The following is a 56,050-nucleotide window of genomic DNA, read 5'->3' as shown; positions in this document are numbered from 1 at the left end:
TGGCGGGTGTGGAGCTGCCATTCTGCCGGCGGGGCGGTATACTGCGGCGGAAGTTTCCTACCGGATCTGAGTCATCATGCAAGAATACATTGATTTTATTGTTAGAAATCCCCTGCTGGCGGCCGCTTGGCTGGGTCTGCTGGTCGCCCTCTTCTACACCACCATCAAGGCCAAGTTCTCCCCCGTCAAGGCGGTGAACAGCCAGGGCGCTACCCTGCTCATCAATCGTCAGCAGGCGGTGGTGGTGGACGTGCGGAACCAGGATGAGTATGCCAAGGGGCACATTGCCGGCTCCCATCACGTTCCTGTGAGCCAGATCGACGGAAATAATCTGACCCTCATTGAAAAGTTCAAAGAGAACCCCATCATAGTCGTGTGTGAATCCGGCATGCGGGCGGGCCCGGCAGCGGCCAAGCTGAGCAAGGCAGGATTCAAGCAGGTATTTTTGTTGCGCGGTGGTCTGGCGGATTGGCGCTCAGAGAACATGCCACTGACTAAAAAGCGCTAATCTGGCGCGCATCTCGGATCCTCAGGATCTCTTTTTCACAAGGAATTTAAGCAATGACTGAAGCAGCCAACAACGCCAAGCAACCCGAGTTCCAAATCCAGCGCGTCTACATCAAGGACGTCTCCTTCGAAGCGCCGTCCACCCCCAAGATCTTCCAAAAAGAGTGGCAGCCGGAGATCAAGCTGGACATGGATACCAAGACCAGCGTGCTGGCCGAAGACATCTATGAGGTGGTGCTGACCCTGACCGTGACCTGCAAGCTGGGTGAGGAAACCGCCTTCCTGTGTGAAGTGAAGCAAGCCGGTATCTTCACCGCGGCCAACCTGGATCCGCAGCACCTGGCCCATTGCCTGGGCTCCTACTGCCCGAACATCCTGTTCCCCTATGCCCGTGAAACCGTGGCCGGACTGGTGAGCAAGGGCTCCTTCCCGCAACTGAACCTGGCACCGGTGAACTTCGACGCCCTGTTCGCCGCGCACATGTCCAAGCTGGAAGCAGAACAAGGTGCGGAAGCCTGATATGTCGCAAGACATCCAGTTAAGCGTACTAGGGGCGGGGTCGTATGGCACCGCCCTTGCCATTTCATTGGCCCGCAAAGGCTATCGCATCCTGCTGTGGGGCCATGAGGCCGAGCACATGGCGGCCTTGCAGCAGGCTCGTTGCAACGAGCAATTTTTGCCGGGCGTGCCGTTTCCGGACACCCTGGAGCTGACCTCGGATCTGGCGGTGGCCGCCGCGGCTTGCCGCACCCTGCTGGTGGTGGTACCCAGTCATGTGTTTGGTCTGGTGCTGTCCCAGGCACGCCCGCATCTCCTGGCTGGCGCCCGGGTGGCCTGGGCCACCAAGGGACTGGAGCCGGACAGCGGTCGCCTATTGCAGGAGGTGGCGCGGGAGGCTCTGGGGCCCGAGGTGCCGTTGGCGGTGGTGTCAGGGCCGACCTTTGCGGCGGAACTGGCCGCCGGTCTGCCCACCGCCATCTCGGTGGCGGCCACCGACGATGCCTTTGCCGAAGAGCTCTCCGAGCTGATGCACTGTGGCAAGTCGTTCCGTGTCTACACCAACAGTGACTTCGTTGGCTTGCAGCTGGGTGGCGCGGTGAAGAACGTCATCGCCATCGGTGCCGGCTTGTCGGATGGTCTGGGCTTTGGGGCCAACGCCCGTACGGCGCTGATCACCCGCGGTCTGGTGGAGATGCAACGACTTGGCGTGTCGCTGGGGGCCGATCCCAAGACCTTCATGGGCATGGCCGGGCTGGGGGATCTGGTGCTCACCTGCACCGATAACCAGTCCCGCAACCGGCGCTTTGGCTTGGCCCTGGGGGCCGGCAAGAGCACGGAGCAGGCCATGGCCGAGATAGGTCAGATAGTCGAAGGCTATCGCAATACCCGGGAGGTCCACCTGCTGGCGGCGCGGCAAGGGGTGGAGATGCCCATCTGTGAGCAGATCTACCAGATCCTCTATCAGGGAAAACCGCCTAAAGAGGCGGCGCTGGCGCTGCTGGGCCGGGACAAGAAGGACGAATAGTCTCGTCTGTGCCATAAAAAACGCCCCGCAGTTGCGGGGCGTTTTTTGTTGTCCGGCTCAGTAGAAGGAGTGGTCGCCGCGCTGGTGTTCGGTGGCGTCTTTGACCCCCGCCAGCTCGCCGGGGAACAGCTCCAGCAGCTGCTTCTCTATGCCTTCCTTCAGGGTGACATCCACCATGGAGCAGCCGTTGCAGCCGCCGCCAAATTGCAGGATGGCATAGTTGTCTTCGGTGATCTCCAGCAGGGTCACCTTGCCGCCATGGCCCGCCAGAGACGGGTTGACCTGGGACTGGATGACATATTCCACCCGTTCGATCAGCGACGCATCGTCGGCCACCTTGCGCATCTTGGCGTTAGGGGCCTTGAGGGTCAGCTGGGAGCCCAGGTTGTCCACCACGAAGTCGATCTGGGCATCTTCCAGATAGGGCGCGCTCAGCGGATCCACCAGGGCATCGAAGCCGGTGAAGGGCAGGTGAATATCCTCCGGCTCCACCGCGTCTGCCGGGCAGTAGGAGACGCCACATTCGGCGCTGGGGGTGCCGGGATTCATCACGAACACCCGTATGTTGGTGCCTTCGGGCTGCTTCTCCAGCAGCTTGTTGAAATGGGCCTGGGCGCTCTCGGAGATACTGATCATCTGGTGCCTCGCTGTTGAATCCTGAGTAAACCGCTCGGGTTTATCATACCCCGTCACCGGCGGGCTGAATAGTCTGGTTTGGGGTGGATCAGGGCCCGGCTCACCGCCCACACCTCAATGCGCTCGACGCCGCTCTGCCGCAACAGGCGGCACAGGGTGGCTGCCGTGGTGCCCGTGGTGACCACATCATCCACCAGGGCCACATGGCGGTACTGATGTGGCCCCACCACGAAGGCGCCCTTGAGATTGCGCCGGCGCTGGGCCTGGTTCAGCCGGGCCTGGGGTTGGGTGGTGCGCACGCGCCTGAGCAGCTGCCTGTCCAGCGGCAGGCCGCTGTGGCGGTGGATGGCGCGGCACAGAGCCTCGGCCTGGTTAAAGCCGCGCCGCCAGCGGCGCCACCAGTGCAGCGGCACCGGCAACAGGACTTCTGGCCTGGGCTCGGCTGGCAGATGCCGCGCCATCAGCTCCCCCAGCAGGCTGGCCATCAGGTAGTCGCCCTGGTATTTGAGCCGTTGGATCAGGGCCGGGTAGGGGAACTCATAGTCCCCCAGCACCGCCAGACGATCCCATAGGGGGGGATGACGCAGGCAGCGGCCGCAGACCCCCTCGGCCTGCTCGGGTAGTGGATGGCCACAGGTAGGGCAGGGATGGGGCAGACTGGGCAGCGACAGCTCGCAATGTCGGCAGAGCAGGGGACGACTATCGGTGGGCTGATGGCAGAGCAGACAGAGGCCTTGGGGTTGCCAACGGGCGAGGGTTTGCCGCAGAACTTTCAGCATGGGAGACCTCATACTCAGGGTATTCCCAGTCTAGACAGGCAAAAAAAGGGGCGCCAATAGGCGCCCAAGTGTGAGGTCTGATTTCGATTAGTAGTTGTATGCACGTTCGCCGTGAGAGGTCAGATCCAGACCTTCGCGCTCGGCTTCCACCGGCACGCGCAGGCCGAGGATCTTGTCTACCAGGAAGAAACCCACCACGGAGACCACACCGGACCAGACGATGGTGGTCAGCACGCCGATGGCTTGGATCTTCACTTGATCGGCGATGGAGTAGTCGGCTACGGCGCTGTTGGCGACATAGTCCCACAGGCCAGAACCGCCCAGATCGGGAGAGGCAAACACGCCGGTCAGCAGGGCACCCAGGATACCGCCCACACCGTGTACGCCGAAGACGTCCAGGGAGTCATCCACGTTCAGCAGGCGCTTGAGGCCATGGACACCCCATAGGCAGATGACACCGGCCAGGGCACCAATCACCAGGGCACCCACCAGACCGACGAAACCACAGGCCGGGGTGATGGCCACCAGGCCGGCTACCGCACCAGAGATGCCACCCAGCAGGGAGGGCTTACCCTTGAGGCCCCATTCGGCCATCATCCAGGCAATGGCGGCCATGGCGGTGGCGGCCCAGGTGTTCACCAGAGCCAGCGCGGCAACACCGTTGGCTTCCAAAGAGGAGCCAGCGTTGAAACCGAACCAGCCGAACCACAGCAGGCAGGCGCCGATCATGGACATGGTCAGGCTGTGCGGGGCCATGATTTCACGGCCAAAGCCCACGCGCTTGCCGACGAAGTAAGCACCCACCAGACCGGCTACGGCGGCGTTGATATGCACAACGGTACCACCGGCGAAGTCCAGGGCGCCGTGTTGGAACAGCCAGCCTGCGGTGGCGTTGGCAGCATCGGCGGCAGCGGCGTCGGTATAGGCATCAGGACCGGCCCAGTACCACACCATGTGTGCCATGGGGGTGTAGGAGAAGGTGAACCAGATGACGATAAACAGCAACACGGCGGAGAAGCGGATGCGTTCGGCAAAGGCGCCCAGGATCAGTGCGCAGGTGATGGCGGCGAAGGCGCCTTGGAACACCACATAGATGTATTCGGAGATGCCGACACCCTTGCTGAAGGTGGCCGCCAGAGAGTCAGTAGTGATGCCTGCAAGGAAGGCCTTGTCGAAGCTGCCGAAGAAGGCATTGCCCTCGGTGAAGGCCAGGCTGTAGCCGTAGACTACCCACAGAACGGTGGCCACACAGAACACCATGAAGACCTGCATCAGTACGGAGAGCATGTTCTTGGTCCGCACCAGACCGCCGTAGAACAGGGCCAGGCCGGGCACCGTCATCAGGATGACCAGCGCGGATGCCACGATCAGCCAGGCGTTGTCGCCTTTATCCAGGCTCATGACGGGGGCCGCAGCCTCGTCTGCCCAGGCCAAGCCGCTCATACCGAACAGCCCCAACAGGGTAAGCAGAGAAAACAAGCGTTTCATCGAAAGGATCTCCAAAGGTATTTAGGGCTCCTGACAGTCCAGTCGTCAGGAGGGGGTAACGCATCTTGCTGTGGATAAGCGCAGGATCTATGCCAAGTTTTTTCCGGTAAAATTAGCCGTAAAACCGGCTGCCGGCCGCGAGCCAGGTTCAATTTAGTGCGTTTAGTGCACCAAATTGCGACGTAACGCCCCGTGCTGCACCAGCTTGGTAATGCGCCTCATCCAGGGGCATCTGGAATCCTTTCGGCTTGAAAACACATTGAAAATGGAGACACGGCAATGACGATAGGGGTGACCCGGCTGGGCGCAGGACCCGATCTGGTGTTGTTACATGGTTGGGGGATGAATCGCCACGTCTGGGAACCTATCCTCCCAGGTCTGGCGGCCCATTTTCGGCTGCATCTGCTGGACTTGCCCGGCCATGGTGACTCCAGCTGGGCGGGCACCCAGCCTTACAGCCTGGATGCCCTGGTGGCGGCCCTGCTGGCCGAAGCCCCGCCGCAGGCCTGTTGGCTGGGGTGGTCGCTGGGGGGATTGGTGGCGACCCAGCTGGCCTGGCGTCACCCTGAGCGGGTCAGCCGGCTGATCCAGGTGGCCAGTTCCCCCTGCTTTGTCGCGCGGGAGGGGTGGCCCGGGATCCAGCCCGAGGTGCTGGCGGGTTTTCATCGGCAGTTGGGGCTGGACAGCGCCCGTACCCTGGAGCGCTTCCTGGCCATCCAGGCCATGGGCAGTGAGACGGTGAAGGAGGATGCCCGGCGCCTCAAATCCTTGCTGGCGGCGGCGCCCTTGCCCCAAGCGGCCGCGCTGGCCGGGGGGCTGGCGTTGTTGCAGCAGACCGATCAGCGCGGGATCTGGTCCGAGTTGACCCTGCCTTGTGTGCGGCTGTATGGGCGACTGGACTCGCTGGTGCCCCGTGCCGCCATTCCCTACATCACGGCCCTGCGGCCGGAGAGTGCCTGCCATCTGTTCGACAAGGCGTCGCATGCTCCCTTCTTATCCCATCCCGAGGCCTTCGTAGCACAAATAATTCAGAACCTCGGTTAAAAAATCAGCGTGCGCCTTTTCTCGCGGCCAGGCATGGTTGATAATTAAACAGTCCAATTACACAGGAGGCGCTATGCAAATTGATTCCGCCATGAGTTATGGTCTGCAGGGGCTGAGTCGCGCCCAGCAGCAGGTCGAGCAAGGCAGTCGCGAGATCGCCTCCTTGCCGGTGCAAGCCGAGTCTCCTCAGTCCAAGGATCTCACCCAATCGGTGATGACCCTGCAGCAGGGGCAGAACGAGGCCCAGGCGGCGGCCAAGGTGGTGAAGAGTGCCGATGACATGATGGGTACCCTGATCGACATCCGCGTCTAGCCATGAACATCAGCCCGACCTACCCCAACCTGGTGCCCATCGCGCTGCAGCCGAGTACCGAATCGGCGCGGCGGGATAACCAGGTGCGTGAGCGGATCCCGGCCTTGCCCCAGGGTGAGGCCTCCCCGCGTGAATCACAGGTCGGTTCCGACAAGGAGCGCTTCCGCAGCCAGGAAGGGCGCAATACCAGTTACGACAGCCGGCAGAATGGTCAGGCGGGCAGCAGTGCCGATGGCGCCTTTGCCGTGGAGGGGAAACCCGACCGGCAGCAGGGCCAGGGCTCCCAACAGGGTGAGTCCCGTTCCGGTGACGAGGGGCGCCAGCAACGGCAGGAGGCCAGTCAGGAGCAGCAGGTGCTGGCGGAGTTCAAGGATCGTGACCAGGAGGTGCGCGATCACGAACAGGCTCACCAGCGTGCCGGCGGTCAATATGCTGGCAGCCCCAGCTACAGCGTGACGCGCGGGCCGGATGGCAACAGCTATGCCATCGGCGGTGAGGTGCAGATCGATGTTTCCCCGGTGTCCGGCGATCCCCAGGCCACCATCCGCAAGATGCAGCAAGTGCGCGCCGCGGCCTTGGCACCGGCGGAACCCTCCAGCCAGGACAGGGCGGTAGCGGCCCGTACCCAGCAGCTGGAGGCCCAGGCCCGCGCCGAGCTGATGGAACAAACCCGGCAACTGAGCCTGGATCTGGGCAGTCAGCAAACAGACACAGCCGCTGCTGCGGGCACAGAGGCACAGGTCACCTCGGCATCGGATGCCAGCCCAGTCAGTCAACCCGCTACGCCGCGTGCCAATCCGTTTGGCGATGGGGTGAGCCAGGCCGCCCTCTCCCTGATGAGTCAGCGCAACCAGGTGATTGCCCAGCGCTATGACAGCGCCTGGCAGGGGCCGGCCGGGGCCACCGTCAGCCGCTATGCCTGAGGCGTGAGCCGGTCGGACAGCACACAACAGCACAGGCACATAGACACATAAACAAGAAGCCGGGCATAAGCCCGGCTTCTTGTTTGGTGCTGGATGGAGAGATTAGCGGCGCTTGGCCTTGGCGAAGGCGTCGGCAAAGGCATTGTTGGGCGCAGGCGCCGCCTCCTTGCCGTGGCGCGATTGGTCGGTGCGGGTGGTATTTTTCGCCGCTGGCTTGCTGTCGGGGCGCGTCTCGCCACGGGGGGCGGCATCATTCAGACGCATGGTCAGGGCGATGCGCTTGCGGGGCAGATCCACCTCCAGCACCTTGACCTTGACGATGTCGCCGGCCTTCACCACCTCCCGGGGATCCTTGATGAAGCGGTCGGTCAGCGCGGAGATGTGGACCAGACCATCCTGGTGCACGCCGATATCCACGAAGGCGCCGAAGTTGGTGACGTTGGTGACCACCCCTTCGAGCACCATGTCCGGCTGCAGATCCTTGAGGGTCTCCACTCCGTCGCGGAAAGTGGCGGTCTTGAACTCGGGGCGCGGATCCCGGCCTGGCTTTTCCAGTTCCTTGAGGATGTCGGTGACGGTGGGCAGGCCGAAGCGCTCGTCGGTGAACTCCTTGGCCTGGATCTGCCTGAGCCGTTCCGTGTTGCCGATGAGCTCCCCGGCGGCGCAGTCGTTGGCGGCCAGCATCTTCTGCACCAGGGGGTAGGCTTCCGGGTGCACGGCGGAGGCGTCCAGCGGGTTGTCCCCCTCACGGATGCGCAAAAAGCCGGCGCACTGCTCGAAGGCCTTGGGCCCCAGACGGCTGACTTTCAGCAGCTGCTGGCGGTTGGCGAAGGCGCCCTGGGCGTCGCGAAACGCCACTATGTTCTGTGCCAGGCTCTTGTTGAGGCCGGAGACCCGGGTCAGCAGCGGCACCGAGGCGGTGTTGAGATCCACCCCTACGGCGTTCACGCAGTCCTCCACCACGGCCTCGAGCCGCTGGGCCAGCTGACTCTGGCTGACGTCGTGCTGGTATTGGCCGACGCCGATGCTCTTGGGCTCGATCTTCACCAGCTCCGCCAGGGGATCCTGCAGGCGGCGGGCGATGGAGACGGCGCCGCGCAAGGAGACATCCAGCTCGGGGAACTCCAGGGCCGCCAGCTCGGAGGCAGAGTAGACGGAGGCGCCGGCCTCGCTCACCACCACCTTCTGGCAGCGCACCGCCGGGTATGCGCCAAACAGATCGCTCACCAGCCGGTCGGTCTCCCGGGAGGCGGTGCCGTTGCCGATGCTGATGAGTTCCACCTGGTGGCGCTCACACAGCTTGGCCAGGGTCGCCAGACTGGCGGCCACCTGGCGCTTGGGCTCGAAGGGGTAGATGGTGGCGGTGTCCACCAGCTTGCCGGTGGCATCCACCACCGCCACCTTGACCCCGGTGCGAATGCCGGGATCCAGCCCCATGGTGCAGCGCATGCCGGCGGGGGCGGCCATCAGCAGATCCTGGAGGTTGCTGGCAAACACCCGGATGGCTTCAGTCTCGGCGGCCTCCCGCAACTGGCCGATAAGCTCGGTCTCCATCTGCAGCGCCAGCTTGATCTTCCAGGTCCAGCTCACCACCGACTGCAGCCAGGCGTCGGCGGGCCGGCCGCTAAAGGTCAGCCCCAGCTCACGGGCGATCAGCCCCTCGCAGGGGTGACGTTCCCACTCGCCGGGCAGGGTGAGGGAGAGGCTCAGCACCCCTTCGTTGCGTCCCCGCAGCATGGCCAGGGCGCGGTGGCTGGGCACCTTGTTCAGGGGTTCATCGTGCTCGAAGTAGTCGCTGAACTTGGCACCCTCCTGCTCCTTGCCCGCCACCAGCCGGGCCTGGATCACCCCCTCGGCCCACAGGCGTTGGCGCAGGGCGGCCAGCACGGGCGCCTGTTCGGCGAAGCGCTCCATCAGTATGTAGCGGGCGCCATCCAGCGCCGCCTTGGTATCCAAGATCTGCTGCTCGGGGTTGAGATAGGCCTGGGCGGTCAGCTCGGGATCCAGATTGGGATCGGCCAGCAGGGCCTCCGCCAAGGGTTCCAGCCCTGCCTCTATGGCCATCTGTCCCTTGGTGCGGCGCTTGGGCCGGTAGGGCAGGTAGAGATCCTCCAGCGCCGTCTTGGTATCGGCGGCCAGCAGGGCGGCCCTGAGCTCGGCGGTCAGCTTGCCCTGCTCCGCCACGGAATTGAGGATCACGTCGCGGCGATCTTCGAGTTCGCGCAGGTAGCCCAGCCGCTGCTCCAGCTGGCGCAGCTGGGTGTCATCCAGGCCGCCGGTGATCTCCTTACGGTAACGGGCGATGAAGGGGACGGTCGCCCCCTCATCCAACAGACGGGTGGCGGCCTCCACCTGGGCGGCGGAGGCGTTGAGTTCGCTGGCAATCAGCTGACTGATAGAAGGCATGGTTCTCGCTCTATTATGGATGCGAAGCCGGACACCGCAGGCGCCGACCTCGGCCCGACCGGCGGGCTCAATTCGGTGAGGCGGAACATACCAGAAAACGGGCGAGCAATTGAGTCGTTTACACCTGTCGATTTCACCGCTTGTTAGTCGGCCTGCCTTGCGGCAGGCCGGCGGGGCCTAGCGGCCGTAGTGCAGGGTCAGGCTGGTCTGGGCCAGCTCGTTGGCGTGCAGCATGAAGCCCACCAGAGCCGGCATGCTGGTGGCCGGCAGGTCCAACTTGTCCACCTTGAGGGCATGCAGGGTGAAGCGGTAGCGGTGCGGCGGATCACCCTCGGGCGGACAGGCGCCACCAAAGCCGGGCTGGCCGAAATCGGTCAGGCTCTGCACCGCCCCGGCGGGCAGCCCCTGTCCATCGGCGGCGATGCTTGCCGGCAGGCCAGCGCTGTCGGCCGGCAGGTTGAAGACCACCCAGTGCCACCAGCCGCTGCCGGTGGGGGCATCCGGGTCATAGACGGTCAGCGCCAGGCTGCGGGTGCCGGCCGGCACCTCCTGCCACTGCAGGGCCGGGGACTGGTTGCCGCCCTGGCAGCCGAAGCCGTTGTAGACCTGGGCCAGGGGCAGGCTGGCGCCTTCGGGCAGGCCTGGGCTGGTGAGGGTGAAGGCGGCGTTGGCCTGGCCGCACAGCAGGGCCCCCAGGGTGAGGGCAAGCAGGGAAGGGGATCGCATGGGCACTCCTTGTTGTCGGGCGTGATTGCCGGTGACAGCAGTGTGGGTTTTTTGCGGTTTGCTTGCTGTCGTCAAACGGTCAACGCCTGTCGTGGCTCGGTCAGTTGACGGTGGGCACCGGCTCCCGATCCCGGCTGTGGCGCAGCTGGCTGGGGCTGACACCGAAGCGCTGGCGAAACTTCTGGCTGAAGTGGGAGGCGGAGACGAAGCCGCACTCCAGGGCGATCTGGGTCAGGGAGCTTTGATCCGTCATCACCCGGGCGAAGGCGGCGCCGAGCCGCTGTTCCGCCAGTAGGCTGGCGAAGCCGCCGGCGCCCTCCTGGCGCAAGGTGCGGCGCATGCTGGACTCGCTGAGTCCCAGCCGCTGGGCCAGTTCGCCGGCCTGCCAGGGGCGGGCCAGATCGGCCTGCAACAGCATCTGGATCCGCTGGCTCAGGGTCAATGGCTTCAGATTGAACAGGGGGCCGGCCAGCCCGGCCTGGGCCAACACCAGCAGCACACCATGCCAGGCATGCTCCAGGCGCGGCCCTCGCAGGGGGCCATCAAATGCTTGTGGATCCAGCAGCGGGGTGAGTTGCGCCGCCAGGGGCGGCGGACAGGCAAACACGGGGGCCGCTTGCCACTGGCCGGGCAGGCTGTCGCCGTAGCGTTGCAAGAAGCGCTCGGTCCAGTCCCGCGGCGGGCTGAAGACCTCCGCCTGGTAGAGACCGCCGGGCCTCGGCAGGTTTTCCATCTCCAGGGCCTCCCCGGGTGGCAGACAGAGGCAGTGATCCGTCGGGCAGACCAGGGGCTGGCCATGGGTATGGATCAGCTTGGTGCCCTGGCGCACCCACACCAGCAGGGGCGCCAGAATGGGCACCCGGTGGATCTGCTGGCGGGCGCGGGCCAGGTATTGGCTGTAGAGGGGATTGGTGTTCATGGCATCTCCGCAACGAGCCGACAGCATAGCGCGGCCAGCGGGTTGCCAGCCACAGGGGTGGCACTCCGGCTAGCCGCGCAGGGGGGCGAGCTGTTGGTGCAGGTGCTGGCTCATGATGGCCAGAAACGCCAGCAGCCCCAGGTAGTAGCAACCGTACTGCAGCTTCTGCTCCAGGCTGGCGCGGTAGTAACTGGCCGGCTGGGCCAGCCGACCGCGCAGCAGGCCCCAGACCTGGGGCGCCGCCAGCACCGCCACCAACAGCAGCAGGGGGCTGGGACGGTAGAAGAACAGCGCCACCAGCACAGGGATGCCCACCAGCCAGAGCTTGGGGGAGAGGATGGCGACGATGCGCCCGCCGTCGAAGGGCGTGAGGGGGATCAGGTTGAACAGGTTGAGCAGGCAGCCCATGTAGGCCAGGGCCAGCCAGAGGTTGCCGCCGCCATGCCGACCCAGGTAGTAGCAACCCATGGCTCCCAGGGTACCCAGCAGCGGGCCGGCCAGGGCCACCCAGGCTTCGGTTTCCACCGACATGGGTTGTTCCTTGAGCTCGATCCAGGCGCCGACGAAGGGGATAAAGGTGGGGGCGCCCACCGCCAGGCCCCGCTGACGGGCGGCCAGGTAGTGGCCCATCTCATGGATCAGCAGCAGACCGACGAAGCCGGCAGCATAGGCCCAGCCAAACAGCTGGGCATAGATCACCACCGACAGCAGCATGCTGCCCAGCGTCATCAGCAGGGGGCCCAGCTTGCCGGCACTGGCCAGCAACATCAGCGCCTTGAGCATGGCGTCTCCTTAACCTTGGCGTTTGAAGACACGGCGCAGCAGCGCGCCCACGCCGGCCAGGCCGATGAGCAGCAGCTTGGCGTATTTGGCCAGCATGGCGGCGGCCAGGGCGAAGAAGCCGAGCTTCTTGGCGGCCACCCCGGCCACCAGGGCTGCCAGACCATATTCCGCCACCTTGTCGCTGCCTTCCTGGAAGTCGTCGTAGCCTTTGCCCGGCTGAAAGTGCAGCTGGCTCATCAAGGCGCCGGCCACCGGCTTCAAGCGGTTCACGTTGTCCGTGTCGGTGATCAGGTTGACTCCCAGATAGCCCTCCCGGCCAAGGGCCAGGGTCTTGTAGTTGATGGTATAGTTACTCTCCTGGCTGCCCTTGTCCCGGGCGGTGGCGGACCAGCGCAGCTGGTGGTTGCTGGCGGTGTAGGCCGGCACCTCGGCCCAGCCCAGCACCTCCAGCTCGGGGATGCCCCGCTGGCGGCGCTCCTGGTTGGCGGCTTCGGTGCCTTCTTTGAGGCTGTTGAGCATGTCGTCCGGATCCCACTCCTTGGCATCGTCATCCCGGATGTAGCCCGCCGGGTCGAAACTCAGCAGCATGGTCCACTCCTCCTCGTCACTCACCGGCAGCACCATGCCCTGCAGGCTGTCGTCGTAGTCCCCGTTGATGGCCTGCATCAGGCGGCGGGTCTCCTCCGCCGGCACATAGACCATGGCCTCCGGCAGCTCGAGGCTGGCCTGATCCGCCAGGGTCAGGGTGCGGGGTCCGCTGAGGCTGGCGGCCATGGCGGCGTGCTGGGCGGCGGCGAACTCTTGCTGCGCCTGCTCCTGGGTCAGGGCCCAGAGGGGGGCGCTCAGCAAGAGGGCAAAGAGCGCCAGCAGGGGGCGCAGAGCGGACAGACGGGGCACGAACAGTCTCCTTGTGCTTGAGATAGGGGGGCTTGATGACCGAATTTGGTGTCGGGCGAGTCTAAGGCGGCGGCGGTGACTTGTCCGTGACCCAGACGGGATTTCTGCTGTGGTTGGTAAGCTGAACGACAGGAAAACGGCGATAAAAATCAGCACTTTTCCTTGATTAACCCGCCGACTATTTGTGCCATACTGCTAGGGCCGGAACGCGTCCAGGCAAGCATTAAGCAAAGGGAGTGAATCATGAACAAGTATCAAGCTTTGTTGGGTACAGTGGTTTTGGGTTCCACCCTGTTGGCCGGTTGTGCCAACACGGATCAGTTGCAAGCTGATGTACAGAGCCTCAATACCAAGGTGGATCAGTTGACCAGCGATGTGGCTGCCCTCAAGCAGTCCCAGGCCCAGACGGCCAGTGACGTGCAGGAGGCCAAGAGTGAGGCCATGCGCGCCAACCAGCGTCTGGACAACATGGCCACCACCTACAAGAAATAAGCTGGTCTGGCTGACGAGCGGCGCCCCGGGGCGCCGCTTTTGTTTTGGCCTTTGGCTAGCCGACCGCTAGTTCCAGCCGATCACCACCGGCATGCCGCTGCGTTCCAGCAGGGCCTGATCCACCACATCCAGATCCGTGTAGGGGAAGTTGATGAAGGCCTGCACCTGGTCTGACAGCACCAGGGGGGCGCCATCGCCATCGTACTCCTCCTGGGTGCGGGAGAGGGGCTGATGCACCTCTATCCAGCGGCGACCATCGGGCTCTTGCGAGACCAGCACCGGCTGGTTGATCACCCGCACCGGCGTGCCCACCGGCACCATGTTGAAGAGCTGTTCTATGTCGGGGGCGCGCAGGCGGATGCAGCCGGCGCTCACCCGCAGGCCGACGCCAAAATTCTTGTTGGTGCCGTGGATCAGGTACTCACCGTGGCCGTAGGCCATGCGCATGGCGAACTTGCCCAGGGGGTTGTCCGGTCCGGCCTCCACCCGCTCCGGCAGGGGATCGCCCTGGGCCAGGTGTTCGGCCCGGATGCTGGCGGGGGGGATCCACACCGGATCCGGCTGCTTGCTGACGATGCGGGTCTCCATCTCCGGGGTCTCGCGGCCCACCCGGCCGATGCCGATGGGGTAGACGTACACCTTGTCCTCCCCCTCGGGGAAGTAATAGAGCCGCAGCTCCGCCAGGTTGATGACGATGCCCTTGCGCGGCACGTCCGGCAGCAGCAGCTGGCTGGGAATGGTCAGGGTGCGACCCGGCCGGGGCAGGAAGGGATCCACACCTGGGTTGGCGGCCAGCATGGCATAGAGGCCGACCTGGAACTGGGCCGCCAGCTCTTCCAGGGAGCCGCCGTTATCCGGCACTTCCACATGCATGGGGCTGCCGATGAGACGGCCTTCCCCCAGGGGATAGATGGCCGCCTGCGCAACGGCGGAACCGCCCAGCAGGCCGATGAGGCACAGCAGGCGAATGAACCGCAGGCGAATGAATGGGAACATGGCGTGATACTCCTTCAAGGTCACAGCGATTGTTAGCAAAATCCCATCCCAAAGCCAAGGCCCTGACCGTCTTCGTTTTTTGGGTATGATAGCGGCTTAAGATGTCCCCAGCCCGGAGTCCGCCATGTTCAACGTCTATCACGCCAACCATCTGGAGGTGCACAAGGCCCTGCTGGCGGCGCTGATCCGGCGCGACCCCCTGAGCGATCCCTTTGCCGCCGAGCAGATACTGGTGCAGAGCCCCGGCATGGCCCAGTGGCTGCGCCAGGCCCTGGCCCAGGAGTTCGGCGTGGCGGCCCAGCTGGCCTTTCCGCTGCCCTCCACCTTCATCTGGCAGATGTTCAGCCAGGTACTGCCCCAGGTGCCCGAACTGAACCCCTACACCAAGGGTGCCATGGCCTGGCGGCTGATGACCCTGCTGCCGCACCAGCTGGCGGACCCCAGCTTTGCCCCTCTGGCCCACTATCTGGCGGAGGATCCGGATCAGCGCAAGGGCTACCAACTGAGCCAGCGCATCGCCGACGTGTTCGACCAGTACCTGGTCTACCGGCCGGACTGGATCGCCGACTGGGAGCAGGGCGGCGAGCTGGGGGCCGAGACCCAACCCTGGCAGCCCAAATTGTGGCGCGCCCTGGTGGCCGCCACCGAGCAGCAGGCCGACCACCTGCACAGAGCCAACCTGTTCGAAGCCTTTATCCGCCGTCTGGAACAGCCCGAGGCGCCGGCAGGCTTGCCCCAGCGGCTGTTTATCTTCGGCATCAATGCCTTGCCGCCCAACTACCTGCAGGCGTTGCGGGCCCTGGGCCGCCACACCGAAGTGCACCTGATGCAGGGCAACCCCTGCCGCTTCTACTGGGGGGATCTGCTGGAGCGCTGGCGTACCGACGGCCGGCTGTTCAAGCAGCTGCTGGATCGGCGCCGCGACCATATCCTCGCCAACCTGGAGCAGGAAGCGGGCCAGCGTCCGCTGTTTGCCAGCCAGGGGGAGCTCGAAGCCCTGTTCAATGCCGCCGACGAGCTGGCGGACGGCCACCCCCTGCTGGTCTCCTGGGGCAAGCAGGGGCGGGATCATCAGGCCCTGCTGGCGGATCTCGAGCCCCGGGAGTACGAGGCCTTCGCCGATATCGAGCCCAGCAGCCTGCTGCAGCGGCTGCAGGCGGACATGCTGGATCTGCAGGATCGCAGCCGGCCCGAGGCCGAACCCTTCTGTTTGTTGCCGGAGGATGACTCCCTGCAGGTGCGGGGCTGCCACAGCCCCATGCGGGAGGTGGAGGTGCTGCACGACGCTCTGCTGGCCATGCTGGCGGCGGATGAGACCCTGCAGCCCAGGGATATCCTGGTGATGGTGGCGGACATCAACGCCTACAGCCCCTTCATCCAGGCGGTGTTCGGCGCCGCCCAGGGCAGCCGCTGGCTGCCGTTCGCCATCTCGGATCGTTCGGCCCAGCAGGAGAGCCCGCTGCTGCAGAGCCTGCTGACCCTGCTGCGACTGCCCCAGCTGCGCTGCTCGGCTCCCGAGCTGCTCTCCCTGCTGGCGGTGCCCGCCATCCAGGCGGCCCTGGGGCTGGACGAGGCGGCGCTGGCCGCCCTGCAGGCCTGGGTGCAGGAGGCCGGGGTGCGCTGGGGGCTGGACGAGAGCGACGGTGCGCGCTTCGAGCTGAACCGGATGCCGGGCAACACCTGGCAACACGGCCTGGAGCGCATGCTGCTGGGCTTTGCCATGGCAGGCGCCGATCCCCTGGCGGACATCAGCCCCTACGGCGAGGTGGAGGGGCAGGACGGCGTGCTGCTGGGCCAGCTGGCGCTGTTTGTCGAACGGCTGCGCCGGCTGCGGAACGACCTGCCCGAGTCTCGCAGCCTCACCGCCTGGCGGGAGCTGGTGGATGATCTGCTGCTGGCCTTCTACGCCCCGGATGAGGCGGGGGAGGAGGAGCTGGCCCAGGTGCGCCAGGCCCTGGCGGAGCTGGCGCGCCAGCAGGCGGAGGTGGGTTTCGACGGGCCCCTGTCGTTGGCGGTGATCCAGGATTACCTCACCGAGGCATTGGCGGGACGGCGCTCCAGCGGCGGCTTTCTGGCGGGGCGCATCAACTTCTGCACCCTGATGCCCATGCGCTCCATCCCCTTCAAGGTGATCGGCCTGCTGGGCATGAACGACGGCGTCTATCCGCGCAGCGTGCCGCCCCTGGGTTTCGATCTCATGGCCCAGGCGCCGCGCCGCGGCGATCGCTCCCGGCGAGAGGATGACCGCTACCTGTTCCTCGAGGCCCTGCTGGCCGCCGAGCAGAGGCTGTATGTCTCCTACGTGGATCGCAGCAGCCAGGATAACCAGCCCAGGGAGCCCTCGGTGCTGCTGGCCGAATTGCTGGACTACTGCCAGCAGAGCTGCTGCCTGCCGGACGGCAGCCGGGAACCCAAGGATCTGTGGCGGCGCCTGGTGCGCCAGGAGGCCCTGGTGCCCTACGACCCGCGCTATTTCGACCCGGCGGCCCCCGTCTCGTTTGCCGCCGACTGGTGTCCGCCGGCGGATCTGACCCCCGCCGCGCCCTTTATTGGTGATCCGCTGCCGCTGCCGACCGAGTTGCTGGCCGACGGCCTCCTAGAGCTCTCCGATCTGCTGCGCTTTGCGCAAAATCCGGTGGCCAACTTCTTTCAGCGCAGCCTGCGGGTGCGCTTCGATGCCGGGGTGGCGGAGCCGGAGCAGGACGAGCCCTTCGCCGCCGATGCCCTGACCAGCTACCAGCTGCGCCAGCAGCTGCTGGCGGCCAGTCTCGCGGGTCAGCAGGCCAGCCTCAGCCAGCGGCTGCGCCACAGCGGCCTGCTGCCCACCGGCGCCCTGGGGGATCTGCTGCTCGACGAGCAGACCAATGCGATCCAGCCCCTGCTGCAGGCGCTGGAGGCGGCGCGTGCCGCCCCGGCTCGCCGCCTGCCGCTGGACCTGAGCCTTAACGTCCGTCTGCCCGATGGCAGTGAGCGGCGGCTCAGCCTGCAGGGCCAGCTGCCGGATTGCCACGACGGCGCCCTGGTGCGCTATCGCGCCGGGGAGTTCAAGCCGGTGCAGCTGGTGCGGGCCTGGCTGGAGCACCTGTGCCTGTGCGCCGCCTATCCCCCTACCGCCAGCCTGCTGCTGGGCATCAAGGGGCACTATCGCCTGCGGCCCTTGGCTGCCGAGGCGGCCAAGGCGCAGCTGTCTGCCTGGCTGGCGGCCTGGCTGCAGGGGCTGACCGAGCCCTTACCCCTGCTGTGGGCCACCTGTTTCGTCAGTCAGGACGAAAAAGCCCAGGCGGATTTGTTCGCCGCCCGGGAGCGGCAGTTTGTCGGCAGCGATTTTGTGCGGGGCGACAGTCTGGATCCTTACGTGGCCCGGGCCTTCCCGGCATGGGACGAGGCGCTGCATCAGGCGCTGGATGCGTGGGATCGGCGCCTGCTGGCCCCCCTGTATGACCATCTGGAGGTCTGCTGATGAGCCGCATTCTCGACATCCCCGGCTTTCCGTTGCGCCAGGCCCGGCTCATCGAGGCCAGCGCCGGCACCGGCAAGACCTACACCATCACGGGGCTCTACCTGCGGCTGCTGCTGGGGCGCGATGGCCCCGAGGATTTCGGCCTGCCCCTGACGGTGGACAAGATCCTGGTGGTGACCTTCACCGAGGCCGCCACCGCCGAGCTGCGGGGCCGCATCCTGGCCCGCATCCGCGCGGCCCGCAAGGCGTTCGACAGCGGCGAGGCCCAGGGCGACGAGCTTATCGCCGCGCTGCTGGCGGGCAGCCCGGACCGGGCCCAGGAGGCCCGCCGCCTGCTGGTGGCGGAGCGGCAGATGGACGAGGCGGCCATCTTCACCATTCACGGCTTCTGCCAGCGGATGCTGCGGCACAACGCCTTCGAGTCCGGCGCCCTGTTCGAGACCGAGTTTGTCGGCGACGACCAGCGGCTGCGCTTCGAGGCGGTGGCGGACTTCTGGCGTCAGCAGCTCTATGGCGCCAGCCGGGCCCAGGTGGCGGCGGTGCGGGAGTGCTGGGCGTCGCCCCAGGATCTGCTGGCCGAGCTCAATCCCCAGCTGGCGACCCAGGCCCTGCACTGCAAGGTGAGCGGCCGCGACTGGCGGTTGGCCCTGGCCGAGGGGCTGGCACGCATCGATGCCTTCAAGGCCCAGTGGCGGGCCGCGGCGGCGGATCTGCCGGATGTGCTGGCGGCCTCCGGCCTCGACAAGCGCAGCTATTCCGCCCGCAACCTGCCCAACTGGCTGACCCAGGTGGGGCAGTGGGCACTCACTGACACCCTGGAGTTGAGCCTGCCGGACAACCTCTACCGCTTCGGCCAGGCCTTGCTGTGCGAGAAGAGCCCCAAGGGGGCGCCGCCAGCACACCCGCTGTTTGCGGCGGTGGACGCCCTGTTGGCGGACAAGCCCGACATCCGCGGCCCCCTGCTGGCCCAGGCCCTGGACGAGGTGCGCCGGCGCATGGCCCAGGCCAAGAGCCAGCGCCAGCAGCTCTCCTTCGACGATCTGCTCACCGGGCTGGATGTGGCCCTGGCCGGCCCGGCCGGGGCCGGGCTGGCGGCGCGCATCCGCGAGCAGTACCCGGTGGCCATGATCGACGAATTCCAGGATACCGACCCGCTGCAGTACCGCATCTTCGCCACCCTCTACCGGGGCCGGCCGGAGTGCGGTCTCTACCTCATCGGTGATCCCAAGCAGGCCATCTACGGCTTTCGCGGTGCCGACATCTTCACCTACATGCAAGCCCGGGCCGAGGTGAGCGATCACTACACCTTGGAGACCAACTTCCGCTCCACGACCGAGCTGGTGGCGGCGGTGAACGGCCTGTTTGCCCAGGCCGCCTCGCCCTTCATCTATGACCAGGCCATTCCCTTCGCCCCGGTGCGGGCCAAGGGCAAGAGCGACACCCTGAGTCTGGACGGCGCGCCTCTGCCGCCCTTGCCCTATGTGCTGGCGCCCGAGCCGCTCGCCGGCGGCGCCTATCGCCAGCAGATGGCCCGGGCCGCGGCGGCGCAGATCCATGCCTGGCTGCTGGCCGCCCAGCAGGGGCGACTCAAATTGGGGGATCGCCCCCTGGTGCCGGGGGATATCGCCGTGCTGGTGCGCACCGGCGGCGAGGCCGCCGAGCTGCGCCGCTGCCTCGATGCCCTGGCCATCGGCTCCGTCTATCTCTCCAGCCGGGATTCGGTGTTCGCCACCGCCGAGGCCGAAGATCTGCGCCGCCTGCTCAACGCCTGTCTGCACCCGTCCGACGAAGGCTGCCTGCGCAGCGCCCTGGCCAGCCGCTTGCTGGGCTGGAGCATGGGGCAGCTGGCGGCCCTCAACGAGGACGAGGCCTTGTGGGAGGAGACGGTGGCCCTGTTTCGCCAGTGGGGCAAGCTGTGGCAGCGCCAGGGGGTGCTGCCCATGCTGCGCCAGCTGCTGTTCCACTACCGCATACCGGCCCAGCTGCTGCAGGCGCCGGACGGTGAGCGACGACTCACCGACCTGCTGCATCTGGGGGAGCTGCTGCAACAGGCCGCCGCCACCCTGGCGGGGGAGCATGCCCTGCTGCGCTGGTTCCAGGCCCAGTGTCTGGCACCGGACGGCAACGCCGAGGAGCAGCAGCTGCGGCTGGAGTCCGAACGCCACCTGGTGCAGGTGGTGACCATCCACAAGTCCAAGGGGCTGCAATACCCCCTGGTGCTGCTGCCCTTCATCGGTGCCTGGCGGGTGACCAGCCAAGCCAACTACCACGAGAACGGCCAGTCGGTGTGGGATCTGCAGGCGGACGAGGCGGCGCTGGAGAAGGCCGAGCAGGAGCGGCTGGCCGAGGATCTGCGGCTGCTCTACGTGGCCCTGACCCGGGGCGTCTACCTCACCTGGCTGGGGCTGGCGGAGGTCAAGGTCAAACCCGCCGGGGCGGGCAATGCCTTCATGCATCTGCTGCCTGACGGCGCCTCGCTGGCCGAGCGGCTGGCGGCCACCAAGGTGAGTGGCCTGGTGCCTTGGGACCCCCTGCCCTGGCCGGCGGCGGGGCAGCTTAGCCGCAGTGCGGTGGCGCCCCATTGGCAGGCCCGCCAGTTTGCGCGGCGGCTGGATCGCCACTGGCAGGTGACCTCCTATTCCGCCCTGGTGGCCAACACGCCCCATGTCGGCCTGCCGGCGCCGGCCCCCGAGGCGCCCCGGCTGGATGCCCTGGGTTTTCCCCGTGGCGCCCGGGCCGGCACCTTCCTGCACAGCCTGCTGGAGGGGCTGGATTTCGGTCTGCCGGCGGGGAAGGCATTGCAGGACTGGATCGACGAGCGACTCACCGGGGTGCGGCTGGCCGCCGACTGGCAGGCCGAGCCCTGGCGGCCCGTGCTGCACGACTGGCTGCTGGAGGTGCTGGAGGCGCAGCTGCAGCCCGGGTTGCGACTGCGGGATCTGCCCCCCCAGCGCACCCTGGCGGAGCTGGAGTTCCTGCTGCCCCTGGCGCCGCTGCAGGCGCCGGCCCTCAGCCGGTTGCTGGCGCAGCACGATCCCCTGAGCGCCCAGGCGCCGGCGCTGAACTTCGAGGACATCCAGGGCATGCTCAAGGGCTTCATCGATCTGGTGTTCGAGCACCAGGGACGCTTCTACGTGGTGGACTACAAGTCCAACTACCTGGGGGAGCTGCCGGAGCAGTATCAGGGTGAGGCCCTGGCCCAGGCCATGCTGGCTCACCGTTACGATCTGCAGTACCAGATCTACAGCCTGGCGCTGCACCGCTACCTGAGCACCCGGCTGGCCGATTACGACTACGAATTGCACATGGGCGGCGTCTGCTACCTGTTCCTGCGGGGCATGCAGGCCGGGCAGGGCAGCGGCGTCTACTTCACCCGTCCCTCCCTTGAGTTCATCCAGGCGCTGGATCGCCTGTTCGCCGGAGCCGACCATGACTGAGCCGACCGCCCTTGCCCTCTCTCACCAACCGACCTTGAGCAGCTCGCAGCTGCTGGCGCCCTGGCCGGGGCTCAGAGCCATCGATCAGGCCCTGGGGCGCTTCATTCAGGATCTTAATCTCAGGCTTAACGGTGAAGAGGATGCCCTGCTGGGCCTGTGCGCCGCCCTGGTGAGCCAGGAGCTGGGCCAGGGCCATGTCTGCCTGCCGTTAAGCCAGCTGCCGGCCCGCCTGGCCGCCCTGGCCGCCAAGGCTGAGCTGCCGACGGACTGGCAGGCGCGGGTGACGAACATCGAGACCCTGTCAGCCTGGCTGCGGGCCCAGCCGGTGGTGGGGACGGATGAAACGGCCGAGTTACCCCTGGTGCTGGCCCGCGGTCGCCTCTATCTGGCGCGCTACTTCGCCTTCGAGCAACAGCTGGTGCACTGGCTGCAGGCCGCCCAGGCGCCCCTGCCCCTGACGGTGCCAGCAGACCAGCTGGCCGCCTGGCTGGCGGACTTGTTCGCCCCCGTGCCGCAGATCCTGCTGGCGGCCTGGCAGCAGGTGCGCGGCGAGCGCCCGGATCTGGCGATCATCCCCTTCGCCCGGCAGTGGCTGGATGTGACCGAGGGCGCCGAGCTGGACTGGCCGGCATTGACTGCGCTGCTGGAGGCCCAGGATCCGGCGCGGCTGAGCGCCGAGTTGCCCGCTCTGCTTCCGGCTGCCGCCTGCCTCAACTGGCAGAAGCTGGCGGTGGCCACGGCCCTCACCGGCCGCTTCACCCTCATCTCCGGCGGCCCCGGTACCGGCAAGACCACCACTGTGGCTAGGCTGCTGGCCCTGCTGCAGCGCCAGGCCCTGACGACGGGGGCGGCGCTGCGCATCCGGCTGGCGGCGCCCACCGGCAAGGCGGCGGCCCGGCTGACCGAGTCCCTGGGGCGAGCCATCGATGAGCTGGCGCACGGCTGGCCTGAGGTGTGCGACGCCCTGCCGCGCCAGGCCGCCACCTTGCACCGCCTGCTGGGGGCCCTGCCCGGGCGGCGGGCGTTTCGCCATGACGCCGACAACCCGTTGGTGCTGGATGTGCTGGTGGTGGACGAGGCCTCCATGGTGGACCTGCCGCTGATGGCGCGCCTGCTGGCGGCGCTGCCCGAGGGCGCCCGCCTCATACTGCTGGGGGACAAGGATCAGCTCTCCTCGGTGGAGGCGGGGGCCGTGCTGGGGGATATCTGCGGCCTGAGCCGCTCGGGCATGAGCCCGGAGCAGGGGCGGTGGCTGACGCGGCTCACCGGCTACGATCTGGCGCCCTGGTGTCAGGCCTCTGGCCCGGCCCTGCGGGACAGGATCTGCCTGCTGCGCAAGAGCTGGCGCTTCGACGGCCAGTCCGGCATAGGCCGGCTGGCCCGGGCGGTGAACCTGGGGCAGACCGACCAGGTGGCGGCCTTGCTGGATCAACCCCCTGCGGATCTGGCCTTTCATGGCGGGGAAGACCGTTTGAGTAGCCTGCTGGCGGCGGCGGTGGCGGGTTATCGCCCCTATCTGGATTGCCTGGCCCAGGGGCCTTGTGACGCCGAGCGGGCGGCCCAGGCATTGGCCCTGTTTAACCGCTGTCGGGTGCTGTGCGCGGTGCGCGACGGCAGCTGGGGGGTGGGCCCCTTGGGGCTGACCATCGCTCGGGCGCTGCAGCAGGCGGGCTGCCTGCTGCCGGAGGGGGACTGGTATGTGGGCCGCCCCGTGATGATCACGCAGAACGATCACGGCCTGGGGCTCTACAACGGCGACATCGGCCTCACGGCGTTTGACGGCCAGCGGCTGCGGGTCTGGTTCCAGCTGCCCGATGGCCGAGTCCACGGCTTTCTACCCAGCCGGTTGCCGCCCCACGAGAGTGCCCTGGCCATGACGGTGCACAAGTCCCAGGGCTCTGAGTTCGACCACACCCTGCTGGTGCTGCCGGACTCGCCGCTGCCGGTGCTCACCCGCGAGCTGCTCTACACCGGCATCACCCGGGCCAAGGGGCGGTTGTCGCTGTTCGCCCCCCGGCCCCTGCTGCTGCAGACCCTGGGACGGCTCACCGAGCGGGCCAGCGGCCTGCCCCTGGCGCTGGCAGAGCGCTCCTTATGAGTCTTTTTTAGGGCGGTGCGGATCTTTCTGGCAGGAAAACCTGTGTAACTTATTGTAATTGTCTAATATTCCTCTGAGCTTATCCCGTTTGGAGTGGCTATCTTTTGCCGGCCTGCACCGCTTAGGCACATTGCTGTGGTGTCGGCTGGCGGGAATCTCGATTAGGGCTAGGCTTACCTCCGTTTTGCAAACGCTTTCAGCTGTTCGGCCCGCGGGCGAACGGCTGGAGGCTATCGGTTTTACACAGGTTGAGGTTGTGACAATGACACTGTCCATAGTGCAAAGGATCCAGGCCGGTTTCGCCCTGCTGCTGCTGTTGTTGCTGCTGCTGGGCGGGATCAGCTATCTGCAGACCAGTACCATCAACAGTCGGCTCAAGCAGGTCACCGACGAGGCGACCCCGCTGGCGCTGGCGGCAGCCGGCCTGCGGGATGCCACCCAGCAAAGCGGCCGCCACCTGCTGGCCTATCTCAATGCCTGGGGGGCTGAGGAGCTGGCGACGGTGGCGCCGCGCTTCGCCCAAAGCAAGCAGGAGTACGGACAGCAGCTGGACAAACTGGGCGACCTGGCGATGAGCGAGGCGGAACGGGGGCTGCTGCGTGGCTCGGACGAGCAGGTCAGCCGCTTCTTCCAGCAGGCCGAACAGTTGCTGGCCCTGCACAAGGATGAGGTGGACCTGAAGACCCGGCTGCAGGGGTTGCAGCTGGACTTCCTGCGTCTGGAGGACAGCTACCGGGGGGCGGCGGATCTGATGCTGCAGTTCACCGCCGAGCGGCGCTCCCTGCAGAACAAGGCCGAGCTCATCACCAGCGGCCTGGCCCGGGACATCAAGCAGATCCGCCGGGCCGATGAACACACGGATCTGGCGGCGCTGGGCAAGGTGCTGGCCAAAGACATCGAGATCGCCAGCAAGCGGCTGGCGCTCATCAAGGTGCCGGATGACGTCAAGGCCCGCTTCAACCGCAGCCTGGATCAGCTCAAGACCCTGGCCTTCGGCGAACAGGGCCTGCTGGCCGCCATGGCCCGTCAGCAGCAGCTGACCCAGGCGCGCATGGCGCAGGAAGAAGCCGCTGGGCAACAGCTGCAGCAGGTGAGCAGCCAGCTGCAACAGCTGATCGACATGACCAACCAGACTCTGCAGCAGGGCCGGCAACAGGCGGACAGCGCCGTGGGGCAGGCCATCTTCTGGATCCTGCTGGTGGCCAGCTGCTCTGCCGTCCTGGCGCTGCTCATCGCCTGGAGCACCAGCCGCAGCATCCAGAAGCCCTTGCAGCTGATGGGCAATGCGTTGCAGCGCATGGCCGATGGCGACATGACCTGCCGGGTCAACTACCGGCGGCAGGATGAATTCGGCCAGCTCTCCCGCGCCCTGGACAGCGTGGCGCACAATACCGATGAGCTGCTGCTGGAGATCCGCGACGGCTCCCGCCAACTGGTGGTCGAGGCCAGCCGCACCGCCGAGATCGGCGAACGGGCCATGTCCCGGGTGCAGGAGCAGAAGAGCCAGACCGATCAGGTGGCGGCAGCCATCTCCGAGCTGGAGGTGAGTGCCGGTGAGGTGGCCCGCTCCACCGAACATGCTCAGCAGGAGGTGGATCAGGCCAACGAGGAGGCCCAGTCCGGCCGCAGCCTGGTGAGCCAGAACCGCCAGCTCACCGAACAGCTGGCCGGGGATCTGGAAGGCGCCGTCGCCATGACCCGCCAGCTGGAGCAGTACAGCAACAGCATCGGCAGCATTCTGGATGTGATCCGGGGCATCGCCGATCAGACCAACCTGCTGGCGCTGAACGCCGCCATCGAGGCGGCTCGCGCCGGCGACGCCGGCCGTGGCTTTGCCGTGGTGGCGGACGAGGTGCGCGCCCTGGCCAACCGCACCCAGGAGTCCACCGAAGAGATCCAGACCATGATCCACAGCCTGCAGGCGGCCAGCAATCAGGTGGTGGAGGTCATGGGTCGCAGTTTCGATCAGACCCGGGCCTGCGTGGAGCAGAGCCGGCAGACCGATGTGGCGTTGCAGTCCATCGCCCGCCGCATGGCGGCTATCAAGGACATGACGGACCAGGTGGTGCACGCCGCCGGCGAGCAGATTTCCGTCAGTCAGGGGGTGGCCCAGCACGTGGCCGGCATCGCTGACGTGGCGCTGGAGACGGAGCGGGCCTCCCGGGAGGCGGCCAAGTCCAGCGAAGTGCTGGCGGACCTGTCCGACAAGCAGCAGCAACTCATTGGTCGATTCAAGGTGTAGGAGTAGGGATATGTTGAAGCTTTTACGTGGTGCCCTGGCCCTGACGCTGGGATGGAGCCTGAGTCTGTCGGCCCTGGCCACGGATCTGGTGATCGAAACCTGGCGGATCGACGATGCCGAGCTATGGCGCACCCAGATATTACCGGCCTTCCAGAAGAGTCATCCGGAGATCTCGGTCACCCTGGCAGCGGTGCATGCCGCCGAATATGAGACAGTGTTGCTGGAGCGGCTCAAGGCGGGCAAGGCCGGGGATCTCATCACCTGCCGGCCCTACGATGCCTCCCTCAAGCTGTTTCAGGACGGGTATCTGACGGATCTCACCGAGTTCCCCGGCCTGGAGAACTTCCCGCGCTTTGCCCGCAGCGCCTGGCAGACCGACTCCGGGGCCCAGACCTTCTGCCTGCCCATCGCCTCGGTGATCCAGGGTTTCTATTACAACAAGACCATCTTCAAGGAGCTGGGGCTTGCCGTGCCCAAGACCCGGGCCCAGTTCTTCGCCGCCCTGGACAAGGTACGACAGGATGGCCGCTATCAGCCGCTGGTGATGCCGGTGCATGACAACTGGATCACCTCCGAGCTGGGTTACCAGAATATCGGCCCCAACTACTGGCATGGCGAGGATGGCCGCACCGCCTTGCTCTCTGGCAAGCAGAAGTTCACCGACGCGCCTTACGTGGCGGTGTTCGATGAGCTGGCCCGTTGGCGGCCCTATCTGGGGGCGGCCCCAGAACAGCTGGACGAGGGGCAGGCGGTGGCGCTGTTTGCCTCCGGCAAGGCGGCGGTGATAGTGGCGGGCTCCTGGGCCATCAGCCAGTTCATGGGCAAGGTCGACTTCGATGCCTTCCCGCCGCCGGTGGCCGAGGAAGGCGACAGCTGCTACTTCACCGACCACACCGATATCGGCATCGGCATCAATGCCGCCAGCCCCAACCAGGCCGCGGCCCTGACCCTGCTGGAGTGGATGTCTTCGGCGGAGTTCGCCGAGCTGTTTTCCAACTCGGTGCCGGGCTTCTTCTCCCTGTCCAACCACTTCTTCGAGCTGGACAACCCGGTGGCCAGCACCATGGCCAGCTGGCGGGACAGTTGTGACTCCACCATACGGGTGGCGACCCAGATCCTCTCCCGGGGCACGCCGTCGCTCTCCAGCGAACTCAACGAGGTGACCCAGGCGGTGATGCTGGGGCAGTTGAGCCCGGCGGAGGCCGCCGCCCGGCTGGAGCAGGGGCTGGTGGGCTGGTATGGGCCTCAGCAACAGGCCGCCGAGGCCAGCCTGCTGGATAACTGTGCCCCGCCGACCGTGTCACCGGCGGCCTCCTCGGCCGACGGTACCTTAGATGCTGCCGCCAGTGGCGCGGCCGCAGTGGACGGCACCCCGGCCAGCCCGCCGCCGACTGGACAGTGAGGCCATATTCCTGTTGACAAGGCCGGGCTGGCACTCCAAGATGTTTGGACATTTAGACGTCCAAACATCTGTTTGGCATGATGCCAGACCCGGTTAGTCAAGGAGCAAGGGATGAGTTTTGAGAGTGCACGTCAGGTGGAGGCGCTGAACCAGAGTCTGGCGGATTTGAATGGCCGCATCGATGTCTCGTTTGAATTCTTCCCGCCGACCACCGAGTCCATGGAGCAGACCCTGTGGAACTCCATCGAGCGCCTGCAGACCCTGTCTCCCAAGTTTGTCTCCGTCACCTATGGCGCCAACTCCGGCACCCGGGATCGCACCCACAAGGTGATCAAGGAGATCAAGGAGCGCACCGGCCTCATCGCCGCGCCGCACCTGACCTGCATCGATGCCAACCGTGACGAGCTGCGCCAGATTGCCCAGGATTACTGGGACAACGGCATCCGGCATATCGTCGCCCTGCGGGGTGACCTGCCCGAGGGCATGGCCAAGCCGGACATGTATGCCGCCGACCTGGTGGGCCTGTTGAAGGAAGTCGCCGATTTCGACATCTCGGTGGCGGCCTATCCCGAGGTGCATCCGGAGGCCAAGAGCGCCCAGGCGGATCTGCTCAACCTCAAACGCAAGATCGATGCCGGGGCCAACCGGGCCATCACCCAGTTCTTCTACGACGTGGAAAGCTACCTGCGCTTCCGGGATCGCTGTGCCGCCATCGGCATCGAAGCGGAAATCGTGCCGGGCATACTGCCGGTATCCAACTACAAGACCTTGCTGAAGTTTGCCGGTTTCTCCAACGTCAAGATCCCCGCCTGGCTGCACCAGCGCTTTGAGGGGATCGCCGACGACGACCAGATGACCCGCAACCTGCTGGGGGCCAGCATTGCCATCGACATGGTGCGGGTGCTCTCCCGGGAAGGGGTGAAGGACTTCCACTTCTACACCCTGAACCGCGCCGAGCTGACCTATGCCCTGTGCCACACCCTGGGGGTGCGGCCCAAGCCCAAGGCTTGAGTGCTTTCGAGCCGACCAACGCCAGCCTGAGTGCTGGCGTTTTTTATGCCTGGGATTTGGCCAGGGACTGCTGCCCGGCGGCCAGTATGGCCTCCGAGACCTGCTGATGGACGCCGCGGGCCAGCAGCCAGCGATGCCAGTAGAGGGTGCGCTGCAGCGGGGGCGCCGGCAGGCTGATGAGGCTGCCCGCCGCCAGCTGGGGCCGGATCTGCAGCACGGGGATCAGGGCGTAGGCCACCCCGCCCAGGGCCAGATCGATGAAGGCCTCGGAGGAGCGCACCGTGTGGCAGGGGTAGCCGCCGGGGGGCAGGGCAAAGTGCTGGCTCAGGTAGGAGACGTGCATGTCGTCTCTGTGATCGAAGGCCACCGCCGGCGCCCGGCTCAGGGCCTGCAGGTGCAGGCCGTCGGCAAAGTAGCGCTGGGCAAAGCCGGGGGAGCAGATCAGCCGGTACTCCATGTCCCCCAGCAGGCTGGCCTCACAGCCCGGCAGGGGGAGTGGATGACAGCCCACGGCACCGAACACCTCTCCTTGCCGCAGCCGCTCCACGCTGCGGGTCTCATCGTCCAGCACCAGATCCAGCGCCAGGGGGTGGCGGTCCAGCAGGGGGGTGAGGGCCGGCAGAAACCAGGTGGCCAGGCTGTCGGCATTGACGGCGATGCTGATGCGCAGCGGCTCAGAGGGGGCCTCGGGCCGCAGGCGGGGCAGCAGCTCCCGCTCCAGCTGACTGACCTGGCGGTAGTGGCCCAGCAGCTGTTGCCCCAGCAGGGTGGGGCCGGGGGGCGAGCTGCGCAGCAGCACCGGCTGGGCTAGCAGCTGCTCCAGCTGCTTGATGCGTTGGGAGATGGCGGGCTGGGTCAGGTGCAGGGCCCGGGCGGCCCGCTCGAAGCTTTGCTCCCGCACCACGGCATCCAGGGCCTGCAGCAGCTTGTAATCCAGGGGCAGATCCCGGCTCATAAATATCTCTTATGAAATATCAAAATCATTAGTTTTACTGAAGATACGCCAAGCCCTAGGCTGACGCCATCTGTTGTGGAGGAGTCGCTATGTCGGTTGTCATCTTGCAGGGCTTTACCCTGGGGGCCAGTCTCATCATGCCCATCGGGGCCCAGAACGCCTATGTGCTGCGTCAGGGGCTGCGGCGGGAGCGTCATCTGTGGGTGGCGGGCTTGTGCCTCTTGTGTGACTGCCTGCTGATCGCTCTGGGGGTGTTTGGCGGTGGCCAGGCCCTGGCCAGCCTGCCTTGGCTCAAGCTGACCCTGACCCTGGGGGGCAGCCTGTTTCTGCTGGGTTATGGTGGCCAGTCCCTGTGGCGGGCCTGGCACAATGGCTCCGCCCGGCTGGATCTGCAGGGGGAGGGGGCCGGTGACAAGGCCATCTTGTTCACCACCCTGGGGGTGACGCTGCTCAATCCCCACGTGTACCTGGATACCGTCATGATACTGGGCAGCATGGCGGCCCAGTGGCCACACCAGGCCTTGCCGGCCTTCGCCCTGGGGGCCGTGCTGGCCTCCACCGTCTGGTTCTTTGGTTTGGCGCTGCTGGCGGCGCGGCTGGCCCCCTGGCTCAGCCACCCTCAGGTGCCCAGGGGCATCGATGCCCTGGTGGGGCTCATCATGCTGGGGCTTGGCGGTCATTTATTGTCGGGCCTGCTCGGCTGATTTTTTCACCAGATATGGCTTGAAAAACCGACAGCGGACCCCACCATTAGGGTGAAGGCCGACGGGCCTATGACCGCAATGGGAGGTGTTTATGGCTATCGAAAGATGGAACCCCTTCCGGGAGTTCGAAGACTGGTTCCGGGACTATCACAGGGGCGTTTTGAGCCGGTTGGACGACCGTCAGAGCCTCAGCCAGAGCGACTGGCTGCCGGCGGTGGATATCGTCGAGAACGACAGGGCGTATGAGCTGCAGGTGGAGGTGCCTGGCATGCCCAAGGAGGACGTCAAGCTATCGGTGGACAACGGCATGTTGACCATCAGCGGCGAGCGACGGCAGGAGCATGAGGATAAGCAACTCCACAGGACGGAGCGTTTCTATGGCCGCTTCAGCCGCAGCTTCGCGCTGCCGGAGGATGTGCAGGCCGATGACATCAGTGCCCGCTTCCAGGATGGCATCCTGTATGTGACGCTGGCCAAGTCCACCCCGCCGCAACAGCGCCGGGAGATCGAAATCCACTAGAGGTTGTTTGACGGAACAAGAGCAAGGGGACCGGATGGTCCCCTTTTTTGCGGGTGTGCCGGTGGGCGGCTTACTGGTACAGGTAGTTGGTGAAGATGAGCTCGCGGATCAGCTTGCGGCCGGTTTCTTCCACCAGCAGCTGGTTCAGCTTGGCCTGGCACTCCTTGCGGATCTCTTCCCGGCCCTTCAACGAACGCACCTGCTCGGCGGTCTGCTTGCCCAGGATGCGGTTGAGGGCATCCCGGATCAGGGGATCGTGTTTCTCCACCAGGGCCAGATCGGCGTTGTTATCCACCATGATCTCCACCTTGATGCGCACATAGCCCATCTGGCTGCCGTCTGTGATGTAGTTGGTGATGATCTCGGGATCCAGCGCGTAATAGGCGTAGGCATTATTCGGTTGCGCCGGTGCCGCCGCTTCTTCGGCCTGCACCTGCGCCGCCAGCAACAGCAATAACCCGCAAGTCAGTCTCTTCAGCATGATGTCTCGTTATATGAGTCGTGTGTGTAACACAATTATTGTTCTGGTTAGTGCTGATGGCGTCAAGCGCGCACCGCCTTACATTTTTACCCCGCTTTCACCATAATGTCCGGAATTTTGACAGGAGACCCCCTTTGCATTGCGTTGCCCGCCTGCCCGCCTTGCCCCTGGATATGCCCGAACCTGCCTGGCAGGCGGCCGAGCGATGCCAGTTGTCCGGTTCCCTGGCCCGCTGGTTGCGGGACACCGGCTCCCTCACCGCCGCCCTGCGCGCCCGGCCCGGGCAATTCAGCGTCACCCTGCTGGGGCCTTCCTGGCAGGCCCAGGACGATGACTGGCAGTGTCGCCAGGTGCTCCTGTGTCTGGATGAGCGGCCCCTGGTCTGGGCCCTGACCCGGCTGCCCGGTGCCCAGCTGGCCCAGGTGCCGGCGCTGGTCGGCCTGGGGGACAGACCGCTGGGGGAGTGGCTGTTCAGTCAGCCGGATCTGCAGCGGGAGCCACTGGCCCTGGCGGACTTTGCCACCGTCCCCGCCTTCGTCGCCGCCCTGGCGGACTGGGGCTGCCCGCCGCCGACCGGCGCCCTGTGGGGACGACGCTCCTGGCTATCCAGCGGTCCGGTACGGCTGCAGCTCACCGAGGTGTTCCTGCCTCTTGCCCCACCCTACGAGGAGTGATCCATGACCCAGCTTGTAGTGCCGCGCTGGCGCGCCTTCTGGCAACTGGCCCGGCTGGACAGGCCCATCGGCTCGCTGTTGCTGCTGTGGCCCACCCTGTGGGCCCTCTGGCTGGCCAGCGCCGGCCAGCCCAGCTGGCATCATCTGCTGGTGTTCGTGCTGGGGGTGTTTGTGATGCGCTCGGCCGGTTGCGTCATCAATGACTTTGCCGACCGGCGGGTGGATGGCCATGTCAAACGCACCGCCGGCCGCCCCTTGCCCAGCGGTCGGGTGACCCCCAAGGAGGCGTTGATCTTCTTCTGGTCGTTGGTGGCGCTGGCGGTGGGGCTGGCCCTCACCCTGAGCCCCCTGGTGTGGGCTTTGGCGGTGGTGGGGCTGGGGCTGGCCATCGTCTATCCCTTCATGAAGCGGGTGACCCATCTGCCGCAGCTGGTGCTGGCGTTGGCCTTCTCCTGGGCCATCCCCATGGCCTGGGCGGCGGCGGCCGGCGAGCTGACGGCCCAGACCTGGTGGCTGTTTGCCGCCAACTGCCTGTGGACCGTGGCCTATGACACCCAGTACGCCATGGTGGACAGGGACGACGACCTGAAGATCGGCGTCAAGTCCACCGCCATCCTGTTTGGCCGCCACGACCGCCTCATCATAGGCCTGCTGCAGCTGGCCACCCTGGCCTGCCTGGCCCAGGTGGGCTGGCTGGCGGCACTGGCTTGGCCCTACTGGGTGAGCCTGGCCGCCGCCGCCGGGCTGTTCGCCTATCAGCAGCGGCTGACCTGGCAACGGGCTCGGCAGGCCTGCTTCAGCGCCTTTCTCAACAACAACTGGGTCGGTCTGCTGCTGTTTGCCGGCTTGGCCTTAAGCCTCCTGCTCCAGGGCCGCTAGGGTGCGCCGCAGGGCGCTGGGTAACAGATCCTGCAACTGGGCCAGCAAGCGGGCCAGGGCCTCGGTCTGCCATTGCTCGTCCGGCCGGTAACCCTGGGCCTCCAGGGTGGCGATCAGGGTCTTGAACAGGCTGACATCGCTGAACTCGGGGGCATGGATGCCATGCAGGGTGGCCAGCCGTTGCGCCATCATCTGGCAGTCGGACTCCAGCTGGGGCAGCGGCGTGGTGGGTGCCTCCAGGATCAGGCTCAGCGACATGGCATAGCGCAGCAGCGTCTCCTGAATACAGTGGGCCAGCAGCAAGAGCTGCGGCTGTCGGGCGGCGTGTACCCAGTAGCGTCCACCCCTGTCTTCCACCAGCCCCAGCCTGACGAAGGCCATCAGGTTGGCCTCCAGCTGGGCGGGCAGATCGTCGGCCGTATGGTGCAAGAACAGTTCGGCCTGGATCAGCGGGTAGAGCTGCTGCACCGCCTCGGTCAACTGCTCGGCCGTTTGCCCCTCCTGGCGCTCGATCAGGCGGGCCAGCAGGGCCGGCAGGGCGAACAGGTGCAGTATGTTGTTGCGGTAGAAGGTCATCAGTATGGCTTGATAGCGATCCATGGTGACTATCTGCCCCAGCTTGTCCTCCTCCACCTGGAACTTGCCCAGCTCCAGGGTCTGCTCCAGCAGCTCGGCGGCGCCGGCCTCCGGCAGCACGCAGTGCTGGCTGTAGGGCGCCAGCCGCAGCAGCTCAAGATAGAGCTGGATCTGCTGGGTCAGCTGATTGCGGGGCAGGGCCTGGCGTTCGCTGGCCAGCAGCGCCAGGGCGCACAGCGGCAAACCGTTGAGGCCGGCAGCGGCATTGATGCGGCTCATCAGCTGCTGGGCCAGGGCATTCACCGTGGGGGCCAGCCAGGCAGGCTTGTGGCCTTCGGGTGTCTCGCGCCACTCGGGCACCTGCTGCTGCAGATACTGGTGCAGGGTCAGGGGTTCGCCGAAGTTGACGTAGCTGCGGCCAAAGTTGCGCAGCTTGCCCAGGATGCCCAGCACGTGCCAGAAGTTCTCCTTCTCCTTGCGGCTGCCCTTCAACTCCTTGAGGTAGGTGTTCACCTCCATCACATGGTCATAGCCCAGGTAGACGGGCACAAAGGTCAGCGGCCGCGGTATGCCCCGCAGCTGGGCTTCCAGCGTCATGGCCAGCATGCCGGTCTTGGGTTGCAGCAGGCGTCCGGTACGGGAGCGGCCCCCCTCGGTGAAGAACTCCACCGCATAGCCCTTGGTAAACAGCTGATTGAGGTATTCCCGAAACACGGTGGCGTAGAGCTTGTCGCCCTTGAAGCTGCGGCGGATGAAGAAGGCGCCGCCGCGGCGGAACAAGGGGCCGGCGGGCCAGAAGTTGAGGTTGATGCCGGCGGCGATGTGCGGCGGGATCAGCCCCTGGTGATAGATGACATAAGAGAGCAGCAGGTAGTCCATGTGACTGCGGTGGCAGGGGATGTAGACGATCTCATGCCCCTCCCGGGCCAGACGGCGTACCTGCTCGCCCCCGTGCACCCGGATGCCGCGGTAGAGCTTGTGCCACAGCCAGCCCAGCAGGGTGTCGCCCATGCGGATCAGACGGTAGGAGAAGTCGCTGCCGATCTCGTCCAGGTAGCCGAGCGCCCGCTGCTGGATCTGCTCCAGGGGCAGGCCCTCTTCGGCGGCCTGTTGCGCCATGGCCTGGCGCAGGGGGTCGCTGGCCAGCAGTTGCTGGAACAGCTCCTGACGGATGGGCAGCCGCGGCCCCTTGGCCGCCTGCCGTTGCCGGCTGAAATGGATGCGGGCCACCCGGGCCAGCTTGTGGGCCACCTGTTCGTCGCTGCCGCGCTCGTCCGCCAGGGTGCGCAACGAGACGGGAGCGGAGAAGCGTACCCGGTTCTCCCGGCCATGGAGCAGCACCTGCCAGCTGTTGCGCCAGACTGTCGGCGAGTGCAGTGGCGGCTGCAGGCGGCGCTTCTCCCGCCCCGGCGCCCGGTGCCACAACAGGGTGATGGGCACCAGCTGGATGTCCAGCGCCGGATCCTGCCGGTGCAGCTGCAGCCAGTGGCGGAAGGTGGCCAGGCTTTGCTGGGCCGGCATGGGTCTACCGCCAAAGCAGGGCAGGTGATCCAGGCAGACATAGCGCGGCAGGGACTGGCCGCCGATCTGCAGTGGGCTGAAAGGACTGGGTAGCCCCAGCTGGTTGGCACACAGCTCCAGGGTCAGCAGATCGCTCAGCGCGTCATTGGTCAGGGCGTAGACGATGGGGCGGGCGGGATCCAACCCCAGCTGGCTCACCGGTTCTTCCGGCAGGGCGGAATAGTTGACCAACAGACGCAGGGGCAGGCGAAGCAGGGAACGGGCAGCAGCCTTGATGCGGGACATCCTTAACAACCTCTGGCAATGAATCGCTCTGGCAAAAAATCGGCGCCAGCATAGCAAAAGGGAATTTCCTTGTCGTGGTCGGACGTCCGACAAGATCTGCCACAGATCCTGCATGGCACTTGCGCTTCGATTAGCCCTGTATATACTCACAGGCATCTGTATATAAAAACAGGCGATTGCTGATGAAACTTCTCACCCCGCGCCAGAGCCAGGTTCTGGATCTCATCAAGGAGTACATGCAGGAGACCGGCATGCCCCCCACCCGGGCGGAGATCGCCGCCCGCCTGGGCTTCAAGTCCGCCAATGCGGCGGAGGAGCATCTCAAGGCCTTGGCTCGCAAAGGGGTGATCCACATCATGCCCGGCACCTCCCGCGGCATCCAGCTGGTGCAGGATGAGAGCGCCGAGGAGGAGGAGAGCGGTCTGCCCCTCATCGGCAAGGTGGCCGCCGGCGAGCCCATTCTGGCCGCCGAGCATGTGGAGACTCGCTATCAGGTGGACCCTGGCTTGTTCCATCCCAGGGCCGACTTCCTGCTGCGGGTGCAGGGCATGAGCATGAAGGACATCGGCATCCTGGATGGCGATCTGCTGGCGGTACACAAGACGGAGCAGGCGCGCAACGGCCAGGTGGTGGTGGCGCGGGTGGGCGAAGACGAGGTGACGGTCAAGCGCTTCCAGCGCCAAGGCAATCGGGTGCTGCTGCTGCCGGAGAACGAGGAGCTCAGCCCCATTGAGGTGGATCTGAGCTGTCAGCAGCTGCACATCGAAGGGCTTGCAGTGGGCGTCATCCGTAACGCCGACTGGTTCTAGGCTTCACCGACCGTCTGGGGCTGGGCGCCGGCGTAGCCCAGCTGGCGCCAGCTCTCATACACCAGCACCGCCACGGCGTTGGACAGGTTCATGCTGCGGCTGCCTGGCACCATGGGCAGCCGCAGGCGCTGCGCCGGCGGCAGGGATTCGATGACGTCCATGGGCAGGCCCCGGGTCTCGGGGCCAAACAGCAGCACATCTCCCGCCGCGAAGGCCACCTCGCTGGGGATCGCCTGTCCCTTGGTGGTACAGGCGAACACCCGCGCAGCCGGCAAGCCGGCCAGGCAAGTGGCCAGATCCGGATGGCGGCGCACCTCGGCAAATTCGTGATAATCCAGCCCGGCCCGGCGTACCCGCTTGTCGTCCCAGGCAAAACCCAGCGGCTCTATCAGGTGCAACTTGTAGCCCGTGTTGGCACACAGGCGGATGATGTTGCCCGTGTTGGGCGGGATCTCGGGTTGGAACAGCACTATGTGTAGCATCATGACTCCTGGCGCCGTGGGCCTTGCGGCCCGCTAGTGTAGCGGGATTTTCGTCCCGGGCCAGCCCAGGGGCGGCTTTATATGCCGGGAGCTGGGGGGTATCATAGGCCCCCTGTTAAGGATGCGGCCTGGTGCCGCCTGTCGAGGAAGACCATTGATCCAGCAACGCTATTATCGGCTGGCCACCTTTGCCGGGCTGGCTGCGACCGTCACCGCCACTCTGCTTATCATCGGCAAGCTCATCGCCTGGCTGGCTACCGGCTCCTCCAGTCTGCTGGCCTCCCTCACCGACTCCCTGATGGACGTCAGCGCCTCACTCATCAACCTGCTGGCCATCCGTTATGCCCTGATCCCGGCCGATGACGATCACAAGTTTGGTCATGGCAAGGCCGAATCCCTGGCCAGCCTGGCCCAGTCGGCCTTCATCACGGGCTCGGCCCTAGTGCTCATCATGCACGGGATTGGCGCCGTGGCGGATCCCGTGCCCCTGCAACGGGCCGGTATCGGCATCTGGGTCACCGTCGGATCCCTCATCCTGACCCTGGTGCTGGTCACCTTCCAAAGCTATGTGGTGCGGGTCACCGGCAGCCAGGCGGTGAAGGCGGACTCCCTGCACTACCGCTCGGATCTGCTGCTCAACGCGGCCGTGCTGCTGGCCCTGTTTCTATCGATGCTGGGCTTCCACATGGCCGATGGCCTGTTTGCCATCCTGCTGGGGGGCTACATACTGTGGAGCGCCCTCAAGATAGGCTATGAGGCCATCCAGACCCTGCTGGACCGGGAGCTGCCGGAAGAGGAGTGTCAGCAGATCCAGGATATCTGCAACAGCGTGCCCGGCGTGCACGGCATGCACGATCTGCGGACCCGTCAGTCCGGGCCGGTGCGTTTCATTCAGCTGCATCTGGAGCTGGATGACGGCATGCCGCTGTTGCAGGCCCACGCCATTGCCGACCGGGTGGAGGCCAGGTTGCGTCTGGCCTTCCCGATTGCCGACATCATCATTCACATGGATCCCCTGTCCGTGCTCACCCAGGAGCCGTCAGGGCAGGCCTTCGATTCCACCAGGAGTGCGCCATGAGTTGTATCAAAGAGTCCACCTGGCAACAGATCCGGGCCGAGGCGGCCAACATGGCTGCCGACGAGCCGCTGCTGGCCAGCTTCTACCATTCCACCATTCTGAACCATCACAGCCTGCAGTCGGCCCTGAGCTTCCAGCTGGCCCACAAGCTGGGCAGCGCCACCATGCCGGCCATGGCCCTGCGGGAGATCATCGAGCTGGCGTTTACCGCCGAGCCAACGATTCTGGATGCGGTGGCGGCGGACATCTGCGCGGTGAAGGATCGGGATCCGGCGGTGGATTACTACTCCACGCCGCTGCTGTACCTCAAGGGCTTCCATGCCCTGGAGGCCTATCGGGTCGGCCACTGGCTATGGAATCAAGGTCGGCGGGCGCTGGCCACCTACCTGCAGAACCAGATCTCCGTGGTGTTTGGGGTGGATATTCACCCGGCGGCCCGCATTGGTCGCGGCATCATGCTGGATCACGCCACCGGCATCGTGGTGGGGCAGACGGCGGTCATCGAGAACGATGTCTCCATACTGCAGAACGTCACCCTGGGGGGAACCGGCAAGGAGCATGGCGATCGCCATCCCAAGATCCGTGAAGGGGTGATGATTGGCGCCGGCGCCAAGGTGCTGGGCAACATCGAAGTGGGGGCAGGGGCCAAGATAGGGGCCGGCAGCGTGGTGCTCAATCCGGTGCCGGCGCACACCACTGTGGTGGGGGTGCCGGCCAAGGAGGTGGGCCACCCCCAGTGCGACAAACCCTCCCTCGACATGGATCAGGGCATCTGATTGGCCAAGAAGCCGACAGTCGCACCGCAGGGGAGCAGGATAGGGCCTGCTTGCCTTGTTGCACCGCGACAGGGCGGGTATGCTGGGACCGCGCCATTTTAGGCTCCGGGGTGCCGGGGCCAGCCACGAGATACTAGGGTATGACTATGTCGTTAGAAATGTTGGAACAACTGGAAGCCAAGGTGCAGAGCGCCGTGGACAACCTGGCCCTGCAGAAGATGGAGCTCGAAGAGCTCAAGCTGGAGAACCAGCGTCTCAAGGACGAGAATCAGCAGCTGCGCAACGATCACCAGGCCTGGCAGGAGCGCCTGCGGGCCCTGCTGGGCAAGATGGATCAGATGGAAGAAGCCGTCTAAATCCGCGAGGAGTGCGCCATAAAAAACGCCGGTCATTGCCGGCGTTTTTTATGGGCGAGGATCACTCCAGATCCAGGGGTTCCGGCGAGAGGATGATGCCGGTGGTGTCGGCATACAGGTGATCCTCCGGCAGGAAGGTGACGCCGCCGAAGTTCACCGGCAGGTCGGTATCGCCCGTGTCTTCATCATCGGCACCCACCGGAATGGCCGCCAGGGCCTGCAGGCCCAGCTCCAGCTCGGCCAGGGCATCCACCTCACGCACGCTGCCATAGCAGACGATGCCTTCCCAACCGTTGTCGGCCGCGGTGGCGGCGATCTCGCCGTCGATCAGGGCGCGGCGCAGGGAGCCGCCGCCATCGATCAGCAATACCCGACCTTCACCGGGCTCTTTGACCAGCTCACGGATCAGGCCATTGGCCTCGAAGCATTTGACGGTGGTGATGACGCCGCCGAAGGAGGGGCGTCCGCCGAAGGTGGTAAACATGGGTTCGACCACGTCGACCAGGTCGGCATAGGTATCGCAAAGTTCTGAGGTGTTGTATTCCATGCTGATTTCACCGCGGGTGGCTGCAGGAGGCATCAGTATAAGTAGCCCGGCTGGTAAATAAAACCAAAATCCGGGCAACTTGGGATCCGGATGGGCGGCGGGACCGCCCAACGGCAGCATCAGAGGATGAAGCGGCTCAGATCCTCGTCTTCGATCAGCTTGCCTAGGTGGGCGTTGACGTAGTCGGCATCGATGCGGTGGCAATGACCGGCCTGATCCGAGGCTTCGAAGGAGATCTGCTCCATCAGCTTCTCCATCACGGTATGCAGGCGGCGGGCGCCGATGTTCTCGGTGCGCTCGTTCACCTGCCAGGCGGCCTCGGCGATGCGGCGGATGCCGTCCGGGGTGAACTCCACATCCACCCGCTCGGTGGCCATCAGGGCCTGGTACTGCTCGGTGAGGGAGGCATTGGGCTCGGTGAGGATGCGCTCGAAGTCATCTGTGCTCAGGGCCCCCAGCTCTACCCGGATGGGCAAGCGACCCTGCAGCTCGGGGATGAGATCCGAGGGCTTGGCGATCTGGAAGGCGCCGGAGGCGATGAACAGGATATGGTCGGTGCGCACCATGCCGTGCTTGGTGGTGACGGTACAGCCTTCCACCAGCGGCAGCAGATCCCGCTGCACCCCTTCGCGGGAGACGTCGGGGCCGCTGCTCTCGCCGCGCTTGCAGATCTTGTCCACCTCGTCGATGAAGACGATGCCGTTATTCTCCACCGCGGCGATGGCCTGGGTCTTGAGCTCCTCGGGGTTCACCAGCTTGGCGGCCTCCTCCTCGATGAGCTGCTTCATGGCCTCCTTGACCTTCACCTTGCGGCTCTTCTTCTGGCCCTGGCCCAGGTTCTGGAACAAGCCCTGCAGCTGCTGGGTCATCTCCTCCATGCCGGGGGGCGCCATGATCTCCACCCCCACCTGCGGAGCCGCCAGCTCGATGTCGATCTCCTTGTCGTCCAGCTCCCCCTCCCGCAGCTTCTTGCGGAAGATCTGCCGGGTGTGGTTGTTGCTGTCGCTCTTCTCCGCCTGGCCCCAGCCGTCCCGCGGCGGCGGCAGCAAGGCATCCAGAATCCGCTCCTCGGCAGCCTCGGCGGCGCGCATCTGGAACTTGGCCATCTGCTGCTCCCGGGTCATCTTCACCGCCATGTCGGTGAGATCCCGGATGATGGAGTCCACCTCCTTGCCCACGTAGCCCACCTCGGTGAACTTGGTGGCTTCCACCTTGATGAAGGGGGCGTTGGCCAGCTTGGCCAGACGGCGGGCGATCTCGGTCTTGCCCACCCCGGTGGGGCCTATCATCAGGATGTTCTTGGGGGAGACCTCGTGGCGCAGATCCTCGGTCAGCTGCATGCGGCGCCAGCGGTTGCGCAAGGCGATGGCCACGGCGCGTTTGGCGTCGGCCTGACCAATGATGTGGCGATCCAGCTCATGGACTATTTCGCGGGGGGTCATTTCGGACATGGGGAACTCCTTGCTCAGGCGGAATAGTCCAGCACTTCGATGGTCTGGAAGTTGTTGGTGAAGACGCAGATGTCGCCGGCGATGGTCAGTGCCTTCTCGACGATGCTCTTGGCATCCAGCTCGGTGTTTTCCAGCAGGGCGCGGGCGGCGGCCTGGGCGTAGTTGCCGCCGGAGCCCATGGCGATGAGATCCTGCTCCGGCTGCACCACATCACCGTTGCCTGTGATGATGAAGGACTTGCTGGCATCGGCCACCGCCAGCATGGCCTCCAGGCGACGCAGGGCGCGGTCGGTGCGCCACTCCTTGGCCAGGGAGACGGCGGCGCGCTCCAGGTTACCCTGGTGAGCCTGCAGCTTGGCCTCGAAACGCTCCAGCAGGGTGAAGGCATCGGCGGTGCCGCCGGCAAACCCGGCCAGCACCTTGCCGTTGTAGAGTCGGTGTACCTTGCGGGCGTTGCCTTTCATCACGGTGTTGCCGAGGGAGACTTGGCCATCCCCGCCCAGCACCACCTGACCGTTGCGGCGTACAGAAACTATGGTTGTCACGTTGGACCTCGCTTGGCAGGACCGGCCGTGGCCGGTCAGTAGGGTATGCCAAGGAGGATGGGGATGGGGGGAAGGCTTTTCAAGGCTACCAGAGCCAGATGCCGCACTCCTGCACCACCTTGGCGTTGCGCAAGGTGTTCATGTCGGTCTGGGCGGCGCGGCGGCCCTTGTAGGGACCCAGCACCACCCGGTACCAGGTGCCGTTCGCCCCGTCGGTGCGCTTCACCTGGGCACTGATGCCGGCGGTCAGGGCGATCTTCACCTTCATCTCGTTGGCCTGATCGGCGCTCCTGAACGAGCCGCACTGCATCTGGTACTGAGGCTCGGGCTTGGCGGGATCCTCCGGCTTGGGTTCCGGCAGATCCACCTTGACCTCCTTGTTCTCCAGAAGGGTCATGTAGTCGAACTTTTCCTTGGCCGGCCGCTGCTCCTCGATGGGCTTGGGCTTGGGCTGCGACTTGGCCTGGGGGGCGGGGGCCTCGGGATCCGGGGCATTGTTCTTGATGCTGTAGAGGAAGAAGCCAAAGCCCAGCAGCAGGGCGGTGACCAGTATACCCAGCAACCAGGGGATACGACGGGGTGGCGGAGCCGCGCGCCGGGGGGCGGCGCGGCTGGGGCTGCGTTTGCGTTTGGCCGGACGGCTGCGGACGTAATCCCGGTTCATGGGTTACATGCGCTCCAGCACCTTGATACCCAGCAGGGCCAGACCCTGTTGCAGTACCTTGGCGGTGGCCTGGCACAGGGTCAGGCGGCTGGCCTTGAGCTGGCTGCTGACCCCGTCCTTGTTGATGGGGCAGGCCTCGTAGAAGCTCATGAACAGGCCGGACAGCTCGTACAGGTAGAGGCACATCAGGTGCGGCATGCCCTTGGCGGCCACACTCTGTACCGTCTCGTTGAACTTCAGCAGCTTGTTGGCCAGGGCCTCCTCGGCGGCCTCTTCCAGCGTCACAGGCCCGCAGGCCAGCTCACCGGTGCGGCGGAAGATGGACTGGATCCGGGTGTAGGCATACTGCAGGTAGGGGGCGGTGTTGCCCTCGAAGGCCAGCATGTTGTCCCAATCGAAGATGTAGTCCGTGGTGCGGTTCTTGGACAGATCCGCGTACTTCACCGCGCCTATGGCCACGGCATGCACTACCTCGGCCTGCTCGGCGTCGGACAGGTCGCTGTCCCGCTGGGCCATCAGTTCGCTGGCGCGCTGTTCGGCTTCATCCAGCAGATCGGCCAGCTTGACGGTACCGCCGCTGCGGGTCTTGAACGGCTTGCCGTCCTTGCCCAGCATCATGCCGAAGGCGTGGTGCTCCAGGGAGACGGCTTCCGGCACATAGCCGGCCTTGCGGGCTATGGTCCAGGCCTGCATCAGGTGCTGGTGCTGGCGGGAGTCGATGAAGTAGAGCACCCGGTCGGCCCCCAGGGTCTCGACCCGGTACTTGGCACAGGCGATGTCGGTGGTGGTGTAGAGGAAGCCGCCATCCTTCTTGCGGACTATGACCCCCATGGCCTCGCCATCCTTACCCTTGAACTCGTCCAGGAAGACCACCATGGCGCCGTCGTCTTCCACCGCCAGGCCCTGGGCCTGCAGGTCGGCGACGATCTGCGGCAGCATGGGGTTGTACAGGCTCTCGCCCATGACATCCCGGGTGGAGAGGGAGACCCCCAGGCGATCGTAGATGCGCTGGTTCTGCTCCATGGTGATGTCCACCAGCTGACGCCACAGGGCACGGCAATGGTCGTCACCGCCTTGCAGCTTCACCACATAACCCCGGGCGCGCTCGGCGAACACCTCGTCGGCGTCATAGCGCTGCTTGGCCTCGCGGTAGAAGGCCTCCAGATCCGCCAGGGCCATGGAGCCGCTGTCGCTCTCTTCCTGCAGATCTTCCAGGTAGGCGATCAGCATGCCGAACTGGGTGCCCCAGTCCCCCACGTGGTTGGCGCGGATCACCTTGTGGCCCAGGAACTCCAGGGTGCGTACCACGGCGTCACCGATGACGGTGGAGCGGATGTGGTGCACCGCCATCTCCTTGGCGACGTTGGGGGCCGAGTAGTCGACGACGATAGTCTGGGCCGGTTCGGCCGTTTTGACCCCCAGCATGGCATCCTGGGCCAGGGCGTCGATCTGCCGGGCCAGCCACTGGGTGTCCAGATAGAAGTTGATGAAGCCGGGGCCGGCGATCTCCACCTTGGCCACCCGCTCGGAGGCGGGCAGGTGGGCTATGATGGCCTCGGCCAGGGCGCGGGGCGGCTTGCCGGCCGGCTTGGCCAGCAGCATGGCCAGGTTGGTGGCCAGATCGCCGTGAGCCTTATCCTTGGTGTTGTCTACCTGAATGCGCGGCGCGACCTCGGCCGGTACCAGGCCTTCGGCCTGCAGGCGGGACACGGTTGCTTCAAGTAGTTGCTGAATATGCTCTTTCATCTCTGACCATCCAAAATGCCAAACACGCTGGGCAAGGGGGGACGCGGCAAAAACGGCGTGGCAGCCCCCTTGCAGGGGGGCAAATTTTACCCGGAATAGGCCGGGCTGACTACCCTGGCGGGCTAGAACAGCTCCTGGGGATCCACATCCAGGGACCAGCGCACCCGCTGGGCGCTGGGCAGGGCCTCCACCGCCGGCAACAGGCGGTTGAGTAGCCGGGCCAGGGCAGGTCGTTGCGACGCCTGCAACAGCAGCTGCAACCGGTACTTGCCGGCCCGCCGGGCCATGGGGGCACTCACCGGGCCTATCATCTGCACGCCACCCAGCTGCGGTCGCAGCAGGCTGCCGAGCTCCTGCATGAAGGCGTCCACCTGGGGCTGCTGGGTAGCCTCGGCGCGGATCAGGGCCTGATGGGCGAAGGGCGGCAGCCCCATCAGCTTGCGCTCCTGCAGGGCGGTGCGGGCGAAGTGGCCGTAGCCGTTGTGGATGAGATCCTGCAGCAGCAGGTGCTCAGGGTGGTGGCTCTGCAGTATCACCCGGCCCGGCTTGCTGGCGCGACCGGCGCGGCCCGCCACCTGGGTGTAGAGCTGGGCCAGCCGCTCGGTGGCGCGAAAGTCTGCCGAGAAGAGGGCGCCATCTACATCCAGCAGCCCCACCAGGGTGACGTCCGGGAAATGGTGGCCCTTGGCCAGCATCTGGGTGCCGATGAGGATGCGGTACTTGCCGTCGCGGATGCCGTCCAGGTGGGCCTCCAGCTCTCCCTTGCGCCGGGTGCTGTCCCGGTCGATGCGGATGAGCGGATACTGGGGGAATAGCTGGCTCAGGTGCTGTTCCAGCTGCTCGGTGCCGACGCCAGTGCCGACGAGCTCCGGGCTGCCGCACTGGGGGCAGACTGGCGGGATGGGCCGTTGGCTGTCGCAGTGGTGGCAGTGCAGCCGGCGGCTGCTCTGGTGCAAGGTGTAGTAGGCGTCGCAGCGATGGCAGGCGGCGATCCAGCCGCACTGGTGGCACAGCAAGGCTTGGGCGTAGCCGCGGCGGTTGAGAAACAGCAGCACCTGATTGCCGGCGGCCAGCTCCGTCTGCATCAGTTGCAGCAGCTGGGGCGAGACCCCCGCCTGCAGCTGCAGGTGCTTGACGTCGATGACCCACTGGCCGGCCATCTGGGCGCCGCCGGCCCGCTGGGTGAGCTGCAGGTGCTGATACTTGCCGCTCTGGGCGTTGTGCAGCGTCTCCAGGGAGGGGGTGGCGCTGCCCAGCAGTATGGGCACCTGCTCCAGGCGGGCGCGCATGATGGCCAGATCCCGGCCGTGGTAGCGAAAGCCGTCCTGCTGCTTGAAGGAGGCGTCGTGCTCCTCGTCCACCAGAATGAGCCCCAGGTTGGCGAAGGGGGTGAACAGGGCGGAGCGGGTGCCGATGAGGATGGCGGCCTCCCCGGCCTGGCAGGCCAGCCAGGTCTCCAGCCGCTCGGTATCGTTCATGCCCGAATGCAGGGTCAGGATGGGGGCGTGAAAGCGGCGGCGAAAGCGCTTGAGGGTCTGGGGGGTGAGGCCGATCTCCGGCACCAGCACCAGCACCTGCTGGCCGCGGGCCAGCACGGGGGCGATGAGCTGCAGGTAGATCTCGGTCTTGCCCGACCCCGTCACCCCTTCCAGCAAGGCGGCATGAAAACCGCTGTGTTGGGCAAACTGACTGAGCACCAGGGCCTGCTCGCTGTTGAGCCGCGGCTGGTCGTCCTCGTGAGTCAGCAGGGTCTCCCGCCAGTCCTGGGTCAACTGGTGGCCGTCCAGGGGCTCAATCCAGCCCTTGTCGGCCATGGCCTGCAACACGGCGCCGCTGAGGCCTTGCTCCCGCAGCTCGGCGGCAGGCAGGGGACCGTCGCACAACAGCTGCCAGGCCAGCTGCTGGCGGGGCGAGCGTTTGAGGCGCTCCAGAGTGAGTGATAACCCCGACTCGGTCAGCTGCCAGTAATCCAGCGGCCGGCGCACCGCCGCCTCACCCTGGCGCAACAGCACGGGCCAGGCGTGGTGCCACACCTCCCCCAAGGGGTGCTGATAGTAGTGGGCCGCCCAGCTCAGCAGCTGGCGCAGGGCCTCCGGTTGCAGCGGCGTGGTGTCCAGCACCTCGCTCACCGGCTTGAGGCGGCTCAAGGGCAGATCGCTGTCCGTTGGCAGTTCACACACCACCCCTATCAGCTCCCGACGGCCAAAGGGCACCCGCACCCGACAGCCGATGGCCGGCAGGGGCAGGGGCGCCAGATAGTCGAACTGGCGGCGCAACGGCAGGGGCAGGGCGATACGCACCAGGCCCGGTGGGTTGGGAGCTGTCACTAAGATTGCCTGTTTTTTCTGCATGCGCTCTTGCGAGCGGAGGGATCGATCCTATATTATTCGCACCCTCAAAAACATCCGATCCATCAATACGTGTGGTGTCTGGCGTCAGGCCCGATAGCGACACGGCCTACTAACGAGGTTTTCCATGAAACAAGGTATTCACCCGGAATACACCGAGATCACTGCCAAGTGCTCTTGCGGCAACGTGATCAAGACCCACTCCACCTGTGGTCGTGATCTGAACCTGGACGTTTGCTCCGAATGTCACCCCTTCTACACCGGTAAGCAGAAGGTTCTGGACACCGGCGGCCGTATCGAACGCTTCAACAAGCGCTTCAACGTACTGGGTACCAAGAAGTAAGACTTCTGACCGGTTTCGAAAAGGACGCCCCTCGGGGCGTCTTTTTTTATGCCTGGCGATCAGCCTGGTTCCCGGGGCTGACGGCGATGGGCGGCCGGTTGGTGGGCCTGGGCGCGAGCCACCCAGGCATCGAAGCTGGTGAGTAGGCGGCCTAGGCGCTCGGCGTCGGGCTGCCACTGATCCAGCAGGTGGGCGGCCGCCTCGAAGGTGGACAGACCGCCGGGTACCGAGCTCTTGCGGATGAGGTAGCGGCTCGGTGGCAGTGGATCCAGGCTCAGCCGTGGCAGTGCCAGCAGGGCTGGCGCGCTGTGCAGCAGCCGATAGCTCTTGCGCCAGGTGGCATCCAGCAACAGCAGGGTGGGGCGGGTTCCGGGCTGCCATTGGGTGCGGGCTTGGGGGGCCGGGACGGCCGACGCCCCCGGATAGGCCAGCCAGCACTGGCGGGTGGGATCGGCCAGCAAGGTCTGCAATGCCGGGTGTTGGGCAAAGTCTTCGGCCACCCACACCTGGCAGTCCGGCACACAGGCCTGCAGCAGACCGACGCTGCCCTTGGCGCGGTCCTGCTCCTGTGGGTGTTGCAGCACCACCAGATCCAGGGGGCTCACCACCGGTTGGGCCAGGGTACAGAGGCAGCGGGCCAGGGGGCGCTGGCAACCGGGGCAGCTCAGGCGTTTGGTCTTGGGCTGAATAGACATATTTTTTATAAGCGGATTCGAGTGACCCTTGTGTGGGTGAAAAAGGCGATTAAGATCACGGCTTCTTGATGGCAGCCGATACCAGCGCCCCTTAGCGTCTTTGCACAGGATGGTCCCCATGACCGATTTGCGTCAACAAGCCCTCGATTATCACGCCTTTCCCCAGCCCGGCAAGATTGCCGTCAGCCTGACCAAGCCGGCGCAGACCGCCCGGGATCTGGCCCTGGCCTACAGTCCGGGGGTGGCCGAACCGGTGCGGGAGATCGCCGCCGATCCCGAGTCCGCCTATCGCTATACCGCCAAGGGCAACCTGGTGGCGGTGATCACCAACGGCACCGCCATCCTGGGGCTGGGCAACCTGGGCCCCCTGGCCTCCAAGCCGGTGATGGAGGGCAAGGCCCTGCTGTTCAAGCGCTTCGCCAACATAGATGCCATCGACATCGAGGTGCAGCATACCGACAACGACGACTTCGTGCGCACCGTGGCCAACATCGCCGGCACCTTCGGCGGCATCAACCTGGAAGACATCAAGGCCCCCGAGTGCTTCGAGATCGAAGCGCGGCTCATCGAGCTGTGCGACATCCCGGTGTTCCATGATGATCAGCACGGCACCGCCATCGTCACCGCCGCCGGTCTGCTCAACGCCCTGGCATTGCAGGGCAAGGAACTGGCGTCGGCGCGGATCGTCTGCCTGGGGGCCGGGGCCGCCGCCGTGGCCTGCATGGAGCTGCTCATCGCCTGCGGCGCCCGCCGTCAAAATATCTTCATGCTGGATCGCAACGGCGTCATCCGCTCCGACCGGGGGGATCTCAACGCCTTCAAGCAGCGCTTCGTCAACGATGCCGGCGCCCGCGACCTGGACCAGGCCATCGAGGGGGCCGATGTGTTCCTGGGTGTCTCCGGGGCCAACCTGCTGAGCGAGGCGCAGATACTGCGCATGGCGGCCAAGCCCGTGATCTTCGCCTGCTCCAACCCGGATCCCGAGATCCGGCCCGAGTTGGTACGGGCGGTGCGGCCGGACGCCATCATGGGGACTGGACGCTCCGATTACCCCAATCAGGTGAACAACGTGCTCTGCTTCCCCTTCCTGTTCCGTGGTGCCCTGGATGTACGGGCCCGGCGCATCGATCTGGGGATGAAGCTGGCGGCGGTGGAGGCCATCCGCGCCCTGGCCCACGAGCCGGTGCCCGCCGAGGTGCTCAGTGCCGCCGGGGTGAGCAGTCTGGCCTTTGGCCCCGACTATGTGCTGCCCAAGCCCATGGATCCGCGCCTGCTGCCGCGGGTGGCCCGAGCGGTGGCCTGCGCGGCCATCGAGTCCGGGGTGGCCCGTCTGCCGCTGCCGGCGGGCTATATGCTCTGATAGCGGGTTAGGTGGAGAATGAAGAAGGCGCCGTGAGGGCGCCTTCTTGCATTGCGGGCCAGGGGTTACATCTGGCTTTGCAGGTAGTTCTGCAGGCCGACATGATCGATGAGCCGCAGCTGCTTCTCCAGCCAGTAGGCGTGGTCGATTTCGGTATCTTCCAGCTGCTTGGCCAGGATGGCGCGGCTCTGGTAGTCCTGTTCGGCCTCGCACAGGGCGATGGCCTGCTTGAGGGCCGTGTCCACCTCATACTCCAGCGCCAGATCGTTCTTCAGCATGGACGGCACATCCTTGCCGATGTTCAGCGGCTTGCGCTCCGTCATCACAGGGGTGCCTTCGAGGAACAGGATGCGCTCTATCAGGGCGGCGGCATGGCCCTTCTCCTCCTCACTTTCGTGGGAGATGCGCTCGAACAGCTTGTGGTAGCCCCAATCCAGGTACATCTGGGAGTGGATGAAGTACTGGTCGATGGCGGAGAGTTCACCGGCCAACAGCTCGTTCAGGCAGGCGATGACGTTGTCTTTTCCTTTCATGGCAACTCCTTAGATCATGCTTTGCAGGTAGTTGGCGAGCCCGGTCTGCGCAATGAGGTTGGCCTGGGTTTCCAGCCAATCCAGGTATTCCTCTTCCTCTTCCAGTTGCTCGGCCAGCAGGTCGCGGCTGACGTAGTCCTGACTGGACTCGCACAGGGCGATGGCCTCCTTGAGCTGGCCTATGGTGGCGTGTTGCAGCTCGGTGTCGCAGCGCAGCATCTCCTCCGGGGTTTCGCCGATGCGCAGATGATCCAGCCGTTGCAGGTTGGGGAAACCCTCCAGAAACAGCACCCGCTCGATCAGTTCGTCCGCCTGCTTCATGTCCTTGATGGACTTCTTGTAGGCCTTGTCGTTGAGCTGGTTCAGTCCCTGGTGCTTGAGCATGCGGGCGTGAAGGAAGTATTGGTTGATGGAGGTCAGCTCGCTGGTTAGCACCCGGTTGAGCATGGCGATGACCTGTTTGTCTCCCTGCATGGACATCTCCTTGAAATTGAGGGGCAGTGGTTTACTACCATAGGGGATTGACCCCATAAAGATAGCTGTTTTTTGCTCTTTTCTGCCGAAATTACCAGCAACCCCTTGCGGAGCAAGCTAGTGATAATTATTATCAAGTGATAATGATTATCAGGATTCGCAATCATGTACGTCTGTCTCTGTCTGGGGATCACCGAAAAACAGGTGCAACAGGCCATCGCCGATGGGGCGCACAGCCTGAGCGCCCTGCGCCTCAAGCTGGGGGTGGGCGGTGAGTGTGGCCGCTGCCGCCGGGCGTTGCGTGAGCAGCTGCATGGCCGGGGTATCCTGGCCGCCTCGGCCCAGGGCAACGGCCAGGTGATCGGCATTCGCGAGCGTCTGCAGGAGCCCAAGCGGGTGGCCTGAGCCATCAGGCAGCTAGACCCAGATGAAGCAAAGGGCCGTCCAGTGGGACGGCCCTTTTGCATGTTTAGCTAGCGGCGGGTCAGGTAGACGCCGCACTCGGCGTGGTGGGTGTAGGGGAACTGATCGAACAGGGCGAAGCGGGCGATGGCATGGGTCTGGCTCAGGGGCTGCAGGTTATCCAGCAGGGTCTCCGGGTTGCACGAGATATACAGGATGCGCTCGTAGCCCTGCACCATGGCCAGGGTGGCGGGATCCAGGCCGGCGCGCGGCGGATCCACGAAGATGGTGTTGCACTCATAGCCGGCCAGGTCGATGCCGGCCAGCCGGCGGAACTGGCGCTCGCCGCGGATGGCCTGGGTGAACTCCTCGGCAGACATCCGCAAGATCTGCACGTTGTCGATGGCGTTGGCCTGGATGTTGTACTGGGCGGCCTCCACCGAAGGCTTGGCGATCTCGGTAGCCAGCACCCGGCGGAAGTTGCGCGCCAGGGCCAGGGAGAAGTTGCCGTTGCCGCAATACAGCTCCAGCAGATCCCCCTGGGCGCCTTGGGTCACATCCAGCGCCCATTCCAGCATCTGCTGGTTCATGCCGCCGTTGGGCTGGGTGAAGCTGTTTTCCACCTGCATGTAGGTCAGCGCCCGGCCGGCCACCTGCAGCCGCTCCAGCACGAACTCCCGCTCCTGCACCAGCTTCTGCTTGTGGGCGCGACCTATGATGTCCACCGTGAAGCCTTCCGCCCGCAGCTGGGCGCGCAGGGCGGCGGCTTCCGCCTGCCAGGCGTCGTCCAGTTGGCGATGATAGAGCAGGCTGATGAGGGCCTCGCCACTTAAGGTGGTGAGAAAGTCCACCTGGAACAGCTTATGGCGCAGCGTCCGGCTGGGGCGGGCGGCGTCCAGTACCTTGGGCATCAGGGCATTGATGAGAGTACTGGCCGTCGGGAACGTATCTACCCGGATGCGCTGACGGGTCTGGCTGTCGAACATGATGTAGTAGAGGTCATCCCCCTGGTGCCAGACGCGAAACTCTGCCCGTAGCCGGTAATGGCGCGGCTCGGAGGCATGCACTTCCAGCGTTGGGGCGGCCAGGGGGGCAAAGCGTTGGCGCAGGGCCTCGGCCTTGCTGGCCAGTTGTGACTCATACTCTTGGCTGTCCCACTGGGGCTGGCTCATGGAAAACACCTCTTGGCGGCAGAAAGGGGGCTGATTTTAAGGGCCAAGACAGGTTTGTCCAGCCATTGTGCTCAAGTTCTGCGCAGGCGGGCCGATAGTAGACGTAAGCCCACAGTGTCCGGGTGGTGTGGAGGCAATATGAAACTGCAGACATTGAACGAGTCCCAGCTCCAGGGGCTCAAGCAAAAGACGACCGCCCAGAGCGGCAAGGAGCAGGCCCCTGGCCAGGTCAAGAAGGCGGGCGACGAGGATACCGTCTCCTTCTCCACGCCGGTGCGAGTGGGCGGCATGGTGCTGCGGGTCTCCCTGGAGCGCTACCTGCAGATCGACGGCAAGTCTTACGTTGCGGGCAAGGAGGAGCAGGCCGACGAGTCAGCGGATGCTGCTGCGGATAACCCCTTGGGGTTTGACTATGAGTCGGTGGCGGATAACGTCATGGCCTTTGTCAGTAATGCCATCCGCTACAAGCAGGCCGATGGCGCCGATGAGGCTAAGTTGCAGGAGATGCTGGGTCAGGCCCGTAAGGGCATCGACATGGGCTTCTCTGCGGCCCGTGAGCAGCTGGGGGATCTGCTGGATCAGTACCCGGACGTCAACGACGGCATCGACAAGAGCTACGATCTGCTGCAGAAGCGCATGGATGAGTTCGAGAAGTCCCTGTTTGGCCAGGACGAGACCGAAACGGTTGACGACAGTGCCACCGAGCAGGCCGAGGCCAGCCAGGCCGCAGGCGCCGTGGGCAACCTGCAGTTTCGGCAGCTCCAGTCATTGAGCCTCGAACTCACCACCAAGGATGGCGACAAGGTGACGGTGGCCTTTGATGAGCAGCAGCAGTGGCGTCTGCAGGCCGGTGGCCTGGGCTTGAGTGAAGGACAGAAGCGCAAGGCGCTGGCGGCCTATGGCGAGTCGCCGCGCGCGGATGTCGCGGAGGCCAGACGGGCCCAACCCCAGAGCAGTGACGGCCAGTTCTACTACGGTCATACCGCTTCGTTCAGTTTCTCCGTCTCCGGCGAGCTGGATCAGCAGGAGCTGGGGGCCATCGGTGATCTGCTGGGCCAGATTGCCGACTTGTCGGACAGTTTCTTCGGCGGTGATCTGCAGGCGGCGCAGGACAAGGCGACCGCACTGCAGTGGGATGATCAGACGCTGGTGAGCACCACCCTCAACTTCAAGCAACAGCAGAGTGCCCAGCTGGCCAAGCGCTACGGCAGCGACGGGCCCACTCTGGAGGAGACACTCGGGCCCTTGGCGGACTACCTGGGGCGCATGGAGCAGATGTTGCAAAACGCCTATACCCTGTTTGACCGTCCCACTCAGGATCAGGCCACCCAATGGGTCTTGGGTCAGCAACAGGGGCTGGAGGGTAGCACCTTGCAGGAGGCCACCGGCGCCTTCACCGGCTTCAATGATCGTATGCAGCAGGCGTTGAGTCAGTTGCGCTGATAAACCCCACTTCCGCCGGTGTCCTGCCGGCGGAAGTGGTTGACCCTATTGCTCGGTTATTTCGAGCCCCTGTCTATACTCCCCCGGGTGACTTGCCTATAATCGCCGCCACTCTGGTGCCATGACTTAAAAGGGAATCCGGTGAGAATCCGGAGCTGGCGCGCAGCGGTATGGAGGAACGAACGCGACAGGAGTTGCCACTCAGGCACTGCCGTAAGGCGGGAAGCCGTCGCCTAGGCCCATCTTTTTTCTTTGCCTCCAAGCCCGAAGACCTGCCAGAGAAGGTGACCGGACAGACCGGTCTTTGCTCATTCGTTAGATACTACGCGAACTAGGGATCTAAGCATGATTCGATACGCTCTGGCGGCCAGCTGGCTGCCGGTGGCGGCGTTTGCTGCCGCTTCCGCCGATGACGTCTACGTCATCACCGCCAACCAATTCTCCCAACCCGTGGCCTCCGTACTGGCGCCTGTCTCCGTGGTGACCCGCGAAGAGATAGAGCGCTTGCAGCTCAAGACGGTGACCGAGGTGCTGCGTACCCTGCCCGGGGTGGAAATCAGCAGCACCGGCGGTCGGGGTCAGACCGCCACCGCCCTGGTGCGTGGCGCCACCGCCTCCCAGACCCTGATCCTGATCGATGGCGTTCGCCTGGGCAGTTCGGCCCGAGGCTCCGTCAATCTCAGTCTGCTGCCGCTGAACCAGGTGGAGCGCATCGAATATATCCGCGGTGCCCGTGCTTCCATCTATGGATCGGATGCCATCGGCGGGGTGGTGAATCTGATCACCCGGCCTGACATGGGCCAGGATCAGACCCAGCTGCATGCCGGCATCGGCTCCCATGGCAGTCAGGCACTGGATGGCAGCAGCAGCCTGAGCCTGGGGTCGCACCAGCTGAAGGTCGCGGCCGGCTACGAGGATCAGGATGGCTACAACGTGCACCCCATCCCCGGGCTCAACGATGGCGATGAGCACGGCTTCACCGGCAAGAATGGCATGGTGGACTATCAGTGGCAGGCCGATGATGCCTGGCTGCTGGGTGCCGCCGCCCGGATCTACCAGAGCACCAGCCAATACGACGGCTCCTACGCCAGCTACAGCTATCACGAGCGGGACGAAAGCTGGAACCAGGATAACAGCTTTCGTCTGAGTGCCGCCTATCAGGGGGCTGCGCTGCAATCTCAGTGGTTGGCCAATTATGCGCGCACCCGCAGCTACGACTATGCCGATACCCAGAACCGGGATCAGGCCTCATCTCACTCCGTCATCGAGGAGAGCCAGCTGAGCTGGCTGAACCAGCTGGATCTGGGCCAGGGCTGGGGGCTGGGGGCCGGGGTTGAGTGGCGCAAGGAGGTGCTGCTGGGCGAGTCTGCTGCCTACGGTTCCGCCTATGCAACGGGTGATATCGATCGCGAAAATACCGGTGCCTATCTGTTGGGCCAGTATACCGGTGAGCAGCTCAGCGCCGAGTTGAGTGGGCGCTCCGACGACAACCAACAGTACGGTCGCCATAACACCTGGCAGGCGGGGGCCGGCTGGACCCTGATCCCCGGCTACCGCATCAGCGCATTGCACGGTACCGCCTTCCACGCGCCGACCTTCATCGATCTCTACTACCCCGGCTCCGCCAACCCGGATCTGACGCCAGAGACCTCGCGCAACAGTGAGCTGGGCCTGGAAGGGCTGACCGGCGCCGTGCTGTGGCGGGTCACCGGCTATCGCAACAAGATCGACCAGCTGATCCAATGGGCACCGACTGATGGTGGAAATTGGGTGCCCTCCAACGTCGGTCGGGCGCGTATCCAGGGCGTCGAGCTGGAGGCCGAGTTTGACACAGGGTTTGTGAGTCACCGCCTGAGTGCCGACTTCAAGGATCCCAAGGATCTGGATAGCGGTACCCAGCTGATCCGTCGCGCCAAGCGCAACTACAAATGGGTGGCGCAAGGCCAGTGGCAGCAGCTTGATGGTGGCCTGAGCTGGCTGTACCAAGGGCCACGTCCCGACAGTGATGGCTCCACCCTGGGTGGCTATAGTCTGTGGGACCTCACCATGGGCTATCAGTTGACCTCCGCCCTCAAGGTGCAGGGGCGGGTGGAAAACCTGCTGGACAAGGATTACGTCATTGCCAGCGGCTATGTCACGCCGGGCCGCGGCTACTACCTGGACCTGACCTACAAGATGTAAACCCCAGGGGCCGCGAGGCCCCTTTTTCATCCTCACCGCCACTGGCAGGCGTCCATTGCGAGGCGTATCATCGGCGCCGACAAAGGGGGCGTATGCGGTGAGCAAGACAGTATTGGTATTTGATTCCGGGGTTGGGGGCTTGTCCATTTATGAGCCCATTCGCCAGCAATTGCCGGGACTCAACTTTCTCTATGCCTTCGACAACGCCTGCTTTCCCTATGGTGAGCTGAGTGAAAGCCGCTTGGTGGAGCGCTGCTGCCAGGTGATTGCCGCCGTGCTGGCCCGCCATCCGGTGGATCTGGTGGTGATTGCCTGTAATACCGCCAGCACCCATGTGCTACCTACGCTGCGCCAGACACTATCCATTCCTGTGGTGGGGGTGGTGCCGGCCATCAAACCCGCCGCCAGCGCTACTCGCAACGGCTGTATTGGCCTGCTGGCCACGCCGGGCACCATAGCTCGTCCTTATACCCACCGGCTGATCCAGGAGTTTGCGGCGCATCACCGGGTACTGTTGTGCGGTAGCACTGAGCTGGTGGTGCAAGCGGAGCGCAAGCTGATGGGGCAGGCGGTGGAGAGAGCTGTGCTGGCCGAGGTGCTGGCCCCCTGGCAACAGGGAGAACAGAAGCCCGATACCCTGGTGCTGGGGTGTACCCACTTCCCGTTACTCAAACAGGAAATTGCCGACTTGCTGCCGGACGTGGCATTGGTGGATTCCGGCTCGGCGGTTGCGCAGCGGGTGTGCCATCTGCTGGGCACGCAGCCGGCGTCATCGGAGAAAAAAACATCGCGGGCCTACTGTACCCGCGATGATGACAAGGCCGCGCGATTGCGACCGACCTTACAGGCCTACGGCTTCGAGAGCCTCACCTGCCTGGTCTGAGTTAGTCCGAAACGGATTCGGAGAATTCCGGATTGCTCTCCTTTTTCTCGTTAGCTTCCCGCACCTTCAGGGTGCGCTGCAGATATTCCGTCTCATTGAGTGCCGCAATGGCGGCATCCGCATCGCCGAGCGGCATCTCCACGAAGCCGTAGCCACGGCGCTTGCCGGTTTCCTTGTCCTTTACCAGACGAACCGAGATCACCTGACCATGCTCGGCAAATAGCTTGCGCACTGCCGCCTCGTTGGCCCGATAGGGCAGGTTGCCCACGTACAGCGTCTTGCATTCTCCGGTATATGCCTCGGCGAGGTCGGTTGGGCTGGGTTGGATGGCCGCACTGCGCGGGCTCCGATTGCCTCGGGGGGCCGCCTCGCGGGCCGCACCGGCGGCCAAGGGCGTCAACAAGCCGCCCAGCAAGAGTCCAAAGGCCAGCCAGGAGGCGGCAGTCAGATCAGCCAGCTTGGCAACCAACACGAAGCCCAGGACGGCCAGAACCACGGCCAGCAGGGAAGCACGAAGATAAGAAGATTGAAGTAGGGTCATAGTGCACTTCACCAAATAATAAGAAATCAAAGTGATAGACGTAAAACCACTTCATGTTAGTGATGAACGAAACGGGGTGCCAATCAGTTGGTTAAGCAACGCTACTCAGTTAACACTTTACGTTACTAATTTGCATGGGATCACATGGCATAGACCGCGCAAAACGCCTGTCTTGTGGATAACACCTTGGATAACTAGATGAAAACCTGTGGCTATTTTTAAATCTAAAATTATTGTGACCTTTTTCAAAAAATCCCTTGCCAGCCGGCGCGGCGTCCCTATAATGCGCCCTCGTTGTCAGGGCTCAGCCCGGCAGCAGAGGAAAGCGGCGAGAAAATAGCGCTTGACTCAAAGCGGGAAGCGAGTAAGATGCGCATCCCACGACGCCGGCGAAACCGGGTCGAACCGCTCTTTAACAATTCAATTCAAGCAATCTGTGTGGGCACTCGCAGAGGTTGAAGTCAATCGAAAAAATTGATTTTCAATGTCTGATGAAGTGACCAAAGCGGATCGAAAGATCCAGCAACAGTTAATTCAGAATT

General features: G+C 65.1%; 51 protein-coding genes and 1 riboswitch. Of the genes, 27 read left to right on the top strand and 24 right to left on the bottom strand.

The genetic code is table 11. The annotated features are described in order from the left end of the window. Window positions 1-76 precede the first annotated feature (76 nt). Genes ABD847_RS16180 through gpsA form a run of 3 tightly spaced genes read left to right on the top strand, consistent with a single transcriptional unit; the run spans window position 77 to window position 2,032 of the window. On the top strand, window positions 77-508 hold the full coding sequence (locus ABD847_RS16180; protein WP_345014896.1) for a rhodanese-like domain-containing protein: 432 nt from the start codon (window positions 77-79) through the stop codon (window positions 506-508). A gap of 53 nt (window positions 509-561) precedes the next feature. Continuing rightward, window positions 562-1,026 carry a protein-export chaperone SecB gene (gene secB, locus ABD847_RS16175; RefSeq protein ID WP_345014895.1) on the top strand — a complete coding sequence of 155 codons (465 nt, stop codon included), beginning with the start codon at window positions 562-564 and terminating at the stop codon, window positions 1,024-1,026. Between the two features lies 1 nt (window position 1,027). Continuing rightward, entirely contained in the window at window positions 1,028-2,032 is a 1,005-nt protein-coding gene (gene gpsA, locus ABD847_RS16170; RefSeq protein ID WP_345014893.1) for an NAD(P)H-dependent glycerol-3-phosphate dehydrogenase, read from the top strand. A 57-nt stretch (window positions 2,033-2,089) separates the two neighbouring features. Here gpsA and nfuA read toward each other — a convergent pair whose 3' ends face one another. From nfuA to ABD847_RS16155, 3 genes are all read right to left on the bottom strand, one after another. Next, the gene (gene nfuA, locus ABD847_RS16165) at window positions 2,090-2,668 is read right to left on the bottom strand and encodes a Fe-S biogenesis protein NfuA (protein ID WP_345014891.1); all 579 of its coding nucleotides are present in this window, start codon (window positions 2,666-2,668) and stop codon (window positions 2,090-2,092) included. Between the two features lie 53 nt (window positions 2,669-2,721). Next, entirely contained in the window at window positions 2,722-3,447 is a 726-nt protein-coding gene (locus ABD847_RS16160) for a ComF family protein (protein ID WP_345014889.1), read from the bottom strand. Window positions 3,448-3,534: 87 nt separating this feature from the next. Beyond that, entirely contained in the window at window positions 3,535-4,935 is a 1,401-nt protein-coding gene (locus tag ABD847_RS16155) for an ammonium transporter (protein WP_425568475.1), read from the bottom strand. A gap of 279 nt (window positions 4,936-5,214) precedes the next feature. On the opposite strand from ABD847_RS16155, the gene bioH reads away from it, so the two are divergent. The 3 genes from bioH to ABD847_RS16140 all read left to right on the top strand — a co-directional run bounded on the left by bioH (window position 5,215) and on the right by ABD847_RS16140 (window position 7,215). Further along, window positions 5,215-5,979: a pimeloyl-ACP methyl ester esterase BioH gene (bioH, locus tag ABD847_RS16150; protein ID WP_345014887.1), complete on the top strand. Its 765-nt coding sequence runs from the start codon at window positions 5,215-5,217 to the stop codon at window positions 5,977-5,979. A 73-nt stretch (window positions 5,980-6,052) separates the two neighbouring features. Then, window positions 6,053-6,292, top strand: a complete 240-nt coding sequence (locus ABD847_RS16145; RefSeq protein WP_345014885.1) for a flagellar biosynthesis protein FlgE — start codon at window positions 6,053-6,055, stop codon at window positions 6,290-6,292. 2 nt (window positions 6,293-6,294) lie between these two features. Further along, a complete protein-coding gene (locus tag ABD847_RS16140) occupies window positions 6,295-7,215 on the top strand; it encodes a putative metalloprotease CJM1_0395 family protein (protein ID WP_345014883.1) in 921 nt (306 codons plus the stop codon). A gap of 102 nt (window positions 7,216-7,317) precedes the next feature. Here ABD847_RS16140 and ABD847_RS16135 read toward each other — a convergent pair whose 3' ends face one another. The 5 genes from ABD847_RS16135 to ABD847_RS16115 form a co-directional block, all read right to left on the bottom strand. Further along, window positions 7,318-9,621 carry a Tex family protein gene (locus ABD847_RS16135; RefSeq protein WP_345014881.1) on the bottom strand — a complete coding sequence of 768 codons (2,304 nt, stop codon included), beginning with the start codon at window positions 9,619-9,621 and terminating at the stop codon, window positions 7,318-7,320. A gap of 177 nt (window positions 9,622-9,798) precedes the next feature. Continuing rightward, window positions 9,799-10,347, bottom strand: coding sequence for a YbhB/YbcL family Raf kinase inhibitor-like protein (locus tag ABD847_RS16130; protein WP_345014879.1), 549 nt, complete (start codon window positions 10,345-10,347; stop codon window positions 9,799-9,801). Window positions 10,348-10,447: 100 nt separating this feature from the next. Then, window positions 10,448-11,266: a helix-turn-helix transcriptional regulator gene (locus ABD847_RS16125; protein WP_345014877.1), complete on the bottom strand. Its 819-nt coding sequence runs from the start codon at window positions 11,264-11,266 to the stop codon at window positions 10,448-10,450. A 69-nt stretch (window positions 11,267-11,335) separates the two neighbouring features. Beyond that, window positions 11,336-12,049, bottom strand: coding sequence for a site-2 protease family protein (locus ABD847_RS16120; RefSeq protein ID WP_345014875.1), 714 nt, complete (start codon window positions 12,047-12,049; stop codon window positions 11,336-11,338). A gap of 9 nt (window positions 12,050-12,058) precedes the next feature. Further along, window positions 12,059-12,946 (bottom strand): DUF2167 domain-containing protein, encoded by an 888-nt coding sequence (locus ABD847_RS16115; RefSeq protein ID WP_345014873.1) that lies wholly within the window; start codon window positions 12,944-12,946, stop codon window positions 12,059-12,061. A gap of 243 nt (window positions 12,947-13,189) precedes the next feature. Between ABD847_RS16115 and ABD847_RS16110 the strand changes: the two genes are divergently transcribed. Further along, complete coding sequence (locus ABD847_RS16110) at window positions 13,190-13,438, top strand: Lpp/OprI family alanine-zipper lipoprotein (protein WP_345014871.1); 249 nt, start codon at window positions 13,190-13,192, stop codon at window positions 13,436-13,438. A 66-nt stretch (window positions 13,439-13,504) separates the two neighbouring features. Here ABD847_RS16110 and ABD847_RS16105 read toward each other — a convergent pair whose 3' ends face one another. Continuing rightward, a complete protein-coding gene (locus ABD847_RS16105) occupies window positions 13,505-14,416 on the bottom strand; it encodes a L,D-transpeptidase family protein (protein WP_425568476.1) in 912 nt (303 codons plus the stop codon). 142 nt (window positions 14,417-14,558) lie between these two features. Here ABD847_RS16105 and recC point away from each other — a divergent pair, with 142 nt between their 5' ends. From recC to metF, 6 genes are all read left to right on the top strand, one after another. Next, window positions 14,559-17,894, top strand: coding sequence for an exodeoxyribonuclease V subunit gamma (gene recC / locus ABD847_RS16100; RefSeq protein ID WP_345014867.1), 3,336 nt, complete (start codon window positions 14,559-14,561; stop codon window positions 17,892-17,894). Then, on the top strand, window positions 17,894-21,331 hold the full coding sequence (gene recB, locus ABD847_RS16095) for an exodeoxyribonuclease V subunit beta (RefSeq protein ID WP_345014865.1): 3,438 nt from the start codon (window positions 17,894-17,896) through the stop codon (window positions 21,329-21,331). Before recC ends, recB begins: the two co-directional genes overlap by 1 nt. Then, complete coding sequence (gene recD / locus ABD847_RS16090; RefSeq protein WP_345014863.1) at window positions 21,324-23,429, top strand: exodeoxyribonuclease V subunit alpha; 2,106 nt, start codon at window positions 21,324-21,326, stop codon at window positions 23,427-23,429. Before recB ends, recD begins: the two co-directional genes overlap by 8 nt. A 262-nt stretch (window positions 23,430-23,691) precedes the next feature. Then, window positions 23,692-25,671 (top strand): methyl-accepting chemotaxis protein, encoded by a 1,980-nt coding sequence (locus ABD847_RS16085; protein ID WP_345014861.1) that lies wholly within the window; start codon window positions 23,692-23,694, stop codon window positions 25,669-25,671. Window positions 25,672-25,681: 10 nt separating this feature from the next. Further along, window positions 25,682-27,073: an ABC transporter substrate-binding protein gene (locus ABD847_RS16080; protein ID WP_345014859.1), complete on the top strand. Its 1,392-nt coding sequence runs from the start codon at window positions 25,682-25,684 to the stop codon at window positions 27,071-27,073. Between the two features lie 111 nt (window positions 27,074-27,184). Next, window positions 27,185-28,084 (top strand): methylenetetrahydrofolate reductase, encoded by a 900-nt coding sequence (metF, locus tag ABD847_RS16075; protein WP_345014857.1) that lies wholly within the window; start codon window positions 27,185-27,187, stop codon window positions 28,082-28,084. Between the two features lie 43 nt (window positions 28,085-28,127). On the opposite strand, the gene ABD847_RS16070 is transcribed toward metF, so the two are convergent. Continuing rightward, window positions 28,128-29,039, bottom strand: coding sequence for a LysR family transcriptional regulator ArgP (locus tag ABD847_RS16070; protein WP_345014855.1), 912 nt, complete (start codon window positions 29,037-29,039; stop codon window positions 28,128-28,130). An 89-nt stretch (window positions 29,040-29,128) separates the two neighbouring features. Here ABD847_RS16070 and ABD847_RS16065 point away from each other — a divergent pair, with 89 nt between their 5' ends. After that, window positions 29,129-29,743: a LysE/ArgO family amino acid transporter gene (locus ABD847_RS16065; RefSeq protein ID WP_345014853.1), complete on the top strand. Its 615-nt coding sequence runs from the start codon at window positions 29,129-29,131 to the stop codon at window positions 29,741-29,743. Window positions 29,744-29,834: 91 nt separating this feature from the next. Next, window positions 29,835-30,263 carry an Hsp20/alpha crystallin family protein gene (locus ABD847_RS16060; RefSeq protein ID WP_345014851.1) on the top strand — a complete coding sequence of 143 codons (429 nt, stop codon included), beginning with the start codon at window positions 29,835-29,837 and terminating at the stop codon, window positions 30,261-30,263. Window positions 30,264-30,333: 70 nt separating this feature from the next. On the opposite strand, the gene ABD847_RS16055 is transcribed toward ABD847_RS16060, so the two are convergent. Beyond that, window positions 30,334-30,744, bottom strand: a complete 411-nt coding sequence (locus tag ABD847_RS16055) for a flagellar basal body-associated protein FliL (protein ID WP_345014849.1) — start codon at window positions 30,742-30,744, stop codon at window positions 30,334-30,336. A gap of 134 nt (window positions 30,745-30,878) precedes the next feature. Between ABD847_RS16055 and ABD847_RS16050 the strand changes: the two genes are divergently transcribed. Both ABD847_RS16050 and ubiA read left to right on the top strand, forming a co-directional pair. Further along, on the top strand, window positions 30,879-31,418 hold the full coding sequence (locus ABD847_RS16050) for a chorismate--pyruvate lyase family protein (protein WP_345014847.1): 540 nt from the start codon (window positions 30,879-30,881) through the stop codon (window positions 31,416-31,418). 3 nt (window positions 31,419-31,421) lie between these two features. After that, window positions 31,422-32,297 carry a 4-hydroxybenzoate octaprenyltransferase gene (ubiA, locus tag ABD847_RS16045; protein WP_345014845.1) on the top strand — a complete coding sequence of 292 codons (876 nt, stop codon included), beginning with the start codon at window positions 31,422-31,424 and terminating at the stop codon, window positions 32,295-32,297. On the opposite strand, the gene plsB is transcribed toward ubiA, so the two are convergent. Next, a complete protein-coding gene (gene plsB / locus ABD847_RS16040) occupies window positions 32,271-34,679 on the bottom strand; it encodes a glycerol-3-phosphate 1-O-acyltransferase PlsB (protein ID WP_345014843.1) in 2,409 nt (802 codons plus the stop codon). The genes ubiA and plsB overlap by 27 nt on opposite strands. Window positions 34,680-34,861: 182 nt before the next feature. Here plsB and lexA point away from each other — a divergent pair, with 182 nt between their 5' ends. Further along, entirely contained in the window at window positions 34,862-35,488 is a 627-nt protein-coding gene (lexA, locus tag ABD847_RS16035) for a transcriptional repressor LexA (protein ID WP_345014840.1), read from the top strand. Here the strand turns inward: lexA and trmL are convergent. Next, window positions 35,485-35,970 carry a tRNA (uridine(34)/cytosine(34)/5-carboxymethylaminomethyluridine(34)-2'-O)-methyltransferase TrmL gene (gene trmL, locus ABD847_RS16030; protein ID WP_345014838.1) on the bottom strand — a complete coding sequence of 162 codons (486 nt, stop codon included), beginning with the start codon at window positions 35,968-35,970 and terminating at the stop codon, window positions 35,485-35,487. The genes lexA and trmL overlap by 4 nt on opposite strands. A gap of 154 nt (window positions 35,971-36,124) precedes the next feature. Here trmL and fieF point away from each other — a divergent pair, with 154 nt between their 5' ends. From fieF to ABD847_RS16015, 3 genes are all read left to right on the top strand, one after another. Next, window positions 36,125-37,048: a cation efflux pump FieF gene (gene fieF / locus ABD847_RS16025; protein WP_345014836.1), complete on the top strand. Its 924-nt coding sequence runs from the start codon at window positions 36,125-36,127 to the stop codon at window positions 37,046-37,048. Further along, window positions 37,045-37,824 carry a serine O-acetyltransferase gene (gene cysE / locus ABD847_RS16020; protein WP_345014834.1) on the top strand — a complete coding sequence of 260 codons (780 nt, stop codon included), beginning with the start codon at window positions 37,045-37,047 and terminating at the stop codon, window positions 37,822-37,824. The genes fieF and cysE overlap by 4 nt, the downstream gene beginning before the upstream one ends. A 146-nt stretch (window positions 37,825-37,970) precedes the next feature. Then, the gene (locus ABD847_RS16015; protein ID WP_345014832.1) at window positions 37,971-38,180 is read left to right on the top strand and encodes a cell division protein ZapB; all 210 of its coding nucleotides are present in this window, start codon (window positions 37,971-37,973) and stop codon (window positions 38,178-38,180) included. Window positions 38,181-38,241: 61 nt separating this feature from the next. Here the strand turns inward: ABD847_RS16015 and rraA are convergent, their stop codons facing one another. The 6 genes from rraA to priA all read right to left on the bottom strand — a co-directional run bounded on the left by rraA (window position 38,242) and on the right by priA (window position 45,460). Next, entirely contained in the window at window positions 38,242-38,727 is a 486-nt protein-coding gene (rraA, locus tag ABD847_RS16010; RefSeq protein WP_345014830.1) for a ribonuclease E activity regulator RraA, read from the bottom strand. A 119-nt stretch (window positions 38,728-38,846) separates the two neighbouring features. Continuing rightward, on the bottom strand, window positions 38,847-40,178 hold the full coding sequence (hslU, locus tag ABD847_RS16005; RefSeq protein ID WP_345014828.1) for an ATP-dependent protease ATPase subunit HslU: 1,332 nt from the start codon (window positions 40,176-40,178) through the stop codon (window positions 38,847-38,849). Between the two features lie 14 nt (window positions 40,179-40,192). Next, a complete protein-coding gene (hslV, locus tag ABD847_RS16000; protein ID WP_345014826.1) occupies window positions 40,193-40,723 on the bottom strand; it encodes an ATP-dependent protease subunit HslV in 531 nt (176 codons plus the stop codon). 85 nt (window positions 40,724-40,808) lie between these two features. Continuing rightward, window positions 40,809-41,387: an SPOR domain-containing protein gene (locus ABD847_RS15995; RefSeq protein ID WP_345014824.1), complete on the bottom strand. Its 579-nt coding sequence runs from the start codon at window positions 41,385-41,387 to the stop codon at window positions 40,809-40,811. A 3-nt stretch (window positions 41,388-41,390) separates the two neighbouring features. Beyond that, window positions 41,391-43,133: an arginine--tRNA ligase gene (gene argS, locus ABD847_RS15990; RefSeq protein WP_345014822.1), complete on the bottom strand. Its 1,743-nt coding sequence runs from the start codon at window positions 43,131-43,133 to the stop codon at window positions 41,391-41,393. A 122-nt stretch (window positions 43,134-43,255) separates the two neighbouring features. Then, window positions 43,256-45,460: a primosomal protein N' gene (priA, locus tag ABD847_RS15985; RefSeq protein WP_345014821.1), complete on the bottom strand. Its 2,205-nt coding sequence runs from the start codon at window positions 45,458-45,460 to the stop codon at window positions 43,256-43,258. 148 nt (window positions 45,461-45,608) lie between these two features. On the opposite strand from priA, the gene rpmE reads away from it, so the two are divergent. Next, complete coding sequence (gene rpmE / locus ABD847_RS15980) at window positions 45,609-45,824, top strand: 50S ribosomal protein L31 (RefSeq protein WP_345014820.1); 216 nt, start codon at window positions 45,609-45,611, stop codon at window positions 45,822-45,824. Between the two features lie 59 nt (window positions 45,825-45,883). On the opposite strand, the gene ABD847_RS15975 is transcribed toward rpmE, so the two are convergent. Beyond that, window positions 45,884-46,519 (bottom strand): tRNA-uridine aminocarboxypropyltransferase, encoded by a 636-nt coding sequence (locus ABD847_RS15975; RefSeq protein WP_345014818.1) that lies wholly within the window; start codon window positions 46,517-46,519, stop codon window positions 45,884-45,886. Between the two features lie 118 nt (window positions 46,520-46,637). Here ABD847_RS15975 and ABD847_RS15970 point away from each other — a divergent pair, with 118 nt between their 5' ends. Then, entirely contained in the window at window positions 46,638-47,879 is a 1,242-nt protein-coding gene (locus tag ABD847_RS15970; RefSeq protein WP_345014816.1) for a malic enzyme-like NAD(P)-binding protein, read from the top strand. Between the two features lie 65 nt (window positions 47,880-47,944). On the opposite strand, the gene bfr (ABD847_RS15965) is transcribed toward ABD847_RS15970, so the two are convergent. Together bfr (ABD847_RS15965) and bfr (ABD847_RS15960) are read right to left on the bottom strand one after the other, a co-directional pair. Further along, complete coding sequence (gene bfr, locus ABD847_RS15965) at window positions 47,945-48,412, bottom strand: bacterioferritin (RefSeq protein ID WP_345014814.1); 468 nt, start codon at window positions 48,410-48,412, stop codon at window positions 47,945-47,947. A 9-nt stretch (window positions 48,413-48,421) separates the two neighbouring features. Then, a complete protein-coding gene (gene bfr / locus ABD847_RS15960) occupies window positions 48,422-48,886 on the bottom strand; it encodes a bacterioferritin (RefSeq protein ID WP_345014811.1) in 465 nt (154 codons plus the stop codon). Window positions 48,887-49,051: 165 nt separating this feature from the next. On the opposite strand from bfr (ABD847_RS15960), the gene ABD847_RS15955 reads away from it, so the two are divergent. After that, window positions 49,052-49,291, top strand: coding sequence for a (2Fe-2S)-binding protein (locus ABD847_RS15955; protein WP_345014809.1), 240 nt, complete (start codon window positions 49,052-49,054; stop codon window positions 49,289-49,291). Window positions 49,292-49,359: 68 nt separating this feature from the next. On the opposite strand, the gene trmA is transcribed toward ABD847_RS15955, so the two are convergent. Then, window positions 49,360-50,460, bottom strand: coding sequence for a tRNA (uridine(54)-C5)-methyltransferase TrmA (gene trmA, locus ABD847_RS15950; protein WP_345014807.1), 1,101 nt, complete (start codon window positions 50,458-50,460; stop codon window positions 49,360-49,362). Between the two features lie 138 nt (window positions 50,461-50,598). Here trmA and ABD847_RS15945 point away from each other — a divergent pair, with 138 nt between their 5' ends. The 3 genes from ABD847_RS15945 (at window position 50,599) to murI (ending at window position 54,967) form a co-directional block, all read left to right on the top strand. After that, complete coding sequence (locus ABD847_RS15945) at window positions 50,599-51,903, top strand: DUF5610 domain-containing protein (protein ID WP_345014804.1); 1,305 nt, start codon at window positions 50,599-50,601, stop codon at window positions 51,901-51,903. Between the two features lie 97 nt (window positions 51,904-52,000). Next, window positions 52,001-52,197, top strand: a riboswitch (cobalamin riboswitch). Between the two features lie 51 nt (window positions 52,198-52,248). Beyond that, window positions 52,249-54,084: a TonB-dependent receptor domain-containing protein gene (locus ABD847_RS15940; RefSeq protein ID WP_345014801.1), complete on the top strand. Its 1,836-nt coding sequence runs from the start codon at window positions 52,249-52,251 to the stop codon at window positions 54,082-54,084. Between the two features lie 97 nt (window positions 54,085-54,181). Next, window positions 54,182-54,967: a glutamate racemase gene (gene murI, locus ABD847_RS15935; RefSeq protein WP_345014800.1), complete on the top strand. Its 786-nt coding sequence runs from the start codon at window positions 54,182-54,184 to the stop codon at window positions 54,965-54,967. A 1-nt stretch (window position 54,968) separates the two neighbouring features. On the opposite strand, the gene ABD847_RS15930 is transcribed toward murI, so the two are convergent. Further along, window positions 54,969-55,508, bottom strand: a complete 540-nt coding sequence (locus ABD847_RS15930; RefSeq protein ID WP_345014799.1) for an RNA recognition motif domain-containing protein — start codon at window positions 55,506-55,508, stop codon at window positions 54,969-54,971. Window positions 55,509-56,050: the final 542 nt, after the last annotated feature.

The organism is Pseudaeromonas paramecii, from assembly GCF_039540575.1.
Taxonomy (GTDB): domain Bacteria; phylum Pseudomonadota; class Gammaproteobacteria; order Enterobacterales; family Aeromonadaceae; genus Pseudaeromonas; species Pseudaeromonas paramecii.
This window is presented reverse-complemented; position numbering and strand designations above follow the sequence as displayed.

Bases quoted from the DNA above. Each gene is read 5' to 3' on its own strand.
- ABD847_RS16180 (WP_345014896.1), top strand. From the start codon at position 77: ATGCAAGAATACATTGATTTTATTGTTAGAAATCCCCTGCTGGCGGCC.
- secB (WP_345014895.1), top strand. From the start codon at position 562: ATGACTGAAGCAGCCAACAACGCCAAGCAACCCGAGTTCCAAATCCAG.
- gpsA (WP_345014893.1), top strand. From the start codon at position 1,028: ATGTCGCAAGACATCCAGTTAAGCGTACTAGGGGCGGGGTCGTATGGC.
- nfuA (WP_345014891.1), bottom strand. From the start codon at position 2,668: ATGATCAGTATCTCCGAGAGCGCCCAGGCCCATTTCAACAAGCTGCTG.
- ABD847_RS16160 (WP_345014889.1), bottom strand. From the start codon at position 3,447: ATGCTGAAAGTTCTGCGGCAAACCCTCGCCCGTTGGCAACCCCAAGGC.
- ABD847_RS16155 (WP_425568475.1), bottom strand. From the start codon at position 4,935: ATGAAACGCTTGTTTTCTCTGCTTACCCTGTTGGGGCTGTTCGGTATG.
- bioH (WP_345014887.1), top strand. From the start codon at position 5,215: ATGACGATAGGGGTGACCCGGCTGGGCGCAGGACCCGATCTGGTGTTG.
- ABD847_RS16145 (WP_345014885.1), top strand. From the start codon at position 6,053: ATGCAAATTGATTCCGCCATGAGTTATGGTCTGCAGGGGCTGAGTCGC.
- ABD847_RS16140 (WP_345014883.1), top strand. From the start codon at position 6,295: ATGAACATCAGCCCGACCTACCCCAACCTGGTGCCCATCGCGCTGCAG.
- ABD847_RS16135 (WP_345014881.1), bottom strand. From the start codon at position 9,621: ATGCCTTCTATCAGTCAGCTGATTGCCAGCGAACTCAACGCCTCCGCC.
- ABD847_RS16130 (WP_345014879.1), bottom strand. From the start codon at position 10,347: ATGCGATCCCCTTCCCTGCTTGCCCTCACCCTGGGGGCCCTGCTGTGC.
- ABD847_RS16125 (WP_345014877.1), bottom strand. From the start codon at position 11,266: ATGAACACCAATCCCCTCTACAGCCAATACCTGGCCCGCGCCCGCCAG.
- ABD847_RS16120 (WP_345014875.1), bottom strand. From the start codon at position 12,049: ATGCTCAAGGCGCTGATGTTGCTGGCCAGTGCCGGCAAGCTGGGCCCC.
- ABD847_RS16110 (WP_345014871.1), top strand. From the start codon at position 13,190: ATGAACAAGTATCAAGCTTTGTTGGGTACAGTGGTTTTGGGTTCCACC.
- recC (WP_345014867.1), top strand. From the start codon at position 14,559: ATGTTCAACGTCTATCACGCCAACCATCTGGAGGTGCACAAGGCCCTG.
- recB (WP_345014865.1), top strand. From the start codon at position 17,894: ATGAGCCGCATTCTCGACATCCCCGGCTTTCCGTTGCGCCAGGCCCGG.
- recD (WP_345014863.1), top strand. From the start codon at position 21,324: ATGACTGAGCCGACCGCCCTTGCCCTCTCTCACCAACCGACCTTGAGC.
- ABD847_RS16085 (WP_345014861.1), top strand. From the start codon at position 23,692: ATGACACTGTCCATAGTGCAAAGGATCCAGGCCGGTTTCGCCCTGCTG.
- ABD847_RS16080 (WP_345014859.1), top strand. From the start codon at position 25,682: ATGTTGAAGCTTTTACGTGGTGCCCTGGCCCTGACGCTGGGATGGAGC.
- metF (WP_345014857.1), top strand. From the start codon at position 27,185: ATGAGTTTTGAGAGTGCACGTCAGGTGGAGGCGCTGAACCAGAGTCTG.
- ABD847_RS16070 (WP_345014855.1), bottom strand. From the start codon at position 29,039: ATGAGCCGGGATCTGCCCCTGGATTACAAGCTGCTGCAGGCCCTGGAT.
- ABD847_RS16065 (WP_345014853.1), top strand. From the start codon at position 29,129: ATGTCGGTTGTCATCTTGCAGGGCTTTACCCTGGGGGCCAGTCTCATC.
- ABD847_RS16060 (WP_345014851.1), top strand. From the start codon at position 29,835: ATGGCTATCGAAAGATGGAACCCCTTCCGGGAGTTCGAAGACTGGTTC.
- ABD847_RS16055 (WP_345014849.1), bottom strand. From the start codon at position 30,744: ATGCTGAAGAGACTGACTTGCGGGTTATTGCTGTTGCTGGCGGCGCAG.
- ubiA (WP_345014845.1), top strand. From the start codon at position 31,422: ATGACCCAGCTTGTAGTGCCGCGCTGGCGCGCCTTCTGGCAACTGGCC.
- plsB (WP_345014843.1), bottom strand. From the start codon at position 34,679: ATGTCCCGCATCAAGGCTGCTGCCCGTTCCCTGCTTCGCCTGCCCCTG.
- lexA (WP_345014840.1), top strand. From the start codon at position 34,862: ATGAAACTTCTCACCCCGCGCCAGAGCCAGGTTCTGGATCTCATCAAG.
- trmL (WP_345014838.1), bottom strand. From the start codon at position 35,970: ATGCTACACATAGTGCTGTTCCAACCCGAGATCCCGCCCAACACGGGC.
- cysE (WP_345014834.1), top strand. From the start codon at position 37,045: ATGAGTTGTATCAAAGAGTCCACCTGGCAACAGATCCGGGCCGAGGCG.
- ABD847_RS16015 (WP_345014832.1), top strand. From the start codon at position 37,971: ATGTCGTTAGAAATGTTGGAACAACTGGAAGCCAAGGTGCAGAGCGCC.
- rraA (WP_345014830.1), bottom strand. From the start codon at position 38,727: ATGGAATACAACACCTCAGAACTTTGCGATACCTATGCCGACCTGGTC.
- hslU (WP_345014828.1), bottom strand. From the start codon at position 40,178: ATGTCCGAAATGACCCCCCGCGAAATAGTCCATGAGCTGGATCGCCAC.
- ABD847_RS15995 (WP_345014824.1), bottom strand. From the start codon at position 41,387: ATGAACCGGGATTACGTCCGCAGCCGTCCGGCCAAACGCAAACGCAGC.
- argS (WP_345014822.1), bottom strand. From the start codon at position 43,133: ATGAAAGAGCATATTCAGCAACTACTTGAAGCAACCGTGTCCCGCCTG.
- rpmE (WP_345014820.1), top strand. From the start codon at position 45,609: ATGAAACAAGGTATTCACCCGGAATACACCGAGATCACTGCCAAGTGC.
- ABD847_RS15975 (WP_345014818.1), bottom strand. From the start codon at position 46,519: ATGTCTATTCAGCCCAAGACCAAACGCCTGAGCTGCCCCGGTTGCCAG.
- ABD847_RS15970 (WP_345014816.1), top strand. From the start codon at position 46,638: ATGACCGATTTGCGTCAACAAGCCCTCGATTATCACGCCTTTCCCCAG.
- bfr (WP_345014814.1), bottom strand. From the start codon at position 48,412: ATGAAAGGAAAAGACAACGTCATCGCCTGCCTGAACGAGCTGTTGGCC.
- bfr (WP_345014811.1), bottom strand. From the start codon at position 48,886: ATGCAGGGAGACAAACAGGTCATCGCCATGCTCAACCGGGTGCTAACC.
- ABD847_RS15955 (WP_345014809.1), top strand. From the start codon at position 49,052: ATGTACGTCTGTCTCTGTCTGGGGATCACCGAAAAACAGGTGCAACAG.
- trmA (WP_345014807.1), bottom strand. From the start codon at position 50,460: ATGAGCCAGCCCCAGTGGGACAGCCAAGAGTATGAGTCACAACTGGCC.
- ABD847_RS15945 (WP_345014804.1), top strand. From the start codon at position 50,599: ATGAAACTGCAGACATTGAACGAGTCCCAGCTCCAGGGGCTCAAGCAA.
- ABD847_RS15940 (WP_345014801.1), top strand. From the start codon at position 52,249: ATGATTCGATACGCTCTGGCGGCCAGCTGGCTGCCGGTGGCGGCGTTT.
- ABD847_RS15930 (WP_345014799.1), bottom strand. From the start codon at position 55,508: ATGACCCTACTTCAATCTTCTTATCTTCGTGCTTCCCTGCTGGCCGTG.